We start from the raw sequence: 57671 nt of genomic DNA, 5'->3' as shown, positions 1-57671 counted from the left end.
GAAGAGGCAGCGATTCGATCTCGGCGCGGCTAATGTCGCGACGCTCGCTGCCTTCGACCAGCGTGATGACCGGGCTGGTATCGTGTAAGGGAGCGAGTTCGCTGGGGGTGGTCTGCGTGGCCAGGGCGGGTACAGCGAACAGCAGCGCCAAGCTCGATGCAGCGAGCAGAGTCTTCATCATAATATGGTGCATGGGGTGGCCCCTTCAGAGCGTGAGTCCCCGATAATGCCAGTTAACGCCGCTTAGGCTACCAACGCTTGCGCTCAACCCACCCGGTAGGAGGAGGGCATCTCTGCCAGCAGCCCGCGTCCACCGGCCAGGGTCAACGCCAGGTCATGCAGACCCTCCCATAGCGGCAGTGGTGCAGCGCCCTTTATCGCCAGGTCGAGGCGTTGGGAAAACATCAGCAACTTGTGCAACCGTTTGCGTGGCAGGCGCGAAATGGCTTGCTGGTAGGCAGGGCGGCGCTTGTCGAAAATGGCGGGCTTTTGGGCCTTGCAGGCATGCTCGAAACTCTGGCCCTGGTCGAGATGCTGGTGCAGCGAGAGCAGGGTGCGCAACTCACGCGTGAGAGCCCAGAGTACGATGGGGGCCTCGACACCTTCACCACGCAGCCCGTGGACAATGCGCGAAACGCGCTGGCGTTCGCCCTTTAGGCAGGCATCGGCCAGGGCAAAGACATCGTAGCGAGCGCTGTCTTCCACCCCCCCGGCGATCTGGGAGGGGCCGACACGCGTACCGGGGGGCAGCAACAGGGCGAGCTTCTGCAACTCCTGATCCGCGGCGAGCAGGTTGCCTTCGGTGCGCTCCCCCAGCAGGCGGGCGGCATCGAGGTCCAGCGAGAGGCCATAGTGCTCTGCACGGTCGCGCAGCCAATAGCCCAGTCGTGAGACATCCACCGGCCAGACCGGTACGAACAATCCCAATTTGTCGAGGGCCTGGAACCAAGCGCTTTTCTGCTGGCGGAAATCCAGCTTGCCCATGCTGACGAGCAAGACGTTGTCGCTGGTACCCGGAGCGTCGGCATACTCCTTTAGCGCCTTGGCGCCTTCCTGGCCAAGCTTCTGACTGCCCAGGCGAAGCTCGATCAGCTTGCTCGAGGCAAAGAGCGACAGGCTCGCGGCGGCTTCTCGCAGCCGGCCCCAGGCGAAATTGGCCTCGACATGCAGAATCTCCCGCTCCTCGATGCCACGCGCACGCGCCGCGTTACGCACGGCATCGCAGGCTTCCATGTGCTGCAGCGGCTCCTCGCCGGCCACCATCACCACTGGCGGTAGCTTCTTGACCAGCGCTTCCGGCAGTTTGTCGGCAAAGACCTTCACCCAGGCCACCTCGAGCCAATCACTTCAGGGGGGTATGGCTTCATTGGGCAGTGTTCTCCAATACACGCAGGCGGTCGAACAGACGGCGAAGCGCTTCCTGGCGCAACTCCTGGCGGGCTTCTTCTCGCAGGTCATCCTGGGCCAGCAGGTTGTCGTCGCTGACCACGAAACCTGTCGATACCTCAAGACGCTGTTGCGGCACGTGGTAGGCGCCATCGCGTCGCCGCTGAACGGAGAATGGCACCGAGAGGGTCATTTCCCGCTCCTGGGGGCCCGTGTCGAGAACTCCGAGCTGATGCTCACGAAACGCCTCGTCACCGAGGTTGAGCACCAAGGGAGCATTCTCATGGACTCTTGTGCCGAGCGAGGTAAGGCGCTCGGAAACCAGCCGGGCCAGCTCGCTGTCGCTGCTGGCCAGGGCGAGTTCGTCGAAGGCCAGCTCCGGTGCGTCGAAGCCACGCAGGCGAAAGCCGCAGCCGGCCAGCGTCAGCGAAGCACCGGCGGACAAGAAGAGGGCAAGAAAGCCGCGTCGCTGCATGATGACTCCCCTTCGTCCAGTGTCAGCTTGCCACGATATTGACCAGCTTGCCGGGTACCACGATGACCTTGCGCAGCGTCTTGCCCTCAATGTGGCGCTGAACGTTCTCTGCGGCCAGTGCCTCGGCTTCAACAGCATCCTTGGGGGCGTCGGCAGGTACCTCGATACGGGCGCGCAGCTTGCCGTTGACCTGTACCACCAGCTCGATGGTGTCGCGCTCGAGGGCCGATTCATCCAACTGCGGCCAGGCAGCGTCGATGGCGGGTTCCGCATGGCCCAGCTCGCGCCAGAGCGCATGGCAGGCGTGGGGCGTGATCGGGGCGAGCAGCAGTACGCAGGCTTCCACGGCCTCGCGGGCCACGGCCAGGCCCAGCGGTGAAGTATCCTGGAACCTGGAGAGCGCGTTGGTCAGCTCCATCACCGCCGCAATTGCCGTGTTGAAGGTGGTGCGCCGGCCGATATCGTCGCTGGCCTTCTTGATCGTCTCGTGGGTCTTGCGCCGCAGTTCACGCTGAGCGTCGTTGAGGGCACTGGTGTCCAGCCTGCCCGGGTCGCCGGCCTCGAGGTGCTCCGCGACCAGGCGCCACAGGCGCTTGAGAAAGCGGCTGGCGCCCTCGACGCCGGAGTCGGACCACTCCAGCGACTGCTCGGGCGGGGCGGCGAACATCATGAACAGGCGCACGGTGTCGGCGCCGAAGCGGTCGATCATCGACTGCGGGTCGACGCCATTGTTCTTCGACTTCGACATTTTCTCGATGCCGCCCATCTCCACCGGCTGACCGTCGCTGATGAGTACCGCGCTGATCGGGCGGCCCTTGTCGTCGCGCTTGACCTCCACGTCGGCGGGATTGAACCACTCCTTGCCGCCATTCGGCGTCGTGCGGTAGAAGGTCTCGGCAATCACCATGCCCTGGGTAAGAAGGCGCTGGAACGGTTCGTCGACCTTCACCAGGCCCAGGTCGCGCATCAGCTTGGTGAAGAAGCGCGCGTAGAGCAGGTGGAGGATGGCGTGCTCGATGCCGCCGATGTAGAGGTCCACCGGCAGCCAGTAGTCGGCCCGCTCGTCGAGCATAGCCGTTTGGTTGTCGGCACAGCAGAAGCGGGCAAAATACCAGGAGGACTCCATGAAGGTGTCAAAGGTGTCGGTTTCGCGCACCCAGCCATCGCCGAGCTCGTAGAACTCGGGCATGCGCTTCAGTGGCGAACCGGAAGCGTCGACGGTGACCTCCATGGGCAGGGCCACCGGCAGTTCGTCATCGGAGAGCGGCACGGTCTGGCCTTCGGGGCCGTACTTGACCGGTATCGGCGCGCCCCAGTAGCGCTGGCGGGCCACGCCCCAGTCGCGCAGGCGATAGTTGATCTTCACCTCGCCGTGGCCGAGTTCGGCCAGCCTGGCGGCGATGGCCTCGAAGGCGGCATCGAAGTCGAGCCCGTCGAACTCGCCGGAATTGATCAGCCGGCCGTACTCCACGTAGGCGGCCTCGGAGAGATCCGGGGCCTGGCCGCTCTCGTCGGCAATGACTGCCTCGATGGGCAGGCCGTACCTGGTGGCGAACTCCCAGTCGCGCTGGTCGTGGCCGGGCACGGCCATGACGGCACCGGTGCCGTACTCCATCAGCACGAAGTTGGCCACGTAGACGGGCACCTCGCGCCCGGAGAGCGGATGCACCGCGACATGGCCGGTAGGCATGCCGCGCTTCTCCATGGTCGCCATCTCCGCCTCCGAGGTGCCGCCATGGGCGCACTCCTCGCAGAAGGCGGCCAGCTCGGCGTTGCCTTCCGCCGCGGCCTTGGCCAGCGGATGCGCCGCCGCCACTGCCACGTAGGTCACCCCCATCAGGGTGTCGGGGCGGGTGGTGTAGACCGAAAGCGGCACGGCGTCGCTGCCGTCGGTGGTCTTGATATCGAAGCGCAGTTCAATGCCCCGCGACTTGCCGATCCAGTTGCGCTGCATGGTCTTGACCTGCTCCGGCCACTCGATCTTGTCGAGATCGGCCAGCAGCTCATCGGCGTAGTCGGTGATCCTCAGGAACCACAGCGGGATCTCCTTGCGCTCCACCAGCGCACCGGAGCGCCAGCCGCGGCCCTCGATGACCTGCTCGTTGGCCAGTACGGTCTGGTCCACCGGATCCCAGTTGACGGTGGACATCTTCTTGTAGACCAGCCCCTTTTCGACCAGCTTGGCGAAGAACCACTGCTCCCAGCGGTAGTAGTCGGTGTCGCAGGTGGCGAACTCGCGGCTCCAGTCGTAGGCGAAACCCAGCGCCTTGAGCTGGTTGCGCATGTAGTCGATGTTGTCGTAGGTCCACTTCGCCGGTGGTACCCGATTCTGGATCGCTGCGTTTTCAGCCGGCATGCCGAAGGCGTCCCAGCCCATGGGCTGCATGACGTTCTTGCCCTGCATGCGCTGGAAGCGCGAAACCACGTCGCCGATGGTGTAGTTGCGCACGTGCCCCATGTGCAGTTTGCCGCTGGGGTAGGGGAACATCGACAGGCAGTAGAACTTCTCGCGGTTGGCATCCTCCACCGCCTTGAAGCACTGGTTGGTGTCCCAGAATTGTTGGGCGTCGCGTTCGATTTCAAAGGGCTTGTACTGTGCGTCCATCGGCTTTCGAATTGACCTTAGAGTGTTCGGGCGCGGGATTGACGTGCGCTTCCGCAGGAAGTTGTCCGGCGTCAGTCATCCCCTGCTTGAGGGCGATAAAACATTGAACTGACGGCGTGATGGCGTCTAAATGGTAGTCAAGGATACCCCAGTAGGGCAGGCCCGGCCATGCCCGGCCCATGCCGAAAACCGCTTCGAGGAGATGACCATGAGTGAACGCCCCGACTCCCATCGTGAACACCGGCTGCGCGAAGGCTACGAGCGCATGCTGGCCCGCCTGCGTGAAGGTGCGGACGACCTGACCTGGGAAAACCTGCAGCGGGAGCTGGACGAGGCGGTCGAGTTCGAGGCCGAGCTCGAGGAGTTCACCAAGGACGAGCTTGCCTTGCTGCGTGCCTGGGTCGAGCGCGATCTGATCGACATGCGGCGCTATCTCGGTGCCAGCGGCCGAGGCGTCGCCGCCTGGCTGGGCATCGATCTCGATCAGCTATCGCGCAAGGTGCTTGACTCCTTGTTTTCCATCGCCGATCGCAGCATCGTCGATCAGGAGCGCTTGAAGGAGGATCTGGAAGCGGCGCGTGCCGACTACTGTGAAGGCGAGATCGCCGCGCCGGGTCGCATGGCCTGCGTGCATTGCGATGCCGTGGTCGATCTTGAGGGAGTCACCCGAATCGATCCGTGTCACCAGTGCGGTCACCGTTACTTCTACCGTCTGTCCCAGTAAGCCTTCCTCCATTTTACGGGCTGGCGCAGCGTCGGCCCGTTTTCGGTGTGCTCTCGACAGCCATACATCTCTCTACAGCCAGGCGTCCAGGCCCAATAGTGCCAGTACCACCAGGGTGCTGAGAGCCAGGGCGTAACCGAGATTGTGACGCATCATGTGGTAGCCGCTGATGCCATAGCGGCCCTGCAGCGACAGGTTGATTCCGGACAGCGGCCCTACCGAGGTGCCCACGGCCCATGATGCCAGCGCAGTGAAGGCAAACAGGGTCTGTTCATGCCCGGTCAGCTCGAGGGTGGAAGCCAGTACCGAGACGCCGATGATCGGATGCAGTCCGACTGCCGCGCTGGCCACGATAGCCAGGAAGCTGATGATGGCCTGCAAGCTGCCGAAGCGCGCGAAAAGCGTCCATTCGCTGCCGGTGGCGGCGGCAACCAGCGTCGAGAGGCCCAGTGTAAGCAGCCCGGCAGACAGGAAAAGGGCGATCTCGCCGCGCATGGCCGGCAGCCGGGTCAGGGTGTGTTGGCGCACCCGGTGCAGGGTCCAGCGAGGCCCCTTGGGCAGGTTGCTGGCCAGTGCCACGGCCGGCAGCAGGAAGGTGATGATGCTGACGATGCCGAGCCCGGGCGTGAGCTGGAAGTGAAACAGCATGACCAGGGCGGCCATGGCCACGGGCATCAGCAGGCTGCGGGGCGAGAGCGAGAAGCCTGCTATCTCTGTCAGGTCGAAGCGCCGCGACAGCTCCAGGGTGGTCAGCAGTCCGCTCAGCAGCGCCAACGGCAGCCCCACGGCAAGGATGCGGGAATATTCCATCTCCGGAGCCAGGGTCATCACGACCCCCATGGAGGCGAAGAAGGGCGACCACAGCGCCGCGCTGGAGAGGCCGCGATTCAGTGCCAGCAATTGTGGGGTAGTCAGCGGAGCACGGCGGGCGAGGCGGTCGCCGATCATGAACACCGTCGACAGGTTGAGAATGGTGCCGAGCAGATGCACGCCGAGCCAGGTGCCGGCGCTGCCTCGCTTGCCGGTAACCGGGCGGCCGAGTGGGCGCTTCGCGTCATTGCGGTTGCCGATCAGGCCAATGAAGCTCACCCCCACCAGCATCGCCACGACGTAGGTATTGCCGCTGGCGATGGCCAACCAGTCGATGTCGGCACCATAGTGCCAATTTGCCGTCAGTAGCATGCCCAGGCCAATGACGGCCAGCGCACCGGCCTGGTAGCGAGTGCGGTAGGGAATGTCACGCCACAGCAGCAAGGTGGCCAGCCACAGTGCATAGCCGACCCCATGCGGCAACAGTACGGTCCCGGTAAAGGTGAGAATCTGCTGTACCAGCCCAAGCAGGATCAGCACGCCTGCCAGGGCATGGCGCAAGGGCATCGGTGATGAGTCGGGCGGGGACACGATGGGTTGGGCTCCGGCGAGTCGGGACAGCTCTTCGCTTCTGATTTATGAGCAGTCTAACAATATCTTCCTATCCCCCGCGACTCGCGGCGTCGCGTGCCTCCTCCAGCAGAGAGAGCATTTCCCGTGCCGCGTTGGAGAGCGTGCGGCTGCGGTGCACCAGATAGCCCAGGGAGCGGTGGATGGTCGGATGCTCCACATCGAGTTCGTGCAGCTCTCCTTTTACCATTCGCTCCGGCAACAGGCTCCAGCCCAGGCCGATGGCGGTCATCATCTTGAGCGTTTCGAGATAGTTGGTGGCCAGCGCCACGGGCAGGGTGAGGCCTGCAGCGGCGAAGCGAGACTCGATCAGCGTGCGGGTGAAGGTCAGCGGGCCGGGGAGTACGGCATCGAAGGTGCACAGCTCATGCAGCGTAAGCCGCCCTTGTCCGGCCAGCGGGTGGTCGTAGGCGCAGACGAAGCACATCCGGTCCTGCCACACTGGCACCACGTCGAGCTGAGGGTCCGGGTGCGGTGCCAGGGTCACCACGGCAAGTTCCAACTCACCGTCCAGTACTCCCTGGTAGGCGAGCTCCGAATCGAGGAAGCGCAGGTCCATGCGTACCTCGGGGTGGGCCTCGGTGTAGGCCTTCAGCAACGGCGGCAGTCGGTGCAGGCCGATATGGTGGCTGGTGGCGAGGGTCAGGCTGCCGGCCACCTCGCCTTCGAGGTTGGTCAGGGCACGCCGGCTGTCGTCCACCATGACGAGGATTTGCCGGGCTCGGGGCAGCAGTACCCGGCCAGCCTCGGTGAGGGTGACGCGGCGGCCGATGCGGTCGAACAGCCGCGCGCCGATCTGATCCTCGAGGGTGGCAATGCGCTTGGAGACCGCCGGCTGGGTCAGGTGCAGCTGCTCGGCGGCGCGAGAGAAGCTGCCGCTGTCGGCTACGGCGAGGAAGGCTTGCAGGCTTTGGGTGTCCATCTCTCGTTTGTATTCCTTTATGGAATCCAATGAATAAATAACATGAATTGATTTTATGGGCGAGCCGCGCAAGACTTGATGACACCAAAGAGAGCCAAGCGAGAATTACCGAATAAGCTTGGCGGCAGCTGCAACGCAGCGGCGCCGGGGGCAGGCCGAAGAGGAGGTCCGATGCCATGGATGGCATCGGTAGCGTACAGGGAAGTATTCACAGCGCCTCCTCGCAGGCCTGCCGCCGGTAAAGCCGCGGTGCTAGGGCAGCAGCTCGGACCGATCGCATGAGAAAAAGGGCCATGGCGCCCGGGAGAACGATATGGCAGGCCAGACGCTTTACGACAAGCTGTGGTCGCAGCACCTGGTGAAGGAGCGCGACGACGGCACCGCACTGATCTACATCGACCGCCAGCTGCTGCACGAAGTGACCTCGCCGCAGGCCTTCGAGGGGCTGCGTCTGGCCGGGCGCAAGCCGTGGCGTCTCGATGCCAACCTGGCCACGCCGGACCACAACGTGCCGACTACCGTGAAGGAACGTGCCGAGGGTAACGCCGGCATCAAGGACCCGGTATCGCTGATCCAGGTGCAGACGCTGGACGACAACTGCGTCGAGTTCGGCATCGAAGAGTTCAAGATCAACGACCCGCGCCAGGGCATCGTCCACGTAGTGGGGCCGGAGCAGGGCGCCACCCTGCCGGGTATGACCGTGGTCTGCGGCGACTCCCACACCGCCACTCATGGCGCCTTCGCTGCGCTGGCTCACGGCATCGGCACTTCCGAAGTGGAGCACGTGCTCGCCACTCAGTGCCTGCTGGCGCAGAAGATGAAGAACATGCAGGTGCGCGTCGAGGGCAAGCTCGGCGTCGGCGTCACCGCCAAAGACGTGGTGCTGGCCATCATCGGCAAGATTGGCACAGCCGGCGGTACCGGCTACGCCATCGAGTTCGCCGGCAGTGCCATCCGCGACCTCTCCATGGAAGGCCGCATGACGGTGTGCAACATGGCCATTGAGGCCGGCGCCCGGGTCGGCCTGATCGCGGTGGACGACACCACCATCGAGTATCTCGCCGAGCGTCCCTTCGCTCCCCGGGGCGAGCAGTGGCAGGCCGCCGTGGCCGACTGGCGCAACCTGGTGTCCGACTCCGACGCCGAGTTCGACAAGGTGGTGACGCTGGACGCCGCCGAGATCGAACCCCAGGTGAGCTGGGGCACCAGCCCCGAGATGGTCACCGGCATCTCCGGCGAAGTGCCCGACCCGGCCGAGCAGGATGACGACACGGTCAAGCGCGGCTACACCCGTGCGCTGGAGTACATGGGCCTCGCGCCCAAGCAGAAGATCACCGACATCAAGCTCGACAAGGTCTTCATCGGCTCCTGCACCAACTCGCGCATCGAGGACCTGCGCGAGGCGGCCAAGGTCGCCAAGGGCCAGAAGGTTGCGGCCTCCATCGAGCTGGCCATGGTGGTACCGGGCTCCGGCCTGGTGAAGCGCCAGGCCGAGGCCGAGGGGCTCGACAAGATCTTCATCGAGGCGGGCTTCGAGTGGCGCGAGCCGGGCTGCTCCATGTGCCTGGCGATGAACGCCGACAAGCTCGGTGCCGGCGAGCACTGCGCCTCCACCTCGAACCGCAACTTCGAGGGCCGCCAGGGCTACGGCGGGCGCACCCACCTGGTCAGCCCGGCGATGGCCGCCGCCGCCGCCATCGCCGGCCATTTCGTCGACGTGCGTCGCCTCGACGCACAGCCTGTCACAGAGGAGGCCTGAGCCATGAGAAAGTTCGAACGCACCGAAGGCCTCGTCGCCCCCCTCGACCGGGCCAACGTCGACACCGATCTGATCATTCCCAAGCAGTTCCTCAAGTCGATCAAGCGCACCGGCTTCGGCGTCAATCTGTTCGACGAACTGCGCTACCTCGACGAGGGGCAGCCCGGGCAGGACTGCTCTCAGCGTCCGCTCAATCCGGAGTTCGTGCTCAACCAGCCGCGCTACCAAGGTGCCAGCGTACTTCTCGCGCGGCGCAACTTCGGCTGCGGCAGCTCCCGAGAGCATGCGCCCTGGGCGCTCGAGGATTTCGGCTTCCGCGTGGTGATCGCACCGAGCTTTGCCGACATCTTCTACAACAACGCCTTCAAGAACGGCCTGCTGCTGGTCACCTTGCCGGAGGACGTTATCGACCGGCTGTTCCGTGAGGTGGAGGCAAACGAAGGCTATCGCCTCGACGTGGACCTGGAGAACCAGCGGGTAATCACGCCCTCGGGTGAGATCCTCGAGTTCGAGGTCGATGCCTTCCGCAAGCACTGTTTGCTTGAGGGGCTGGACGATATCGGCATCACCCTGCAGGACGAGGACGCCATTCGCGCCTTCGAGGCGAAGCATCGTCAGGAGCGCCCCTGGCTGTTCCGCGATAGCGCTCAGGCCTGACTTTCCCACTACTCCGAGGAAGCGGAGCGTCGGGGGCAGGCCGAAGAGGAGGTCCTACGCCAGGGATGGCGTCGGAAGCGTACAGGGATGTATTCACAGCGCCTCCTCGCAGGCCTGCCGCCGAGGTAGCTCCGCGGTCCCAGCAAGGAAGAAGCAATGACTCAGAAGATTCTGGTACTGCCGGGTGACGGCATCGGTCCCGAGATCACCGCCCAGGCTAGCCGCATCCTCGCCGCCTGCCAGGCCCGCGGCCTCGACGTCGAGGTCGAAGAGGCTCTGGTCGGCGGTAGCGCCTACGACGAGCACGGCGAGCCGCTGCCCGCCGTGACCCTGGACAAGGCCAAGGCCGCCGATGCCATCCTGCTCGGCGCCGTGGGCGGGCCCAAGTGGGACAAGCTCGAGGACCTCGCCAAGCGCCCGGAGAAGGGCCTGCTCGGCCTGCGCAAGAACCTCGGCCTGTTCGCCAATCTGCGCCCTGCGATCACCTACCCGCAGCTGGCCAGCGCCTCCAGCCTCAAGCCCGAACTGGTGGCGGGCCTCGACATCATGATCGTGCGCGAGCTCACCGGCGGCATCTACTTCGGCCAGCCCCGCGGCATCGAGGAGCGTGACGGCCAGCGCGTCGGCTTCAACACCTACGTCTACTCCGAGAGCGAGATCGAGCGCATCGGTCGGGTCGCCTTCGAGCTGGCGCAGAAGCGCGGCAAGCGCCTGTGCAGCGTCGACAAGGCCAACGTGCTCGAGGTCACCATCCTGTGGCGCGAGGTGATGGAGCGGCTGGCGCCGGAGTATCCCGACGTCGAGCTCTCCCACATGTACGTCGACAACGCCGCCATGCAGCTGGTGCGCGCGCCCAAGCAGTTCGATTTGATGGTCACCGGCAACATGTTCGGCGACATCCTCTCCGACGCCGCCGCCATGCTCACCGGCTCCATTGGCATGCTGCCCTCGGCCTCGCTCAACGAGAGTGGCCAGGGCATGTACGAGCCGTGCCACGGCAGTGCGCCGGACATCGCCGGCAAGGGTATCGCCAACCCGCTGGCGACCATTCTCTCGGTAGCAATGATGCTGCGCTACTCGCTCTCCGAGCCCGAGCTGGCAGCCCGCATCGAGGCTGCCGTGGGAAAAGTGCTGGACGACGGCCTGCGCACCGCGGATATTGCCTCCGAGGGCATGCGCACCGTCTCTACCGTGCAAATGGGCGACGCAGTGCTGGCGGCCTTCGAGGCGGAATGAGCGCCGCCCACTCGTCACTGTCATGACCCTTGGCTCGGGCCCGCCTGCGAGGTGGGCCCGTGTCATGTATACTAATGGCCTCATTTTTTTCAGGAGGACTTCACATGTTGAAAGTCGGTTTCGTCGGTTGGCGCGGCATGGTGGGCTCTGTGCTCATGCAGCGCATGCAGGAGGATGGGGACTTCGACGGCATCGAGCCGATCTTCTTCACCACCTCCCAGGTCGGCAAGCCCGGCCCGGACATCGGCGTCGACGTTCCTCCGCTCAAGGATGCCACCGACATCGAAGAGCTCAAGGCGCTGGACGTCGTGATCACCTGCCAGGGCGGCGACTACACCAAGCAGGTCTACGGTGATCTGCGCGGCGGTGGCTGGAAGGGCTACTGGATCGATGCCGCCAGTACCCTGCGAATGGAGGACGAGTCGGTCATCGTGCTCGACCCCGTCAATCGTCGGGTCATCGATGAGCAACTGGCGCGCGGCACAAAAACCTTCGTCGGCGGCAACTGCACCGTCAGCCTGATGCTGATGGGGCTCGGCGGCCTGTTCGAGGCCGATCTGATCGAATGGATGACCTCCATGACCTATCAGGCGGCTTCCGGCTCCGGTGCCAAGCACATGCGCGAGCTGCTCAATCAGATGGGGGCGCTGCGCGACTGCGTGGCCAGCGAGCTGGACGACCCCGCCAGCGCCATCCTCGACATCGACCGCAAGGTCACCCAGGCCATGCGCAGCGGCGACTTCCCCACCGAGAACTTCACTGCGCCGCTGGCCGGCAGTCTGCTGCCCTGGATCGACACCAAGCTCGATAACGGCCAGAGCCGCGAGGAGTGGAAGGGCAGCGTCGAGACCAACAAGATCCTCGGCATCCAGGACAACCCGGTGCCCATCGACGGCATCTGCGTGCGGATCGGCGCCATGCGCTCGCACAGCCAGGCCTTCACTATCAAGTTGAAGAAAGATGTGCCGATAGATGAAATCGAGGAGCGTATCGCCAAGCACAACGAGTGGGTCAAGGTGATCCCCAACGACAAGGAGGCCACCATTGCCGGACTGACGCCTTCGGTCGTGACTGGCACGCTGAGCGTTCCGGTGGGGCGCCTGCGCAAGATGAACATGGGCGGCGAATACCTCTCGGCCTTCACCGCGGGCGATCAGCTGCTGTGGGGGGCTGCCGAACCGCTCAAGCGCATGCTGAAGATCCTGCGCGAGCAGTAAATTTCTCGCAGTGCCATGAACGGGGCACCTCCTGCGGGAGGTGCCCCGTTTTGCGTTGGGCCGGCATGATCCTCGGTTCGGCGATGGCCGGGAGAATGACAGTCGATCTGATGAGATGAAAGGCTGTGGGCAGGGCGCATGGCTCAAGGATATGGTACATAGTCCTACAAGATGAAGAACGCCGGCATGACAGACCGGGCGCTTCTATGACAAGCGGAAAATGCAAGGGAACTCGATGAGACGCAAGTTGACATTAGCCGTGCTGCTTTCGCTGTCGGCCGCAAGCCCGCAGGCGCTGGCTCTGGGGGTCGGGGAGGTCGATGTGCGCTCCTCCCTGAATGCTCCCCTGCGTGCTGTCATCCCTCTCACCGATACGGCCGGACTCGATCCCGAGCTGCTGCGGGTCAGTGTCGCAGATCCACGCGAGTTCGAGTCGGCCGGGCTGGTGCGTACGCCACTGGCCGCCAGCGTGCGTGCCGATGTCGAGGTGCGCCAAGGCGAATGGGCCGTGACGCTGGTCAGCGAGCGCTCGGTACGGGAGCCCTGGATGGACCTCCTGCTGCGCTTCGACTGGCCTTCGGGCCGGCAGCTGCGCGAAGTCACCCTGTTGCTCGACCCGCCGGATTACGACCAGATGCCGGTACTGGTCAGCGGCCCGAGTCGTCAGCTCTCACCTGCCGATACGCCGACAGCCACGCAGCCGGATTCGACTCCGCAGACGGTTTCCCGGCCCTCCGCCGCGAGTGCGAGCCAGCCCCGGGCGGACGACCCTGCCTGGGTAGGCAGCGGCGATACCCTTTGGGCGGTTGCCGGCCGGCTGAGGCCGGATAGCGGCATCAGCATGGAGCAGATGATGGTCGCGCTGATCGAGGCCAACCCGGATGTGTTTCCCTCGGGCAATATCAACGCCATGCGCGCTGGCCACACCCTGGTGGTCCCTTCTCGTGATGCGATCGACGCCCGCTCGGGACAAGAGGCCTCCCGCGTCGTTCAAGCCATGAACCAGGCCTGGGCCAATCGTGGCGGCGGCGCCCCCGCGCGAGTTCCTCTCGGGCCCACAGTGGCGGCAGGCCAGGAAGTCGAGGTCGCTGCTGCTTCGGTTGCCGCGCAGGCATCACCGCCGGGAGCGGATGAGCAGAATGGTGCCATGGCACTTGATGAGACCCCGCCGCCGCCTGATACAACAGTACCGTCTGGTACTGCCGAAACCGAGGAGTCAACGCCTCGCTTGACGCTTCTCAGCGATGAGGAGCTCGCTGCAGAAGCGACGCTGGAAGTGGTGGATCAGGACTCCCGGGCGGTGGCTGAAGGCGCGGCCGTGGATGGCGGTGGCGGTTCGCTGGACCCCGACGTACTGGCCACGCTCGGGGCGGGGGAGCTGGCCGGGGGGCAAGGTGACTCGCGCCTTGCCCTGCTCGAGCAGCGCTGGCAGGAAAGCCAGGCAGCGCTGGAAGACGTGCAGGCCGAGCGCGATGCCTTGCAGCAAGAGCTCGGCGGCCTGCGCGACGAGGTCGAGGCCATGCGCGAGCAGCTGGCTCAACTGCTTGCCGGTGGAGGAGGGGGCGATGGGCCCGGGGGCGCGGTGGTCCAGCTAGATGCCGATGATCAGGCCGACGCCTCCTGGTGGGGGGCCATGTATCCGGCAACCGTTGACCGAAACCTGATATTTGGCGCAGCCGGGCTCGCCGCTTTGCTGGGGCTGTGGCTCCTGGTGCGCCGTCGCCAGCGGCGTGATCAGGCCGAGTCGATGGGCAGTGCCGCCATGCCCAGCATGGTTCATGGCATGTCGCCAGCTGCTGGCGCGTCACCGCCGGGTCCGTCAGCAGCGACGGCGCCCCCCATGGTCGCCGGGATGACGGTCTCTGAAGCCGAGTCGGAAGAGCGTGAAAGCGTGCGCCCGGCCATGCCGCAGGCGGAGGCGATCAGCGAGGCGGATATTTTCATGGCCTACGGGCGTTACGATCAGGCCCGAGAGCAGCTCGAGGCTGCCCTGGATCGTGACCCGGGGCGGGAAGACCTGCGTCTCAAGTTGTTGAATGTCCATGTCGAGCAGGGCAGTTGGCAGGCCGCCGAAGATGCGATGCAGAAACTGGCTGAAACCGGCGACCCCGCGCTGATGGCCGAGGCGGCGCGCTTGATGGCCAGGCGACATGCCGAGCCGGCTGCTGCCGCGAGCAGAGAGGCGCCGCCCGAAGCGCAGGGGGCGCCAGCGGGCCAGCATGATGCGGCTACCGACGACCTTGCCAGCGATCCGGCGCAGAGTCGCGAGCCCCCGGAGGCGGAGCCGCCGGCAAGCAGCACGCCCGCAGCGGGGTCAGCACTGCCCTTGGCGTCTTTCGCGACACGTGAACCGTCTGCCGGGAGCAATACCCCGTCACCCGCCGCTGAGCCTTCGGCCGAGCCGCATGAGAGTGGTGAGCAGCAGAGTGGGAGTCGGGAGGGGGTGGCGCAGGAAGAGCAACCGCACCTCCCGAGGGATGAAAGTGACGCGGAAGCGCATCCCACCGCGCAGGAGCAGTCAGGCGGCGAGTGGGATGTGATCGACTATCGACCGCCTGCCCTCGATCCCGAGCCGGCACCCCGAGTGGAAACCCCGATGCAACCCAGCATCGACTTCCCCCGCGTGGAGCCGGGGCGTGACGATTCGGCTCATGGCGATGACGAACTCAAGACCGAAGGAGAGGTCGAATTACCCCCGCTGGACAAGCACATCGCACACGAAGATGACGAGTGGGAAGTCGAGGAAGTGGCCTTCCCGCCGCTCGACGGGGATAATGGCCCGGCCCGGAGTGAACCGGCACCGCAAGATGACCTGGCCGAGGCTCGTCGCCTGCTCGAGCGAGGCGACCTGGCTCAGGCGCATGCGCTGCTGCAGCGTCTGCTCGATGAGGCCGAGGAGCCTCACCTGCGTGACGAAGCCCGGGAGCTGATCACACACTATCGACTCTGACGGTGGCATGACCCTTTTTCGACCTCTCGACGACCGCCGCCCCCTGACCGGCCGCCTGGCCCTGGGGGTGGAATACGATGGCAGCGCCTACTGCGGCTGGCAGAGACTCAAGCATGCGCCCTCGGTTCAGGCCGAGCTGGAGCGAGCGCTGTCCAAGGTAGCGAGCCACCCGGTGACCATCCATGCCAGCGGGCGAACCGATTCCGGCGTGCATGCCACCCGCCAGATCGTGCATTTCGATGCGCCAGCGCAGCGCTCGCAGAAGGCCTGGGTGTTCGGTGTCAACGCCAACCTGGCCCGAGACGTGGCGGTACGCTGGGTGCGCGAAGTGCCCGATGACTTTCATGCCCGCTTCAAGGCGCTGGCGCGTCGCTATCGCTATATCATCCTCAATCAACCCAGTCGGCCGGTGCTTGAACGACACAATGTGACCTGGTGCCGTGATCCGCTGGATGCCGATGCCATGCATCGCGCCGCCCAGGTGCTGGTCGGCGAGCACGACTTCTCCAGCTTTCGGGCGGCAGGCTGCCAGTCGAAGACCCCGTGGCGCCACCTGCACTTCATCGAAGTCCACCGGCATGGCCCGCTGGTCGTCGTCGACGTGCAGGGCAATGCCTTCCTGCATCATATGATCCGCAACATCGTCGGCGCCCTTGTCAGCGTGGGGCGCGGCGAGCAGGGCGATGGCTACCTGGCTGAACTGCTGGCGCTCAAGGATCGCACCCTCTCCGACGTCACCGCACCGGCCTGCGGCTTGCACTTCGTCGACTCGCTCTATGACGAGGCCTGGGGCTTGCCCCAGGAGCCGCTGGGGCCCAACCTGCTTGCCTTTCTCGGCGAGTGGACCGGCGAGCGCCAATTGCCCGACTGCCCCATGGTCGAGTTTCGGCGGGGCAAGCCCGTGGCAGCAGTGAAGGCGAGTGTCTCCACGTTGAATGAGGGGGGAAGATGACGTCTCGCGTGCATTCGATCCGTACCCGTATCAAGTTCTGCGGCCTGACCCGTGAGCAGGACGTGGCTGACGCCGTGGCGGCGGGGGGCGATGCGCTCGGCTTCGTGCTCTGGCCAGGCAGTCGCCGTCACGTCGACCTGGATCGCCTCGCGGCGCTCGCTGCCGGTGTGCCGGCCTTCGTCACCCGGGTCGGTCTATTTGTCGATCAGCCCCCCGAGCTCATTCTCCAGGCCAGCCGTTACCTGAACCTGCTGCAGTTCCACGGCGACGAGACGCCCGCTTTCTGTGCCGGGTTCGACCGGCCCTGGATCAAGGCGCTGCGCATGCGCGACGACCTCGACCTGCACGCCGCTGCACAGGCCTATGCCGGTGCCCAGGCGCTGCTGCTGGACGCCTACCGTCCCGGCGTGCCGGGCGGCACCGGCGAGACCTTCGACTGGTCGCGAATCCCCGCAAGTCTGGCAAAACCTGTTATTCTCGCGGGTGGGCTGACCCCTGACAACGTGGCCGATGCGGTCGAGTGCGTGCGCCCCTTCGCGGTGGACGTTTCGGGTGGCGTGGAGTCCGAGCCCGGCTGCAAGGATCCCAGCCTGCTCTCGGCATTCGCCGCGGCGGTGGCCGAGGCCGACCGCAAGCGCCCGAGCTAGCCGTCATCGTTTATCTGCCCGGACAGACCCGACAACCATTCCCTTATGGCGACCCTATGAGGTGTCTTTAGTGAGCAAGTTCAGTGACCTGACCCGACTGCCGGATGCCCGCGGCCACTTCGGCCCCTACGGCGGCCGGTTCGTCTCGGAGACCCTGAGCTTCGCCCTGGACGATCTGGAGAAGACGTACATGCGTCTTCGCGACGACCCGGACTTCCAGGCCGAATTCGACTACGACCTGGCCCACTACGTGGGCCGCCCGTCTCCGCTCTACCTGGCGGAGCGATGGTCGGACAAGCTCGGCGGGGCACGGATCTGGCTCAAGCGTGAAGACCTCAACCACACCGGCGCGCACAAGGTGAACAACACCATCGGCCAGGCGCTACTGGCCAAGATGAGCGGCAAGCCGCGGGTCATCGCCGAGACCGGTGCCGGCCAGCACGGCGTGGCCACGGCTACCGTGGCGGCGCGCCTGGGGCTCAAGTGCGAGGTCTACATGGGCGCCGAGGATGTGGAGCGCCAGAAGCTCAACGTCTATCGCATGCGCCTGCTCGGGGCCAACGTGATTCCGGTCGAATCCGGCACCCGCACCCTCAAGGACGCCATGAACGAGGCACTGCGCGACTGGGTGACCAACGTCGACGATACCTTCTACATCATCGGCACCGTGGCCGGACCACACCCGTATCCGATGCTGGTGCGCGATTTCAACGCCGTGGTCGGCCGCGAGGCGCGCCGCCAGTCGCTGGAGGAGTTCGGCAAGCTGCCCGATGCGCTGGTCGCCTGCGTCGGCGGCGGCTCCAATGCCATGGGCCTGTTCTACCCCTTCGTCGAGGATGACGAGGTTGCCATGTACGGCGTCGAAGCCGGCGGCGACGGCGTCGACACCGGGCGCCATGCCGCACCCCTGGCCTCCAACGCGCCGCGCGGCGTGCTCCACGGCAATCGTACCTACCTGATGTCCGACGAAGGTGGCCAGGTCTCCGATACACACTCGATCTCGGCCGGTCTGGATTATCCGGGAGTCGGGCCCGAGCACGCCCTGTGGAAGGACGTGGGGCGCGTTCAGTACGTAGCCGCCAACGACGACGCCGTGCTCGAGGCGTTCCGCGAGCTGACCCGGGTGGAGGGCATCATGCCGGCGCTGGAGTCGGCCCATGCCCTGGCTCATGCCAAGGTGTTGGCGCCGACCCTGCGCTCCGACCAGAACATCGTGGTCAACCTCTCCGGCCGCGGCGACAAGGACATCATGACGGTCGCCAAGATCGACGGCCTGGAGTTCTGACGATGAATCGAATCGATAAACGCTTCGCCGAGCTCAAGGCCCAGGGCCGCCGGGCGCTGATCCCCTTCATTACCGCCGGAGATCCGGCGCCCCAGCATACCGTCGGCTTCATGCATGCCCTGGTGGAGGCGGGCGCCGACGTGATCGAGCTGGGCGTGCCGTTTTCCGACCCCATGGCCGACGGCCCGGTGATCCAGAAGGCCTGCGAGCGGGCGCTCAAGCACAAGGTACGCCTTACCCACCTGTTCGAGATGGTGCGTGAGTTCCGCCAGAGCGACGGTGACACGCCCGTGGTCTTGATGGGCTATCTCAACCCCATCGAGCGTATCGGCCTCGAGGCATTCGCCGAGCAGGCTGCTGCTGCCGGCATCGATGGCGTGCTGACCGTGGACATGCCGCCGGAGGAGGCCGACGAGTTCGGGCCCATTCTGAAGCAGCGTGGCCTGGCTTCGATCTTTCTCGTCGCCCCTACCACTTCGACCGAGCGGGCCGCTACAATATGCGCCCACGGCGAGGGCTATCTCTACTATGTTGCGCTCAAGGGCGTGACCGGGGCGGCCACCCTCAATGCCGATGACGTAGCCGAGCACCTGGCGCCGCTGCGTGGGCTGACAGAGCTGCCGCTGTGCGTGGGTTTCGGCATTCGCGACGGAGCGTCGGCCGCGGAGGTCGGCAAGGTGGCCGATGGGGTCATCGTCGGCAGCGCCCTGGTCAGCCGCATCGCCGAGAACGCCGAGCGGCCGGAAGCGATTGCCGGCGAACTCAAGGCGGTACTGGGCGAGATGCGCCAGGCTCTGGATGCGCTGCCTGCCCGCTGAGCCGCCCCTAGCCCAAGATTCGACTCATGACGCCCGGTAACGCCGGGCGCAACAGCATACGGAAGCCTTTCTGACATGAGCTGGCTCGACAAGATTGTTCCCTCCATGGGACGGATTCAGCGCAAGGACCGGCGGGCCAGCGTGCCCGACGGCCTGTGGCGCAAGTGTCCCAAGTGCGAGGCGGTACTTTATCTGCCCGAACTGGAAAAGCATCACAACGTCTGTCCCAAGTGCGATCACCACCTGCGCCTGACCGCGCGCAAGCGCCTTGACTGGTTCCTCGACAAGGAGGGGCGCGAGGAGATATCGGCCGAGCTCGAGCCGGTGGACCGTCTCAAGTTCCGCGACTCCAAGAAGTACAAGGACCGCCTCAATGCGGCCCAGAAGGAGACCGGGGAGAAGGACGCGCTGGTTGCCATGCGCGGCACCCTCGATGGTCTGCCGGTCGTCGTGGTGTCCTTCGAGTTCACCTTCATGGGCGGCTCGATGGGTGCAGTGGTGGGCGAGAAGTTCGTGCGTGCCGCCACCCTGGCGCTTGAGGAGCGCATTCCCTTCATCTGCTTCTCCGCCTCCGGTGGTGCACGGATGCAAGAAGCGCTGTTCTCGCTGATGCAGATGGCCAAGACCTCGGCGGCGCTGGAGCGCCTGCGCGAGGCCGGTGTGCCCTATATCTCGGTGCTCACCGACCCCGTGTTCGGCGGCGTGTCGGCTTCCCTGGCCATGCTGGGCGATCTCAACGTGGCGGAACCCAATGCGCTGATCGGTTTTGCCGGGCCGCGGGTCATCGAGCAGACCGTGCGCGAGAAACTGCCCGAGGGCTTCCAGCGCAGCGAGTTCCTGCTTGAGCATGGCACCGTCGACATGATCGTGCCGCGCGGTGAAATGCGCGACCGGTTGGGGGGAGTGCTGCGTAAACTGACCCACCAGCCGCCCAATGGCCTCGAGGATGAGATGATTCCCGAGCCCGACCTGGTCGACGAGGCCGAGCGCGCCGCGGCGGAGGAGATCGAGGTCGTCGAGGCCGGCGAGCCCGAGGTGAACGAGGATAGCTCAGGTACTGCTGCGTCAGAGGATGATGACCGTCCCGACCCGGCTCGCTGACGGCCCGTGATGCCTGCGAACACCACGTGTACGCTGGATGCCTGGCTCGCCTACCTCGAGCAGGTCCACCCGGTGGGTATCGATCTCGGCCTGGAAAGAGTGGCCGAGGTCGCCCGCCGTCTGGGCCTGCTCGAGGGCCGACTGGCACCGCGGGTCATCACCGTGGCCGGCACCAACGGCAAGGGCTCCACCGTGGCCATGCTCGAGGCGCTGGCGCGAGTCCACGGCCTGACCACGGCAGCCTATACCTCGCCTCACCTGCTGCGCTACAACGAGAGGCTGCGCCTCGATGGCTGCGAAGCCGACGATGCCGCCTTGATTGCCGGCTTCGAAGCCGTGGAAGCGGCGCGTCTGGACGGCGAGTCGATCAGCCTGACCTACTTCGAGGCCGGCACGCTGGCGGCGCTGTGGGTCATCGCCCTGCATCGCCCCGAGCTCGCCATACTCGAGGTGGGGCTCGGCGGGCGACTGGATGCGGTCAACGTCATCGACGCCGATGTCGCTGTCATCACTACCATCGCCCTCGACCACGCGGCCTTTCTCGGCACGGACCTTCAAGGAATCGGTCGCGAGAAGGCCGGCATCATGCGTGCAGGCCGTCCTGCCGTGCTGGGCAGTCGTGAACTTCCCGAGAGCGTCACGCTCGCAGCGCAAGAGCAGGGTGCACCGGTCAAGGTCCTGGGGCAGGCTTTCCACTGGCATTCCGGTACGCGTGGAGGCTTCGACTGGCAGGGAACCGACCTCGAGGGGCGTTCGCTGGCGCTTCGGGACTTGCCCGACCCGGGCCTGCCGCTGGACAATGCCTCAACGGCACTGCAGGCCCTGGCGTGCTCCGGGCTCGCGCTGGAAGAGCGGCGCTGTCGCCAGGCGCTCAGCGAACTGGTAGTACCCGGGCGCATGCAGTGGCTCGGGCAGTGGTGTCTCGACGTGGGCCACAACCCTCATGCCGCTGCCTACCTGGCCGGCCGGCTCTCGGCTCAGCCCTGTCGTGGGCGGACTTGGGTGCTGATCGGCATGCTGGTCGACAAGGATGCAGAAGGCGTGATCGAAGCGCTTGACGGGGTCACGGATGCCTGGGTCGCGGTAACCCTTGACGGGGAACGTGGACGTGAAGCCGACGAGCTGGCCGCGAGAATAGAGGCGCAGGGGGGTAAGGTCGCCTGCCGAGCCGCGTCACCCGAAGCGGGTGCCGATTGGCTGACCGGCGAGCTTTCACCCGAGGATCGTGTGCTGGTGTGCGGCTCCTTCTTCACGGTGGCGGCCATACTGTCATGGAAGCAGGCGAAGCCGGCTTAGCCGGGGGCAGGAGGGGAAGATGAAGTACGGAATGCGCGAACGAATCAGCGGGGCGGTCATCCTGATCGCCCTCGCGGTGATCTTTGTGCCGATGCTGTTCGACGAGCCGGCACCCCGGGACGAGCGCCCCCAGCCGGTGCTGACCATCGAGCAGCCCGTGCCGGTGGAGCGGCGCAACGTACCCGACCCTCAACCCCCCGAGAGTCTGGGCCAGATTCGCTCGCCCGAGGCGAGCCCGGACGCTACGCAGCCGGTGCCTGAGAGCATCGAGCCCGAGCCAGCTGACACGGCGGGTATCGACCCCGAGCCGGCCGTGGCGGTGCAGCAGGAAACTGCCAGCCCCAGCCCCAGCCCTGCGCCCGAGCCGGCAGAGGCGCCCCGCGAGGATCCCATCGCCGACCTGGCCCAGGCAGCCTCCGAGCGGCTACAGGGCGAGCCTGCCTCGCCGAGCCCCGAGCCCGAGCCGCAGGTGTCCGCCTCCGCTGGAGGCGAGTGGGCAGTGCAAGTGGGCAGCTTCGGCGAGGCGGGCAATGCCGAGCGGCTTCAGGCGCGGCTCGAGGAGGAGGGCTTCCCCGTCTACAGCCGACGGCGCGACAACAACATGACCACCGTCTACGTGGGCCCCTTCGACTCTTCCGAATCGGGTGAGCGGGCCATGAATGCCGTCAAGGAGCGTGCCAACCTGCAGGGACTGCTTGTCCGGGTGAGAGACTGAGGCGATGACACTGACCTGGATCGATTGGGGCTTTCTTGCCGTACTCGCCATCTCGACCCTGGCGGGATTCATGCGTGGCCTGGTGCGTGAAGGTCTGGGGCTCGCGGCATGGGTCATTGCGCTGCTGGCGGCGCGACTGCTTGCTGAACCGGTGGCCGATCTTCTTTCGGGCGTGATCGACAATCCGGATGGGCGGCTGGTACTGGCCTTCATCCTGGTGATTCTCGGCGTGGTCCTGCTATGCGGGATTGTCATCCGCATGGTGCATGCCGCCGTGGAGTGGGTCGGCATGGGTTTCTTCAACCGCGTGGCCGGCGCCTGTTTCGGCGTTGCCCGCGGTGCGGCAGTACTGGTGGTGGCCACCATCCTCATCAGCCTCACGCCGCTGGCACAGCTGCAGGCGTGGCAGGAAGCCGAGCTGCGCCCTACCTTCGAACAGATGCGCGACTGGGCGGTGAGCCAGCTTGAGACCTGGGAGGGGCGAGTCCCCGAGGCCCCCGAGGCGTGGCGCAACATGCCGCTACCCGAACGCCGAGACGCCGGCGACCCCGAACCCGGCGCGCTTTGACTCGTCATTCGACATGACAGTGCTCTTTTTCAAGCCGGCGCGAGCCGGCCCCCTGCAAGCGAGGTAAGGTGGAATGTGCGGTATCGTCGGCCTTCTGGCCAAGCAGACCGTGAACCAGGCGATCTATGATGCCCTGACGGTGCTTCAGCACCGGGGGCAGGACGCCGCCGGCATGATGACCTGGAACGAAGGTCGCTTCCTGCTGCGCAAGAGCAACGGCCTGGTGCGCGACGTGTTCCATACCCGTCACATGGCGCGCCTGAAGGGTAACCTGGGTATCGGTCACGTACGCTATCCCACCGCCGGCTCCGCCAGCGAAGCCGAGTCGCAGCCGTTTTACGTCAACTCGCCGTACGGCATCGCCCTGGCCCACAACGGCAACCTGACCAACTCCGAGCAGATCAAGCAGGAGCTGTTCTCTTCCGACCTGCGGCATATCAACACCAGTTCGGACTCCGAGGTGCTGCTCAACGTCTTTGCCCACGAGCTGGGCAAGCAGGGGCTGCATCTCGCCCCGGGCGACATCTTCGATGCGGTGCGACGCGTGCATCGGCGCTGTCGCGGCGGCTACGCTGCCGTGGCGATCATCAACGGCGTCGGCCTGGTGGCCTTCCGCGACCCCCACGGCATTCGCCCGGTGGTGTTCGGCACCCGCGACGAAGGTAATGGCCAGGAGGTGATGATCGCCTCCGAGTCGGTGGCGCTCGACGTGGGCGGCTTCGAGCTGCATCGCGACCTGGCGCCGGGCGAGGCCATCTTCGTCGACATGGACGGTAACATCCACACCCAGTCCTGTGCCGATGCACCGCTGCTGGCGCCGTGTATCTTCGAGCATGTCTACCTGGCGCGTCCCGACTCGATTCTCGACGGCGCCTACGTCTACGGCACGCGCATCCAGATGGGCCGCAAGCTGGGCGATCGCATCCGCAGCGAATGGCCGGACCACGATATCGACGTGGTAATACCGATTCCCGATACCTCGCGTACCTCGGCGCTGGAGCTGGCACAGCATCTGGGCGTGACCTATCGCGAAGGCTTCATGAAGAACCGCTATATCGGGCGCACCTTCATCATGCCGGGACAGACCCAGCGCAAGAAGTCGGTGCGTCAGAAGCTCAACGCCATCGGCGTCGAATTCAAGGGCAAGAACGTGCTGCTGGTGGATGACTCCATCGTCAGGGGGACTACCTGCAAGCAGATCATTCAGATGGCCCGCGACGCCGGTGCCAACAAGGTATACTTCGCTTCCGCCGCGCCACCGGTGCGCTACCCTAACGTGTACGGCATCGACATGCCGGCGGCAGCCGAGCTGATCGCCCATGGCCGCAGCGAGGCGGAGGTCGGCGAGCTGATCGGCGCCGACCGCATCTTCTATCAGGACCTGGAAGACCTGAAGGCGGCTTGCCGCGAGGTCAATCCCAAGCTCGACCAGTTCGACTGCTCGGTATTCGATGGCCACTACGTCACCGGAGATATCGACGAAGGCTACCTGTCAGCGCTGGAGGCCTCGCGTAATGATGCTGCCAAGCAGCAGCAGAGCGTGGGTGCCCACGCACTGGTGGGCATGCATAACCAGGATGACGACATCGACGACTGAGGCCACCATGCACGACGACACGACATCCGATGCGGCCTGGGCGCCTGAAACGCTGGCGATTCGCGCCGGACATCGGCGCACCCACGAGCAGGAGCATGGCGAGCCGATCTTTCCCACGTCGAGTTTCGTCTATGGCAGCGCCGCGGAAGCCGCACGCAAGTTCGGAGGCGAAGAGCCGGGCAATGTCTACTCGCGCTTTACCAATCCGACGGTGCATACCTTCGAGCGTCGCCTCGCGGCGCTCGAAGGGGGCGAGCGCTGTGTAGCGACCAGCTCCGGCATGGCGGCGATTCTCTCCACCGTCATGGCATTGCTGCAGGCCGGCGACGAGATCGTCGCCTCGCGCTCATTGTTCGGCTCCACCGTCAGCCTGTTCGACAAGTACTTCGGCAAGCTGGGCATCGTCACTCGCTATGTCGAGCTTTCGGACCTGAGTGCCTGGGAGGCGGCCATCACCCCCAGCACCCGGTTGCTGTTCGCCGAGACGCCTTCCAATCCGCTCTCCGAGGTGGTCGATATCGAGGCCCTGGCCGAGATCGCCCATCGCCACGGCGCGCTGCTGGCCATCGACAACTGCTTCCTGACCCCGGCACTGCAGAAGCCGATCGCCCTGGGGGCGGACCTGGTCATCCACTCCGCCACCAAGTACCTGGATGGGCAGGGGAGGGCGGTAGGAGGCGCCGTGGTGGGGCGTGACAAGGAGCTCGAGGAGGTATTCGGCGTGGTTCGCACCTGCGGGCCCTGCATGAGCCCGTTCAATGCCTGGATCTTTACCAAGGGGCTCGAGACCCTGAACCTGCGCATGCGGGCGCACTGCGACAATGCCCAGGCCCTGGCCGAGTGGCTTCAGGCACAGCCTGCCGTGGCACGTGTCTACTACAGCGGGCTGGCGGAGCATCCCCAGCATGAGCTGGCCAGGCAGCAGCAGCACGGGTTTGGCGCTGTACTTGGCTTCGAGGTGAAAGGGGGGCGGGAGGCCGCCTGGTCGGTCATCGATGCCACCCGCATGTTGTCGATTACCGGCAACCTGGGGGACGTCAAGACGACCATCACCCATCCTGCCACCACGACTCACGGGCGTCTCTCGGAGGCTCAGAAGGAAGCGGCCGGTATCAGCGAAGGCCTGATACGGGTGGCGGTAGGTCTCGAGGCCATCGAGGACATCCGCGCCGACCTGGCCCGCGGTCTCGATGCCTTGATCTGAGCCGGGGCTGGCGCGGCAAGCCGCGCTTTCGGCGTCTGGTCGAGGAATTTTTGCGAACGTTGCGTTCGGCTTTATTCAGCGCATTGGCATGATGCGTTGCGGTATGCTGCCCTCCATCGACAGCGAAGTTCGACGGGAGCAACGAAAGATGTGGCGCAACACACGGACAGGTTGGGGCCTGGTCAGCATTACCTTGCATTGGGCCAGTGCCCTGGCGGTCGTCGGCCTGTTCATGCTCGGCTGGTGGATGACCGGCCTGGGCTATTTCGATCCCTGGTACAACCTAGCCCCCTGGTGGCACCGCTCAATCGGCATGCTGCTGCTCTTCGCGACGTTGTTGCGTATCCTCTGGCGACTCTTCCAGCCGACACCCCAGGCCCAGGGCAGTCGTTTCGAGCGCCTTGCCGCACACCTCGGCCATATCGCGATCTACGTCCTGCTGCTCACGGTGATGGTCAGCGGCTATCTGATTTCCACTGCCCGCGGACGGGGCGTGAGCGTGTTCAACTGGTTCGAGGTGCCGGCGCTGGTCAGCCATCTGCCCAATCAGGCGAGCATTGCCGGAGAGATTCACTGGTACAGCGCCCTGGCATTGTTGTTGCTCGCTGCGGGTCATGCCCTGGCTGCTCTCAAGCATCACTTCATTGACCGCCACGATATTCTCGTGCGCATGTTGAACCCGGCACGTACGCGTCGCCGTTGAACGCCTGCGCCCGCGGGCGCAACCAACCAAGGAGAGATCCATGTTCAAGAAAGCCGCCATCGCTACTGCTATTGGTGCCGTTTCCCTGGCTACCGCCAGCCAGGCACTCGCCGATGACTACATCGTCGACATCGAGGGTCAGCACGCCTTCATCCAGTTCAAGATCAACCACCTCGGCTACTCCTATATCCTGGGTACCTTCGAGGAGTTCGAGGGGCGCTTCCACTACGATGCCGACGACCTCGAGGCATCGAGCGTCGAGATGGAAGTCCAGGTCAACAGCCTCAACAGCAATCACGCCGAGCGTGACCGTCACTTCCTGAGCGATGACTTCCTCAGCGCCGGTACCTATCCCACCGCCACCTTCGTCTCCACCGGCTTCGAGCCGACCGGGGACGACGAGGGCGTGCTCACCGGCGACCTCACGCTCAAGGGCGAAACCCGTGAGATCGAGATGCCGGTCACGCTGATGGGTGAAGGCGAGGACCCCTGGGGTAACTACCGGGCCGGTTTCGAAGGTTCTACCAACCTGACCTTGGCGGATTTCGGCATCGACATGAGTGACTTCCCGGAAGTCATGCACGAGCTCGAGCTCTACGTTACTTTCGAAGGCGTGCGCCAGTAAGCGCTCCCCACGGCGTCTTATCCTGCCGTTCAGCCCCCCGGCCATGGCCGGGGGGTCGGTAATCCTCTCGATTTCAGCTACCATGCGGGCCGATGCTTACCCCTGACCGCTGCTGGAGTCTGCCATGGCTGATTTTTCCCCTGCGTTTCGTCGACTCTGCCATGGTGTCAAGTGTCTGGTAGGCGTGGAACGAAAAGCCCGCCCGGGAGACACACGGTTTCGTGCGCTACTGGAAGGCCTGCCCAATATTTCCGTCCAGGGCTATGACCGTGACAGGCGAGTGATCTACTGGAACGAGGAGAGTGTCCGGCTCTACGGCTATCGCGCCGAAGAGGCGGTAGGGCTTCGGCTCGAAGAGCTCATCATCCCTGACGCCATGCAAGAGGAGGTGGTGCGCCTGCACACTGCCTGGCTGTACGAAGGCCGGCCGATACCCTCTGGGCGCTTGTTGCCGCAAGACAAGCGGGGGCAGCCGGTCCCGGTATTCTCCTACCATGTCATGTTCGACGAGTTCACTGACGACCCCGTCATGTTCTGTGTCGATGTTCGACTCGATGCAGCTGGCGGCTCATCGGGCATGCCTGCTTCGCAGGTTCTCGACCGGGGGGTGATCGCGCAGTGACCTCTCCTTCGCTGCGTGACGGTTCCACGCCGCGCCTGGGATCCACGCTCTGGCGCCAGACGTGGCCGATGACCCTGGGCGTGCTGGCGCTGCTCGGCTTTCAACTGGTGGACAGCGCCTTCGTCGCTCGGCTGGGCACGGCGCCCTTGGCCGCCCAGTCCTTCACCTTTCCTTTGACCTTCCTCATCATTGGCGTCCAGGTGGGGCTCGGCATCGCTATCGCTGCGCTCATCTCGCGGGCGTTGGGCGCGGGGGAGATGGCGCGAGCGCGGCGCCTCGGCAGCCTGGTACTGATGGTAGGGGGCGTCATCATGGCCTTGCTCGCCCTCGTGCTCTGGTGGGCGCAGCAGCCAATCTTCTCTCGCCTCGGAGCAGATGCGGCGACTCTCGGCCTGATACGTGGCTACTGGGCACCGCAGCTGTTGGCTGCTTGGCTGGGGGCGCTGCTCTACTTTATCTACAGTCTGTTTCGTGCCCACGGCGATACGCGGCTGCCCGGCAAGATGATGGTGGTGACCAGTCTCGTCAATCTTGTTCTCGATCCCGTGCTGATCTTCGGCCTCGGCCCCTGGGCGGGGCTCGGGCTACCCGGTGCGGCCTGGGCCACGGTGCTTGCCTTCGGCAGCGGTCTGGTAATTGCAGTGAGCCGCTTGCGCCGGCAGGACTGGCTGGCAATCGGCGGGCTCCGGGATGAGGCGGCGTATTCGGCGCGGCCTTTCCTGGGTATCGCGGGGCCGGCGATGATCAGCCAGCTGATGCCTCCGCTGGCGGCCATGCTGGCCATATCGATAGTCGCTACCCTGGGGGAGGCGTCGGTAGCGGCATGGGGCCTTGCCAGCCGCCTCGAGACGCTTGCCCTCGTGGTGGTCCTTGCCTTGACCATGTCGCTGCCGCCCTGGATCGGGCGCTGCTACGGTGCCGGTGACTGGACCCAGGTCAGGCAATTGCTTCGCCTTGCATTGAAGGTCGTGGTGATATGGCAGCTGTGCCTGGGCCTGACCCTGGCCCTGACGGCTCCCTGGCTGGCCCAACTTCTTGCTGGCAGCCCCGATGTGCGCAGTGACTTGACGGTACTGATCCGCTTCCTGCTGCCCAGCTACGCTGCGCTGGGTGTCTGCATGCTGGTGGTTTCTGCCGGCAATGCCCTGGGCTGGCCGCTACGTGCCATGCTGATGTCGGCAGCTCGGCTATTCCTCTGCTACCTCCCATGCCTGTGGCTAGGGGCTTGGCTCGCCGGCCTCGAGGGCCTGGCCGTGGGAGCGGCAGTGGGCAACGTTCTGGCCGGATGGGTGGCCTGGAAACTGCTGCGTCGAATGTTGGCGGTGAAATCAGCTGCCGAGGGCAAAAAAACAGTTCTTTTGTCTCGTGAGCGAACCTGACGGGCATTCTGCTGTCAGGGGTAAGACGTAGTGGCTCGTGTGGTTCGAGCCATGAAAGCACCGCTGATGGAATGGAGTACCTATGAAGTTCACCAAGTTTGTAGCAACTCTCGCGCTCACCCTGGGCCTGGCTGGCGCTGCGGCGGCTCAGCAGATGCAGGCTCCGCCGGAGGGCGACCAGGTGGACCAGCTCAACCAGCTGCTCGATCTGGACGAGAACCAGCAGCAGGAGATTCGTGGCTTGCTTGACGAGGCGGAGCAGCAGCTGGCACCCAAGGAGCAGGAGGCTCAGGCGCTTCAAGCGCGCCTTGGTGATTATGTGGGGCCCGACTTCGATGAGAACGCCATTCGCCAGGATGCCGCGCGGCTCGGCGACCTGACGGGAGAGATCACCGCCGAGACGGTACTGCTGCAGTCTCGTATCGAGGCGGTATTCACCGATGAGCAGCGTCAAACTCTCGACGAAGCCATTGCCCAGCAGCAGCAGCAGATGCAGGACCTGCAGGGCCAGATGGAGCAGCAGCAGGGCGGCCAACCCGCTCAGCCCGTGCAGTAAAAGCTCTATTGGCAGCGCCTTGCTCTCGGCAAGGCCGCTGCCTTGGCCAAGAGTCATCCTTCCTCCTTTCCTCGATCTCTCCCTCCCTCGCCGATTATCGGCACCGCCCGGGTCGAGAACCTGTGGCTCGATACCGGCCATCGACCCGAAAGGGCTGGACCTGTCCCGCTACGCCGCTTGACGCATGAGCTTCATGACAAGCACCTGAGTCAGGGCCGTTCCCTTGCAGTGCAAGACCTCCCATCTTGTTATCAGAGGCGCAAATAGCCCTCATCATCGAGCGGAGTTTTTCCTTTCGCTGCATTGCCATATCGGAGATGATGACATCTCGGCTACCAGGGAGGTGAAGGGGAGCCGTTACAGCAGATAATCCACTCTGCCCAGTTGGCGAGAGAGCAGCGTCTTCCATCGCAAATCCGGGCAGTTCGGTTGTTTTAGTTTTATCTGCTATAACTAAGCATGTCCTTTCGACAGGTGACGGGATGTCCAATTCAAACCGGTTTCCCAGGGCTTGGCTGCTAGCTCTGGCCGGGCTGGGAGTCGGCCTGCCATCGAGCGCAGTTGCCGCCACCGGGAGCTTGACCCTTCCCGCCGGGCCTGGCTGGGTAGTGGCGGCGTTGCTCGTTGTGGTATTGGGCCTGATCCTGGTGGGGGTGTTGCTTCGCAACCGGTGGCTGCGCGAAGCCAGCAGGCTCGAGGCCAGCAAGCACGAGCTGGAAACCATTCTGGATAGCATCGATGCCTGTATCTATGTCAAGGCGGCCGACTTTCGCTACCAGTATGTCAACCGCAAGGCCAGTGAAGTCATCGGCAGGCCGGTGGAAGAGATTCTTGGCAAGCGAGATCAGGACCTCTTCGATTCCAACAGGTTGGCTGACCAGCGCTTCAACGACCAACGCGTCCTCGAGCAGGGCGAGAAGGTGGTAGCCGAAGAGGGGCATGCGGGTCTTGATGGCACCACCACCCATACCTACTTATCGATCAAGTTGCCGCTACACGACCCGGACGGCTCGGTTCGCGCCCTGTGCAGTATCTCGACGGATGTCACCGAGTTTGGCGACATCGAAGCCAGCAAATATCATCTGACCTTCTACGATCCCTTGACCGGGTTGCCCAATCGACGTCTGCTGCTCGATCGCCTGGCGATGGTCGTCAAGGGAACGCGTCGCAGCGAACGCTATGCTGCCCTGATGTTCATCGATCTCGACGACTTCAAGGTCATCAACGAGACCCAGGGGCTTCAGTCCGGTGACCGTCTGCTGCGCAGTGTGGCGCAGGGGCTCCAGCAAGTGGTGCGCGAGAGTGACACCCTGGCACGGCTGGGCGCCGACGAGTTCGTCATGCTGATACATGACCTTGGCCTCGACGTCGACCAGGCGGCGGCTGCAGCCGAACGCGTGGCCGAGAAGCTGCTGGGGCAGGTCATGAACATCCAGCCAGCGGATGACAACCTGCTGGGCCTGCCTACCACGGCGAGTATCGGCATTACCCTGTTTGCCGACGGCGGGGCCAATGTCGACAGTGCCATGCGCCAGGCGGACATTGCCCTGCAGCAGGCCAAGGCTGCGGGTGGAAATACCCTGCGCTTCTTCAACCCCGAAATGCAGGCCGACGTGATGGAGCGGGTGCACCTCGAGGCCGACCTGCACCAGGCGCTTGCGCGCAACGAACTTCGCTTGCACTACCAGATTCAGGTGGATGAGCGCTCCCGGGTGACCGGTGTCGAGGCCCTGATCCGCTGGGAACACCCACAGCGTGGCCTGGTCCCGCCCAATCTCTTCATTCCTCAGGCCGAGAAGAACCGGCTTATTCTGCCGATCGGATATTGGGTGCTCGAGACGGCCTGTCGCCAGCTGGCCGCCTGGGCAATTGAAAGCGGCAAGGAGTCGTTTTCCATTGCCGTCAATGTCAGTTCGGTGCAGTTCCATCAAGCGGACTTCGTGGCACGTGTCCAGCACACCCTGGAGTCGACGCGGGCCAATCCTGCCCGGCTGGTACTGGAAGTCACGGAGAGTCTGCTGATGGAGGATCCGGAGAGGGTCCGCGAGATCATGCTGCGCTTGAGCCAGCTCGGCATTCGCTTCGCCCTGGACGATTTCGGTACCGGTTTTTCTTCGCTCAACTACCTGAAGCGGCTGCCGCTGCATGGCTTGAAGATCGACAAGTCCTTCGTCAACGGCGTGCTCGAGAATCCCGTCGATGCCGCCATCGTCAACACGACGCTGACATTGGCCGATAGCCTGGGACTAAAGGTCACCGCGGAGGGGGTGGAAACCGAAGCGCAGCATCGCTGGCTGCTCGAGCATGGCTGCAAGGCTTTCCAGGGCTACCTCTTTGGCCGTCCACTGCCCCTGGAAGAGCTCAAGTTGAGCGAGCTGGATTGCACCTCCCCCTTCTGATGGAGGGGATGATCGCTGCGGTTTTTCCCTCCTTTTCCCGCTTTGGCTGAGGTAAGCTGGGCCATCGTGTCGCTTGAGGAGCGGGCCTCCTCGACCAAGCCTTTCAACACAACGGAGAATGACATGTCCTTACGTCCCTTGGTTGCCGCTGCCGTGCTGCTGCTACCGCTTTCGGCCCTGGCCGAGACGCCCAATATCGTGCCTGGCCAGTGGCAGTTCACCAGCACCACTTCCGTCAAGGGCGATGTGCCGATTCCCGATCAGACGGAAAGTCATCAGGAGTGCATCGTGCAAGGCGACCTGGACGATGCCGACTTCCAGTTCCTTGAAGTCGAGGAAGGCTGCGAGCTTCTGGAGCACAACGTCTCCGTGGACGGCGTCGATTACCGCATGGTTTGCCATGCCGAGGGAGGCGAGGCAAATATCGACGGTCGCATGGATTTCCTGGGTGAGCGGGTCGAAGGCAGCGTCAATATCGATACCGACTCACCGATGGGTCAGATGCGCATGGAAACCACCATCGATGGTGAGCGTATCGGCGACTGCTGATAGCCGGAATGCGCTGAACGCAAGAGGGCCACCCAAGGGTGGCCCTCTTGCGTTACGGCAGCCGGGCCTTGCGCCAGAGGCCCAGGCTCAGCGCGGTTCGGCGGGAGCCTTGGCCATCTCGCTTTCCAGGCGGCGCTTTACGTCTCCCGGCGAGCCGGTCCGGCGGGCCAGCAGATCGTAGGCCACCGGCACCACGAACAGCGTAAAGAAGGTGGCGGCAGCCACGCCGGTCAGTATCACGGTGCCGATGACCATGCGCGACTCCGAGCCGGCGCCGGTGGAAACGATCAGCGGGATGGAGCCGGCCATGGTGGTCACGGCAGTCATCAGGATCGGCCGTAGGCGGGTCACCGAGGCATCGATCAGGGCGTCGCGGAAAGCCAGCCCCTGATCGCGCAGCTGGTTGGCGAACTCGACGATCAGGATGCCGTTCTTTGAAGCCAGCCCGATCAGCATGACCAGTCCCACCTGGCTATAGATGTTCAGCGACTGGCCGGTCACGAACAGCCCGAGCATGGCGCCGCTCATGGCCAGTGGCACGGTGAGCATGATGACGAAGGGGTGAATGAAGCTCTCGAACTGCGCCGCCAGTACCAGGAACACCACCAGGCCACCCAGGATCAGCAGGTAGGTGGTGGCACCGCTGGCCAGGCGGAAGTCCCGTGAGGCGCCGCTGACGTCGGTTTGCGCCTGGGCCGGGAGGACCTCCGCCGCAGCGGCCTCGAGGTAGTCGAGCGCCTCGCCCAGCGAGTAGCCGTCTGCCAGGTTGGCTTCGATGGTGATGGCGCGCAGGCGATTGAAGCGGTTGAGCGTGCTCGCACCGGCCTCCTCGGAAAAGCTCACCAGGCTGGCCAGGGGAATCAGCTCCCCGGTCCTTGCCGAGCGCACCTGGATGTTGTCCAGCGCGCGCGGACTCGACTGGCTGGCGCGGTCGCCCTCGACGATGACGTCATACTCCTGGCCATTGTCGAGGTAGCGGGTCACGTTACGCCCGCCCAGCATCACCTCCAGGGTGCGGCCGATCTCGGTGACCGTCACGCCCAGGTCTGCGGCGCGATCGTAGTCGATCTGGACCCGCAGCTGAGGCTGGGTTTCCCGGTAGTTGCTGTCCAGGCCGATGAGTCGGGGGTTGTCCTCGCGCACATGCTCCATCAGCAAGTCGCGCCATTCGGCCAGCTCCTCGTAGGTGCCGCCGCCCAGCACGAACTCCACCGGCTTGCTGATGCGCTGGCCGAAGCCCTGGCGCATGACCGGGAAGGCCTGTACGCCGGGCAGGCCGGCAAGCTCGTCGCGTACCTCGTTCATGATGGTCCAGGCGTCGCGACGCTCGCCCCATTCGGCCATGCTGATGATGGCGAAGCCGTTGTTGAAGTTCTCGATGTTGCCGAAGCCGCGTGGTGCCCGCACCACCACCCGCTCCAGTTCGCCGCTGTCGAGCATCGGCTCCAGGCGCGTCTCGATCTCGTCCATGTAATCCATGATGTAGTCGAAGGTGGCACCTTCCGGGCCATTCACCAGGATGATGAAGCTGCCGCGATCCTCCTGCGGGGTGTATTCGCTCGGCAGCCGGTCGGCGAGCCAGGCCGTGGCGCCGATCAGGCCGACGAATACCGCCAGCACCGCCAGGCGTGCCTTCAGCACGGCGCCAAGCAGGGTGCGGTAGATGCGCTGGGAGAACTCCAGCAGCCACTGGACGCCGTGGGCGATGCGGCTGTCGTGCATCGATGGCTTGAGGATCTTCGAGGCCATCATCGGCGTCAGCGACAGCGCCAGTACGCTGGAGATGGCCACGGCGGCGGCCATGGTCAGGGCGAATTCGGAGAACAGGCGTCCGACATTGCCCTGCAGAAAGCCCAGCGGCACGAACACCGCGATCAAGACCAGGGTGGTGGCAATCACGGCGAAAGCGATCTGGCGCGTGCCGCGGAAGGCCGCCACCAGCGGCGTCTCGCCGTAGTCGTGCATGCGTCGGTGAATGTTTTCCAGTACCACGATGGCATCGTCGACGATCAGGCCGATGGCGAGTACCAGAGCCAACAGGGTGAGCAGGTTGATGGAAAAGCCCATCAGCGCCAGGGCCATGAAGGCGCCGATGATGGCAATCGGTACCGTCACCGCGGGGATCAGGGTGGTGCGCACGTTGCCGAGGAACATGAAGATCACCACCACCACCAGCCCCAGGGCGATGAACAGGGTGATCACTACCTGCTGGATGGCGCCCGAGACGAACACCGAGGCGTCATAGTTGAGGCTCAGGGTCATGCCGTCGGGCAGGCTGGCTTGAACCCGGTCGAGCTCCGCCTGCACCCCCTGGGAGACTTCCAGGACGTTGGCGGTGGACTGCTTCATGATCCCCAGCCCCACCATCGGCACGCCGTTGGCGCGGAAGATCGAGCGATCCTCCACCGAGCCGATCTCCACCCGCGCCACGTCGCCCAGGCGCACCAGGTAGCCGTCGTCGCCCTGGGCCAGGGCCAGCCGATCGAAGTCGCCCGGCTCGGCGAAGGCGCGGGGCAGGCGCACCACGAACTGACGATCGCGGGATTCGATCGATCCTGCCGGCAGCTCGACGTTCTCCGCCCGCAGCGCGCTCTCCACGTCGCTGACGGTGAGGTTGCGCGCCGCCAGGGCATTGCGGTCGAGCCATACCCGCATGGCGTACTCGCGCCCGCCGCCGACCCGCACGCGGGCCACGCCGGGCTGCACCGAGAAGCCGTCCACCAGGTAGCGTTCGGCGTAGTCGGTGAGCTCGGGAATGGTATAGCCGGCACCGGAGAGCGAGAGCCATAGCACCACCTCCTCGCTGGAGTCGGCCTTCTGCACCTCGGGTGGGTCGGCCTCGGTGGGCAGGTTGCGCAGCGCACCGGAGATACGGTCGCGGATGTCATTGGCCGCCGCGTCGATCTCCATGTCGAGGCGGAACTCGATATTGATGCGCGAACGACCGTCCTCGCTGGAAGAGGTGATCAGCTCGATGCCCTCGACGCCGGCGATGCGGTCCTCGAGCACCTGCGTGATACGCGATTCCACCACGCTGGCCGAGGCGCCGGGGTAGCGCGTATCGATGCTGACTACCGGTGGGTCGATGGCGGGGTACTCCTGCAACGGCAGCCGCTGCAGGGCGAGCAGCCCGAAGGCGACGATCAGCAGCGCCAAGACGGTGGCGAGTACCGGCCGCTGAACCGAGATGTCCGAGAGCCGCATCAGGCATTTTCCTCGCTGCGATTGGCCTCGAGTATGTCGCGAATCGAGGTGTCGTCATCGGCGATGCCGAGCAGTCGAACCTGGTCGCCCTCATGGGCGCGCTGCAGGCCGTGGGTCACGACCAGCTCCCCGTCCTCCAGGCCCTCCAGAATCTCGGCCTGGCCGACGCGCCGCTCGCCGACGCGAACTTGCCGGCGTACCAGGCGGTATTCATCGGCCTCGTCGATCAGCAACACGTACTGCTTGTCGCCGCTGGGAATCAGCACCGACTCGGGCACCACCACCGCCTGACGCGGGCTGCGCTGCAGTACCACCTCCATGAGCATCCCGGGGCGCAGGCGCAGCCCCGGGTTCTCCAGCTCGGCGCGCACCGTGATGCTGCGGCTCACCGGGTCGACCCTGGAGCCGACGCTGCTGACCTCGCCTTCGAATAGCTCACCGGGGAAGGCGGCGCTGCGGGCGGAAAGCGGCAGGCCCGGCTCGAGGATTGCCAGGAACGACTCCGGGACGCTGAAGTCGAGCTTCATGACGTCGAGCTTGTCGAGGGTCACGAGCTGGGTGCCCGGGGAGACCAGGCTGCCCACGCTGATGTTGCGAAAGCCGACGCGGCCGGCGAAGGGGGCGCGCAGGCGATAGTTGGAGAGCCGTGCCTCGAGCGCCTGTACCTCCGCCTCTGCCTGGCGCAGGCGGGCCTGGCTGTCCTCCACGTCGGCCCGCGGCGCCATGTTGCGGCTCTGCAGCTGGGTCAGCCGCTCCACGCTGCCGCGGCGTTCGTCGCGCAGCGCCTGGGCGACGCGCAGCTGGGCCTGCTCCTCGCCATCTTCCAGCCGGATCAGCAGCTGCCCGGCCTCCACCACCTCGCCGTCACGAAAGTTCAGCTCGGCGACGATCTCGGTCACCGTGGCCGAGAGCGTCACGCTCTCGTCGGCGCGCAGCGTACCCAGCGCCTCGAGCGGGTCGGACCAGGACTGTACGACAGCGCGGGCGCCGATCACCGCCGGGCGCTCCTGGGCGGCGGCGGGCGGCAGCGTCATGGCGAGTAGAACGGCCAGGCACAGCAGCATGGCCATCGAGGCCAACCGCTGGGCCGGCTGGAGGTAAACGGGTCGCGATGTGTTCATGAGGGCTCTTGTCTTGTTCAGGCAGCATGAGAAGGCAGGCCTTCCTGGCCAGCCTTTATCAGGCTACGTATTCCTGCGCGTTGCAAGTGTGACAACAATGCGGAAACGGTTATCCAATGAAGCTGTACAACTATTATACATGGGCGGGATATATGGTGGGAATCACCGTAGGCGGTCGCCTATGGAATAGCGATGGCGTCATGATCACGGGGCTGACCCTGCGGGAGGAGGCGCATCGCGATTCGAGAGGAGGTGCGAAATGAGGGGAAGTGCCGCAGAGTAGGGCCGGCTCCTGGGCAGCCGGCCCGATCCATCACTCTTCCACACCGCCCATTTCTTCGATCAGCGCGGCAAAGGCGTCACGCTGCTCATTCAGGGTGTCGGTGAGTTCTTCTTCATCCATGTAGTTTACCGGCAGCAGCAGGCGCTCCTCGGTGACTTCGATGAAGCGCTCGTCCTGGGTGGCGGCCTGCATGGCCTCGGCCAGGCGCTCGGCACGTTCGTCGGGAACGTCCTGGGGCAGCACGGCCATCAGGATGTCCCCCGGGGTGATGTCGTAGCCTGCTTCGACCAGGGTGGGGGCGTCGGGAAAGGCCACCAGGCGGTCGGCAGCGAGGCTCAGCAGTACCGGCATCTCGCCACTGTCGGCGTAGCCTGAGTGGGTGCCGCCGCTGTAGGCGAAATCGACATCGCCGGAAAGGATCAGCGGTGCCATGCCCGAGCCGCCTTCGGTGGGCACGATGCGCAGGTCGAGTCCTTCCTGCTCGGCGATGTACTCGATGATGAGTCGGTCCTGAGCGGTCTGGGTGGCGTAGCTCACGCCGGGGTTGTCGCGGGCATATTCCACCAGCTCTTCCCAGCTGTCGCCGAAGGGGCGATCCTCGCCGGTGACGAAGCCGGCCTGGGCCAGGGAGACGCCGGCAACGTAGCGGAAGTCGTCCAGCTCATAGTCGGTTTCCAACGCCAGCGGGGCGAAGGTGAGCGGCGAGGAGGGGCCGTAGAGGAAGGTGTAGCCCTCGTCGCTGCTGTTGGCCAGTCGGGTCAGGGCCACTCCCATGCCGGCCCCGGGCTGGTTCACCACGTTGACCGGCTGGCCCAGTTCGTCTTCGAGCACGTTGGCCAGCACGCGCCCCTGGATGTCGGTGCTGCCGCCGGCGCCAAATCCGATCACCATGGTGAGCGGCTGGCTGGGAAAGTCGTCGGCCAGGGCGCTGCTTGCTCCCAGTGCCAGGGCCGATGCGATCACAGCAGTGCTGACAGCAGTTGCCTTCTTCGGATACATCATTATTGTGCCTCGATTTTTTGAATGAAGTTTCTTCTGTTGGCGATGTAAACCTAGCACACTAACGAAGCGATTATCCTCCCCCGCCGTGTCTCGTGAGGTCGTGGCTGCTAGAATGCGTCTCCCTTTTTCGACAGTTTTCGGACACGCCCGGGGTGGAGCATGAAAGCGGATGTAGTGGTAGTCGGTGCGGGCGCCGCCGGGCTGATGTGTGCGCTCACCGCTGGCTATGCCGGTCAGAGGGTGCTGGTGCTCGACCACGCCAACAAGCCGGGCAAGAAGATCCTCATGTCGGGGGGAGGGCGCTGCAACTTCACCAACCTGGCCACCGGCCCGAGCAATTTCTTTTCCTCCAATCCGCGTTTCTGTATTTCGGCGCTCAAGCGCTATCGCCCCGAGCACTTCGTCGAACTGGTCGAGCGCCATGGGCTCGAGTATGTGGAAAAGGCCCCGGGGCAGCTGTTCTGCGCCCACTCGGCCAAGGATCTGCTCGAGGTGTTGCTCACCGAGTGCGAATGGGCGGGGGTCGAGCTGCGCCTGAAGACCGCGGTGGAGCGCATCGAGCGCCAGGGCGAGGGGATGCAGCTGGCGACCTCCTGCGGACTAATCGAGGCCGGCGCCGTAGTGATTGCCACCGGTGGGCTGTCGATTCCCACCATGGGGGCGACCGGTTTCGGCTACGAGATCGCCCGCCAGTTCGGCCTGACGGTGACCGAGACACGGCCGGCCCTGGTGCCCTTTACCCTGACTTCCCAATGGAAGGCCCGTGCCGCCGACCTGGCCGGGGTGGCCTGCGACGTGGCAGTGAGCACGATTCGTGACGGCCAGCGCCTGGGGCCGGGCCGTGACCGCTGCTACCGTGAACCGATGCTGTTCACCCATCGCGGCCTCTCCGGCCCCGGCATGCTGCAGATCTCGAGCTACTGGCTGCCCGGCGACGAGCTCGAGATCGACCTGCTTCCGGGCGTGTCAGTCGGCGAAGCGCTGGCCGCGGCTCGCCGTGACACGCCGCGCCGCCAGCTCTCCACCTGGCTTGCCGAACGCCTGCCTCGGCGGCTGGCCCAGGCACTGGTAGAGTGGTACGTCGAGGATCCCACCCTTGCCGAGCTCTCCAATGCCCGCATCGAGGCATGGCGCGAACGTCTTGGCGGCTGGCGCCTCAAGCCTGCAGGCACCGAGGGCTGGCGCACCGCCGAGGTCACCCAGGGCGGTGTCGATACCCGGGGAATCTCGTCTCGGGATTTCAGCGTCGAGGGCCTGCCTCAGCTGCGCTTCATCGGGGAGGTGCTCGACGTGACCGGTGAGCTAGGCGGCTACAATTTCCAGTGGGCCTGGGCCTCCGGCGTGGCCTGTGGGCTCTCGGTCTAGCTGCCTGGCGTGTGACAAAACCTTACCCAACGTAACCGAGGCAATCCCGCGGGCGTTCTACGCTTGGGTAATCGGTTCGTCCCGGATATGGTTCGTCACAGGAGTGCGCCATGCCCCTCGCCCATGATTTGGCAAGCCCCGTTCAGCGTGAGACACCGGATACCCTGCACACCAAGGAGTGGCTGAGACGCTACCAGCGCGTTCGCCAGGCCTCGGAGCGGATCTGCGAGCCGCTTTGCACCGAGGACTATGTCATCCAGAGCATGGATGACGTCAGCCCGCCGAAGTGGCATCTGGCCCACGTCACCTGGTTCTTCGAAGCCTTCCTGCTCACTCCCTTCCAGCCCCGCTACCGAACGCTCGACCCCGTCTACGACTCCCTTTTCAACTCCTACTACGAGACCCATGGCGTGCCTTTTCCGCGGCCCCGGCGGGGCACGCTGTCGCGGCCGACGGTGGCCGACGTCTACCGCTACCGCGCCCATGTCGATGACGCTATGGCCGAGCTGCTCGAATCGCTGCCCCCAGAGCATGCCGAGGAGATCCTCCGGCGCCTCGAGCTGGGTCTCCATCACGAGCAGCAGCACCAGGAGCTGCTGCTCATGGACATCAAGCACATTCTGGCCCAGAACCCGCTGTGCCCCGCCTATCGTGGCGACCTGATGCCCGCCTCGGAAGGAGGCATGCCGGAGACGGCCTGGATCGAACATGCCGAAGGCCTGCATGAGATCGGCCATGATCCCCATGGCGGATTTGCCTATGACAACGAGGGGCCTCGACATCGCCAGTTTCTCGAGGCGTTCCAGATCGCCAACCGCCCGGTGACCAACGCGGAATTCATTGCCTTCATGCAAGACGGAGGCTATGAGCGTCCCGAACTCTGGCTCTCCGACGGCTGGCAGCAGGTGGGGCTCGAGGGGTGGCGCGCGCCGCTCTACTGGGTGAAGCGAGAGGGGACCTGGTACCACTTTACCCTGGCAGGCCTCCGCCCGGTCGACCCCAGTGCACCGGTGGTGCATGTGAGCTTCTTCGAGGCGGACGCCTATGCCCGCTGGGCGGGAGCGCGCCTGCCCGGCGAGGCGGAGTGGGAAGTGGCTGCCCGCAACGTGGCGATGCGCGGCAACTTCGTCGACAGCGATCACTTGCAGCCGGTAGCGGCGCCGACTCGTGCCGATGCTCCCGGCCAGCTGTACGGTGACGTCTGGGAGTGGACCGGCAGCGCCTATCGGCCCTACCCGGGCTTCAAGACCCTGCCGGGCACGCTGGGCGAGTACAACGGCAAGTTCATGTCCGGGCAAATGGTGCTGCGGGGCGGCTGCTGTGCCACGCCGGCCGACCACATCCGCCTGACCTACCGTAACTTCTTCCCTCCGCACGCGCGCTGGGCCTTCTCCGGGTTTCGGCTGACCAGGGAGGCCTGACATGCAATCTCGCGTTCGCTTTCACGACCAGCAAACGGCCGAAGTCGCGGGTTCACTGCATGAAGAGCTGCTGGCCGGGCTCAACGCCACGCCCAAGTTCACTTCGCCCAAGTTCTTCTACGATCGCCGCGGCTCGGAGCTTTTCGATGCCATCTGCGAGCAGCCCGAGTACTACCCGACCCGAACGGAGGAGAGCATCCTGCGCGCAGCCGCTGCCGAGATCGCCGAGGTGGTGGGGCGCGATGCCACCCTGATCGAACTGGGCAGCGGTGCCAGCCGCAAGATTCGGCTGCTGCTGGAAGCGCTGCAGCCAGCCTGCTACCTGGGCGTGGATATCTCCCGCGACTTTCTGCTCGACAGCACCCGGCGGCTGGCCCGCGACTACCCCTGGCTGGAGGTCCATGCCGCCTGCGCCGACTTCTCTCGACCCATGGCCTGGCCGCAGGGGCTCTCGGGGGAGCGGCCGGTGGCCTTCTTCCCCGGCTCCAGCATCGGCAACTTCACCCCCGAGGAGGCCGAAGCGTTCCTGGCTGGCCTGCATGACCTGCTGCCTGCCGGCGGGGGGCTCTTGATCGGGGTCGACCTGATCAAGGAGCGGGAAATCCTCGATGCCGCCTACAACGATGCGGCAGGGGTGACTGCCGCCTTCAACCTCAACCTGCTGGAGAGGCTGCGACGCGAGTTCGAGGCGGAACTGGAGCCGGCATCGTTTCGTCATCGTGCCTTCTACAACGAGTGCGACTCACGCATCGAGATGCATCTGGTGAGCCTGCGTGACCAGGCCATTCGCGTGGCGGGGGAGTCGGTCGAGTTCGAGGAGGGGGAGAGCCTGCATACCGAAAGCTCCTACAAGTACAGCATCGATGGATTTGCCGAGCTGGCCGGGTGCGCCGGTTTCGCAAGGCGTGCGCACTGGACCGACCGGGATGGCCTGTTCTGCATTCAATATCTGGAAAGCCTCGCCTGATGGTCTGCCCGGGAAATCGGTCTATGCTGCATGACAGAACCACGCGTCAATCGAGGACCCGCCATGACCATGATTGCGATTCATGACTCCTCCACCGCCGAGGCGTCGCCGTTTGCCGATCGGATCGTCGATGAGGCCATTCGCCAGGCCGAAATGCATGGCTGGCAGGCAGTTCGACTGTCAGAAGTGGCGCGCAGCCTCGAGCTGCCGATGTCCGTGGTGCTGGAGCGCTTTCGCGACATGGATGACGTGGCCAACGCCTGGTTTCAGCGGGGCTGGCGCGCCATGCTGGCCGAGAAGCCGGAGACCTTCGATGACTGGCCGGAGCGCGCGCGCATCGAGCACTGCCTGCAGGCCTGGTTCGATGCCTTCGGCGCTCATCGGCACGTGACGGTGCAGATGCTGCGGACCAAGGCGCACCTGCCGCACCTGCATACCTGGGTGCCGATGGTCTTCGACCTGTCGCGTACCGTTCAGTGGCTGCGAGAGGCGTCCCGGCTGGAGGCGCGTTACGGCACGCGGCGAGCCCAGGTGGAAGAGATGGCCCTGACCAGTCTGTTCCTGGCGGCGCTGGCCGTGTGGTCCACCGACCACACTACCGGGCAGCGGCGTACCCGGCGCTTCATCGAGAAGCGGCTCAAGCGGGGCGAGAGCTGGATGAAGTGGGTGCCGGGCCTGGCCCATCCTAAACATCGGGCGGAGGTCCAGCTGTAGATCGGGCGTGGCGTGCCGGGCTCAGCGCAGCCGTGACAGGAGTCGTCGCGCTCGGTAGAGCATCAGCCCTCCCGTAAGCAGTCGCTTGGCGATAAGCGGCAGGGATCTCGGGTGGCGGGCACTACCGATCAGCAGGGCGCCGCCCGCCAGGTAGAGCAGCCCACGGTAGCGCTTGAGGTGATCCCAGCCGCTATCCAGCGTCGCTGAAGTGTGTCGCCAGCGCTCGGCCTCGACCAGGATGTCGATGCGCTGCTGCTCGATTGTCGTGATCAGAGCGGCCTTGCGTTCTGCAAGGGGGGCTCCTTTCGCTTGACTCGAATCACTGGCGCGGTGTGTCACGCTGCTCCTCCACCAGGTGCCGGTCCAGCGCGAGCTGGGACAGCGTCTCCTTGAGCAAGGTGTGGCGTCGGGCCAGGCGCAGGCACAGCAGGGCGAGGGTGATGCCGCCCCCCAGCAGCACCAGGGCGCTGACACCGATCGCCGCCAGGCGGTGGGTATCCCAGAACAGCACCACCACCAGCAGGGCCAACATGCCCAGCCCCAGCAGCATCATTACCAGGCTCAGCCCCACCAGCATCAGCAGGGTGACCAGCCGGGAACGCTCTTCCTCGAGCTCCAGTACGGCGAGACGCAGGCGCGTCTCGCCGGTGGCCAGCAGACTGGTCAGTAGCCGCTTGGCGATCGTGAACAGGCGCTGTACCGGGCCGTCGCCTGACACCATCAGCGACGGCCAATCAGCATGCCGATGACCACGCCAACTGCGGCGCCCACCCCGATGCTGGTCCAGGGATTGTCATGCACGTAGCGGTCGGCGGCGTCGGCTTGATGATGCATGGAATCGCGAGCTTCACCATAGAGTCGCTCACCGCGTGCCTCCAGGCGATCGCGAGTCTCCTTCAGACGCTTTTCGGCGCGCTCGCGAAGCTCCTTGATGTTGCCGCGGGAGTCATCAGCTGTAGCGCTCACCAGCTCCTCGATGGTGCTGGTGAGCTGATGAAGGTCTTCCTTCAATTGGCGAGTGGTTTCGTCGGTATGCGGTGTGCGACTTGCCATGACGGTCTTCCTCTGACGTTTGAATGACACGCTTAGCATAGCAGCCGCACAAGGCAGTTCAACGCAGCCTTCCGCGGTGTGTCAGCGCACCCCGCCGGTTCCGGACAGCAGCGGGTTGACGCTGAAGCCCAGACTGAGGCGGTGGTTGCGATGATCATAATCGATCATGCTTTCGCCATAGCCGTAGTAGTATTGGACGTGCCCGCGGATGTTGCCGAACAGGGGCCAGGAGTAGTCGACCTGGGTCCCGTAGTTGCCGGGGCTGGGATTGCCGCGCACCATGACGCTGGCTTCCTGGTCATTGTTGAAGCGGCGCACGACGGTGATGTCGCCATAGCCCCAGTAGCGATCGATGTTGGGGTTGTCATCGTCACCGTCCGACTCGGGAACGCGCCAGTGCGGTGCCACGGCGACCGCCCAGTCGCCGCGCTGAAACATGCTCTCGACGTAGAACCGGTTCCAGCTGCGCGAGAGCGGCATGGAGCGCCCGTTGGACAGGTGGTTGAAGGCAAAGCGGTTACGCGTGTTGGTCCAGCCCAGGAAGCGCCAGGTATTGTCGAACTCGAGAAACACCTCGGGTTCGTAGTTGGTTTCCCGGAATGGGGAAGAGGCGTCGGTGTTGTACGCCTGCCACCAGCTGCGCTGGGTGTAGGCGAAATAGAGATCGCCAGTGGTGCCGAAGACCTCCTCGAGCAGGTTGACCTTGGCGCTGAACTGAAACTTGACCTCGAGGTCGTTGGCGCTGGTATCTGCGTCGATATCGCGAAACGCCACCTGGTTGGGGTGGGTGGTGTAGCTCAGGGGAAACAGGTAGTTTCGCCGGTGCACGGTGATGGCCAGCGGGTTACGGGTCGATTCACGCTCCAGCTGGCGACGCTGAACGACCTCTTCGAGCACGGGATCGTCCACCTCGACATAGAGGGCGTCATCGTCTTGTGGCAAGGCGTCGAGCTGCAGCTGAAGTGCCTCCAGTTCTCCGCTCAATGCCTCGATACGCGCTTCGATGGCTTCACGCTGAGCATCGGCTTGGCCCATCGCGGAGATCGGCAATGCTGCCAGCAGCCCGCCGCATGTAATGACAAGGGAACGGATAATCATCGGTGAACTCGAAGCCAAGCGTATGAGCTTCCGTTTCTACCACGTCGCCTTGGCAAGTCAACCATTGCCGCCGGTACTGTCATTTTGTTGCATAGATTCCGAGTCCTGCTTTGGCGAGGGCCGTTTCAACCGAGGAAAACCGTGAACGTGTCGTTTCACTCCGCTGCCGGTATGTCCCGGCGTTTATGCCAGGTGCTGTGCCTGGCGATCGGATGGTGGATGCTGGTGGCGGTGCCAGCGCTGGCCGAGGAGGACCTGCCCGCTCAGGAGACCGTCGAAACGCGTCTGGCCGAGCTGCGCCCGGAGGAGGGCGAAACGCTCAGTGAGACCGAGCAGCGAGATATCGAGGCCCTGGAAGCCACCCTGGCGGCCCTGGAGCAGCTTCAGGGTGTCGAGGAGCGCTTCGCTGCCCTGGAGCAACGCCTGGAAGAGGCGCCAGCCGAGCTGCTGCGCCTGGAGCGGGAGCTGCTCACGGAAGAGGAGGCCGCGCTGGAGCGCTCCATCGCCGAGCTCGATGACCTGGCGCTCGATGAGCTGGAGTTCCGGCAGCAGGAGGCGGTAATCGAGCTGCAGCAGCTGCAGGATCGCCTGGCCGAGGTCAACTCCCAGTTGCTCTCTGCTCAGACGCTGCCGGAGCGAGCCCAGCAGGCCATTGCCGAGGCGATGCAGGCCGCCGAGCGTACACGCAGAGCGCTCGATGCGCTGGAAAGCCAGGGAGTCAGCGAGGACTCTCCGCGCCTGTGGCAGTTGAAGGTGGAGCGCCGTCTTGCCGAGCGCTCGCTGCGCCTGCGCCAGCGGGAGCTGGGCAGCAACACCCGGTTGCGCGAGCTGGCCCAGCAGCGCCGCGACCTGCTTACCCAGCAGGTTGCCAGCCAGGAATCCGAACTCAGCCTGCTGCAGGGGGTCATCGACCGCAAGCGGCGCATCGCCTCGGAGCAGGCAATCGCCGACGCGGTGAGGGACGATCCACTGCTCGAGGCCGGCCACCCGGTCCTCGAGCGCGCCCAGCAGGTCAACCGGGAGCTCAGTCTGGAGCTGCTGCGGGCTAACGATCGCCACAATGGCCTGGTGCGGGAGAGCCTGGCGATTCGCAGCCAGCTCGACCATGTGCGCCAGTTACAGCGCAGCCTCAACGAGCAGATCGAGGCGATCCGAGGCAGCCTGTTGCTGTCGCGAATACTGCGCGAGCAGCGCCGCTCACTGCCGCAGGTCGATGCCCGGCGCAATCTGCAGGACGAGATCGCTGACCTGCGACTGCGCCAGTTCGATCTGGTGCGCCAGCGCGACGCCTTGCGCCAGAGCGAGCGGTTGGCCAACCAGCGGCTCGAGGAGGCGGGGGTCGAGGTCAATCAAGCCCTGGTCGATTCCCTGCAGGGGCTTTACCACTCGCGGCGCCAACTGGTCGATCAGCTCGAGCAGACGTACGGCAGCCTGCTGAGCGCGGCCATCGAGCTGCAGCTCAACCAGCAGCAGCTGCTGGAAACGTCTCGCGAGCTGCGTACCACCATCGATGAACAGCTGTTCTGGATCGCCAACACGCGGCCGCTGGACCTGGCCTGGTTGCGGCAGTTGCCCGCCAATCTGACCGGCGAATGGCAACAGGGAGAGTGGCGTGAGGTGCTGCCGGCGAACTGGGATCGGCCAGGTGCCGAGGGGCTGGTGGGTCTCCCCCTGGTGCTGCTGGCTGTGGCGCTGGTGTGGCTGCGGCGGCGTATCCAGCGTCGCCTGGCCGTGCTGCATGAGCAGATCGGTCGCCTGCGCAGCGACTCGCAGGCCCATACCCCCCAGGCGGTAGGCCTCAACGCCCTGCTGGCCTTGCCCGGCCCACTGACCGTGGCCGGCGTTGGTGTATCGCTCAATGCCATCGGCGAGGGTTTCGCCTCCGGACTGGGCCAGGCCTTCCTGCACCTCGCCCTGGCCTGGGCCTTCATCGCCTGGTCACGGCGCCTGCTCGTGCGCGATGGCGTTGCCACCAAGCACTTCTACTGGCCGGCCGGCTATGTGGCACGATTGCGCTGGCTGCTGGGCTGGCTGGGCCTGGCCCTGGTGCCGGTGCTGCTGATCTCGAACCAGGCCCTTGCCGATGAAATCACCCTGACCAACCGGCCGATCGCTCTGACCCTGCTGCTTGGCGGGTTGATTGCCATGAGCGTGCTGCTGGCGCGCCTGATCCTGGCCCATACGCCGTTCTTCGGGGTCAAGCTGTTCCGGCTGGTGCTGGGGCTGATCATGGCCGGTGTGCCCCTGGTCCTGCTGGGGCTGATCGTTTCCGGCTACGAATACACCGCGCTGAGCCTGGTCGGGCGCTTCATCATCACGCTTTACCTGCTGGCCACCTGGATTCTCGTCGAGGCCACGGTGGTTCGCGGCCTGGCCGTGGCGGCGCGCCGACTGGCGTTCAAGCGTGCGCTGATGCGCCGCCGTGCCCAGGCCCAGGAGGGCGCCGAGGGCGGCCTCGAGGTGGTGGAGGAGCCGCCGCTGGACATGGAGCAGATCAACCAGCAGTCGCTGCGTCTCTCCAAGCTGATCCTGCTGATCGGCTTCGCCGTCCTGCTCTATCTGGTGTGGGCAGACCTGCTCACCGTGCTGGGCTATCTGGACGACGTGGCGGTTTGGGAGGCTCGGGAGGGAGTCGGGGCGGAGCTCGTTACCAGTGCGCTGTCGGTGGCGGACATCTTTACCGCACTGCTGATCTTCATCCTGACCCTGGTGATGGCACGCAACCTGCCGGGCCTGCTCGAAGTGATGGTGCTGTCGCGCCTGGAGCTGAAGCAGGGCAGCGCCTACGCCATCTCGGCGCTGCTTTCCTATACCATCGTCGGCACCGGCCTGGTGGTGGCCCTGGCCACCCTGGGGGTGGCCTGGAGCCAGCTGCAGTGGCTGGTGGCGGCGCTGGGCGTGGGCCTGGGCTTCGGCTTGCAGGAAATCTTTGCCAACTTCGTCTCCGGCCTGATCATTCTGTTCGAGCGGCCCATGCGCATCGGCGACACCATCACCCTGGGCAACCTCACCGGCACGGTAAGCCGAATTCGCATTCGTGCCACCACGGTGACCGACTTCGACCGCAAGGAGATCATCATCCCCAACAAGACCTTCGTCACCGACCAGCTGATCAACTGGTCGCTGTCGGACACGGTCACCCGGGTGGTGCTCACCTTCGGCGTGGCCTACGGCTCCGACCAGCGCCTGGTGCATCGCTTGCTACGCCAGGCAGCCGATGAGAATCCGCGCGTGCTGGCCGACCCCGAGCCTCAGGTGTTCTTCATGAACTACGGCGAAAGCACGCTGAACTTCGAGCTGCGGGTCTTCGTCAATGCCCTGGGTGACCGGCTCTATGCCACCGACGAGATCAACTGTCGGGTCGGCGAGCTGTTCGCCGAGCATGGCATCGACATTGCCTTCAACCAGCTCGACGTGTGGCTGCATCGTGCCGATGGGGAAGCGCGCAAGGTGCAGAGCCTTGCACCGGGTAACGGTCAGGCATCTCATCATCCCCCCCCGGGGGCAAAGGGGGATCCCGGCGACATCGAGATCGGCGACAGTGGCGGTGACGGCGGCGATGGCGGACGCTGAGCCTGCTGCTATCGCTTCACCGCGTGCAGCAGGAACTCCCGATTGCCGTCTCCGCCGGTGATCGGGCTTTCACGCCAGTGCAGGATATCCAGGCCCAGCCTGGCGCAGCAGCCGTGCAGGGCCGCTTCCACCTCGGCGTAGCGCGCGCTGTCCTTCACGATGCCTCGGGCGTTGACCCCTCCCGGCCCCACCTCGAACTGCGGCTTGACCAGGCTCAGCAGCTCCCCCCCGGGGCGCAGCAGCATGGCGATCTCGGGCAGGACCAGGGTCTGGGAAATGAAGGAGACGTCCATCACCACGACGTCGGGCGCCGTGGCGCCCTGGGCGGCCAGGGCCTCGTGCAGCCGCGTTACGTCCGACATGGCCCTGGCATTGATCCCTTCCAGGCAGGTCACGCGGGGATCGCTACGCAGCTCGGGGTCGAGCTGGTCGTGGCCGACCTCGACGCCGACCACATGGCGCGCCCCGTGGGCCAGCGAGCAGTCGGTGAAGCCGCCGGTCGACTGGCCCACATCGAGCACCAGCTTTGCTTGAAGGTCGAGATCGAGCGCCTCGATCAACGCTTCCAGCTTGAGTCCCGCCCGTGAGACGTAGCGCTCCTCGGGATCTTCGGTGATCGTCAGGCGCACGTCGTCCGGCAGTTTCTCTCCCGGTTTGCCCAGTACTCTTCCACTCTCCGCCAGGCTGACCCGGCCATGGCGGATCAGCCGCTGAGCGCGAGTGCGCGAGCGAGCCAGGCCCTGGGCAACGAGCAGTTGGTCGAGTCGAGGCATACGGTGGTTCCTCATGCAGCAGTGCCGACAGCCAGAAGCGGGGCGCGTATTATGACATAATCGGTTAGTTAGCATGTTAATAGAAGGGCGCAGCGTGGATCGAAGCAAGGGAGAGGCACTGGTCAGGTCGCTGGCCATCGGGGCTGTGGGCGGGCTGATCTTCCAGCTCATCGGCATGCCCCTGGCCTGGATGCTGGGGCCCCTGGCCGCCAATCTGGTGGTGTCTGCCAGGGGCGGCGACGTTCGCGTTCCCGAGCCGCTGCGCGAGGCCTTTCTCGGTGTGCTCGGCCTGGTGCTGGGCAGCCAGGTCACGCCCCAGCTGGCAGAAAGGGTGCTCGACTGGCCGATCTCCGCCGCGCTGCTGCTGTTGGGGGTGGCCGCGTCCACGGCGGCGGCGGCTGCCTGGTATCGGCGCTGCGGCTTCGATTCGGTGAGTGCCTGGTTCGCCTCCGCGCCCGGTGCCATGACGGCGATGATCCTGATGGGCGAAAAGTGCGGCGGCGACCCGCGGCGTATCGCCATTGCCCAGTCGTTGCGCATCGTGCTGGTGATCATGATCCTGCCGCCGCTGTTCTGGGCCTATGAGGGAGGGGCAACCGCGCAGGCGGACGCAGTGGAGAACGGTTTCGAGGCGGCCTGGATGCTGCTGGTCCTGCCGTTGCTGTTTCCGCTGGGACGCTGGCTCCACCTGCCCAGCCATACGCTGCTCGCTCCGCTGCTCTTCGCCGCGCTGTTATCGGGCTTCGATGTGGCCAGTCTCAGCCTGCCGGACTGGGGCATGAACGTCATGCTGTGGGTGCTCGGTTGTGCCATCGGCTCACGCTTTCGCGGGCTTTCGTCGGCTCGGTTGGGACGCTACCTGTTCGAAGCCTTCATCGCCACCCTGGTGGCATTGGCGGTGTTGGCGGGATTTGCCGAGCTGATCCATCGCCTGGTGGGCGTGCCGCGGGACGTGGCGCTGCTGGCGCTGGCCCCCGGTGGCATCGGCGAGATGGCGATTCTGGCCGTGGCGCTCGATCTCGACCCGGTGTTCGTCGCCTTTCACCACCTGCTGCGCATGGTTGCGCTGATGCTGTTCGCTCCATTCTGGGCGCGCTGGCTGCAGCATCGAGGGTGAGTCCATCTCATTTGATGGGGTGTTTCTCGCTCAGGGCCTTGATATGTTCCGTCAAGCCGACCGTTTTTGATACCTCCAGCTCTAGGGCGATGCCGGTATCGAGCGTTTCATCGAGCTTGCCCGCCGCTGTCACGGCCTTAAGCACACTCTCCGAGCGGCGGGCTTCGGCCAGGATCAGGATGACGCTGCGAGAAGCCATGAACTCGAGGCCGAAAAAGGTCAGGTGTGGCTTCAGCCCCTGGCCCTGGGCATTGTTGATGATGGTGGCCCCCGTGGCGCCTCCCTCCCGAGCGGCTTTAAGGACGGCTTCGGTTCTGTCCTGATCGACGAAAACCATCAATAACTTGAAATCCATTTTCACCTACCTCGGTTAGGCAACGGTATTGGGATTGGCTCATTCTGGCAGAGCCCTGCGCCGCCGTCCTGATGAAGATCAAGTATCTGACTGTGCTTGGCCGCTCTCGGCCTGAAGCTGGGCCGCGGGCACTCGGTCGGCGCCCCAACTGCGGTGCACGTAGCCGGTGACGCGGTCCAGCTCCTCCTGGCTGATGTTGGCCAGCTCACCACGCTCCAGCGGATCGTAATGGAAGATATAGAGTCTTGAAGCAAGCTGCTCGAAGGGCAGCGAGGCCTCGCCCGCGCGCTCGCCATGGCCGGCCGTGCTGACCAGTACGCCATCTCCCCAGTCCTGCCCGCTGTCGTAGTTGGGGTTGTAGAAGTAGACCCGCATGGTCTCGGAGGGGTCGAGGGAGACGCGCAGAAGGGTGATCGCATGCCAGCCGATGAAGCGTGCGGCGCTGTCGGTAACGGCGATACCGGCAGGCTGAGGATGGATCACCGGCTGGTTGCCGTTGTAGAACGGGTGATAGCTGGCGTAGAAGTGGCGCAGGAAGGTGTCGAGTTCGAACAGCCGGCCAGTCGCCACGTCAACGTTGATGCGAAAGCCGCGGCCCGACCACCAGCCGTGAAATTCCGGGTTGACCCAGCGATGCGGATCCCCTTCGCGGCCGACGCAGCGCCGTCCCATCTCGGCATAGATCCGGTCGAGATGTGGCACCACGATCAGCGATACCGGGTCGAGGTCCATGGGCAGGCTCTTGGCGACGCCGCCACTGCTTTCCATCGAGGAGATGGGCTGACCCTCGAAGTGCATGATGATCTCGTCATCGCGGGCGGCCCAGGCCACCATCTGCATCAGATAGTCCGGGTCGTTATAGGCCCACATCGAGAGCGCCCGGGCCGATTGGCAGGTGGGGTTGTTGCCCTGGCCCACGCCCAGCGGCTGGCCCAGCATGCACATTACCCCCTCCAGCAGTCGGGCGCGCGGGGAAACGGCCTCACCGAAGGCCAGGTTGAGACGCGCCTGCGACCACTCGGAGAGCGGCAGGCCAAGTTGTCGCCACATGGCCGGGGCCACAGGGGGTTGGTAGAGAATGCCGCGCTCCAGCATCAGGGCCAATCCGTAGGCCCCCTGGGGATTGGCAGGGTGCACTCCACCTCGAATCAGCGCATGTACCAGTTGACGGTAGCACAGCAGGCAGTCGCGTCCGGTGGAGGAGAGTCCCAGTGCCTCAGCCAGCAGGTGGTCGCTGTGGTCGAGCAAGTGACGCAGCAGCACCGGGTGATAGGGTGAAACCAGGCCGGTATCGTGCATGGCGCGGGCAAAGCCGATAGCCTCGCCCTGCAGCGCGGCGTTGTCCATGTTTGCCAGCCGCTCGCGATACACCTCGAGGCCAGGATCCTCGCGGCAGCCCTGGGTCGGTCCGAAAAGCGAACTCACCAGGCGGTCCGCGCCCTGGCCGCTGACTCCCAGGTCGATGCTGGGGTCGGCCTGGCAGATGGCGATCTGGGTGATCATCTGCTTGGCCGAGTCCACCTGGATTGGGCGCTGCTGAAGAATGCGCCAGATCTCCCCGATCAGCTTGTCGATGATGTGTTCATAGCCGATGCGCTCGGCCAGGTGCTGAAACAGGTTGCGAGGGATCTGGGCCAGGCGTCCCTGGGTTTCCCGTTCGGCTTCGCTCGGCGTGCTGAACAAGAGCCAGAGGTTCAGCGCCATGACCTGGGTGAGGTAGTGGTGGGCATGTTCGGCGGACACCAGCGGATGGGGATAACCCGCCTTTGCCACCGCCAGAAGCCGAAGCTCGCTCAACGCTTCGATCACCACGGTATCGGCGCTGGAGCTCTTGAGCGAATAGGTGGTCAGGGAGGGTAGCAGGAACTGCGGTGTGGCCCAGTCCGAGCCCTGGAAAACGCCGGCCTCCTCCAGGGCTTGGGCGCGAGCTTCCAGGGCGGCGGCGCCCCCGGGCTGGAGCAACACGCGGCGTGCGGTGTCCAGCACCCGAGGAAGCTTGCCCGGCTTGGCGAAGTCACGCGCCTGGGCCAGAAGCTCGAGCGCCTCATCGAACTTGTCGAGTAGGCCGAGGAGCTTGTCATCGCCAGCCGGCTCGTTGCCGGGGCCATTCGTTTGGCGGTCCATGGTCACGCCGACTCCTTGCCATCTGAGATTTCACCTCATGACGCCCTGTTCAGACATAGAAATCAAGTTCTTCCATATGCTTGAGCAGGTCCCTCAATCGATGCGGGTCCTCTCCGGTGAAGTAGACCAGGCCCCAGTGGGTGCCGAAGGCGGTCCGCTTGGTCACGGTCTCCTCGACGGGAGGGGTGAGCTCATGGGACTCGAAGTAGGGGTGGTCCTCGACCTCTTCGGGGATCTCCAGCTGACTGACCACCCGGCGGCGCGGATAGACGCCGAAACAGCCGGCATAGTACCTGGCGTCTTCCACCTCCTTGGGAAAGAAGGCCTTGACCTCATCGGCGGTGCTCTTGGGATCGAACACCAGCATGCTGGCCTGGTAGGCGTTGAAGCCGTACACCCGCTCGAGCAGCTCGAACACCTTGAAGCCGGGCGGGCGATAGGCCACCTCGCCGAAGTACATCTCGCCATCGCTGGTGACGAAATACTCGGGATGGATCAGGCCGAAATCGATATCGAAGGTCTTGATCAGTTTCTCGATCTGCGCTCGTATCTGGGGGCGGTACTGCTCAAGCTCCGGGGAGGCGGGCACGAAGACCGAATAACCCAGGGTGACGTACTCCGAAATATTGAGAAAAGCGATCTTGCCGTTGTGGATCCAGGCCTCCACGGCGAACTCCCAGCCGTCCAGGTGCGATTCCATCAGCACGGGAAACTCTTCGTCAGGGATGGTATCGACCTCGTCCGGCGTTCGGATCACCCGGTGGCCCAGGCAGCCGGCCTTGTCGAAGGCCTTGAGGTGGATCGGATCGTTGGGATCGCCATCGAGCTTGAGCAGGGTCTGGTTGACGCGCTTGAGAAAGCGGATCACGTCGGCCTTGTCATGGGCCTCCTCGAAGATGCCCACGCGAATGCCGCCCAGCTGGGCGCGACGTTTCATCAGCGCCTTGTCGCGCAGCAGCAGTGACTGGCCATAGAGACGCGGGTTGTCCAGCAGCAGCGAGTTGATGGCGCCTGCCCACTCCACGGTCTCCTCGAAGAGGGGAATCGCCACGTCGACGCCCATGTCCTTTAGCTTCTCGGCGATATCCAGCGAGCTGTCGTTGAGTCGCTCGAAGTGCCAGGAAAGATAGGGGATGTCGTGCTTCTCGCAATACTCCTCAGCCCAATCCGGGGCCACCACCACATAGCGACGGTCGAAGTTCTCGGCGGCCTCGATGGCGTTGAGGCTCCAGCCCAGCAGTGCGATGTAGCCCTTGTCGGGATTCTTGTCCATGGGACCTCTCCTCAAGGTTCGTTGGTATTCTCCTCGCGTTCTCTACCTCCTAACCCTAGTCGATTTACGCTCTCCTTACCGGAGCGGGGCGGTTCGGCTTGCGGTCCTTGCCCGCCTTCGGCACCGCTGGTATAGTGCACGCGCACTCGGCAAGTCATTGATGCCAGCCGGGTTCGAAGCCTGCCTGCAGGCTCGTGTCGTGGTGGCCCCGTCGGTCCTCCCGCAACGCTAAACCGCAAACCCCGCCAGGCCCGGAAGGGAGCAACGGTAGTGGTGGTCGCGTGTGCCGGGATGTGGCTGTCGGGGCCGCCTCCATTTTGGGCCAGGCCCCATCTCCGCCCCCCCCCGTCGGGGCATCTCTCTCGATCTTGACGATGGTTGCCCGGCGTCACTCCTCCCGCCGAGCCTCGACGTCGAAGCGAACCGATAACTCGATAGTGTCGGACGGGTCAGGATCGGAAGTCATCGACGCCACGTGCATCAGCGCTCCTTCCAGCGAGCCGACGATCCGCGCCGTATCGCCATCGATTTCGAGTCGATCGAAGCTGACGCGCTCCACCTGCTCCAGGGTGTAATGCGGCGTCATGCCGGATTCGGGAAAGTACATCACCGTGACACCGTTCGGCACGTCGTTCATCACCATGAAGTCTATGGACAGGGTTCCCTGAGTCAATTATTGCAGATCAAAATCTTGTCTTTATCGCTACCAGCATTAACAATTCGGTTGACTGTAGTGCTTTGCTGGAAGATGACGTTGTTTATGCAGGCGTTAAGGATGGTGTGATGTGGGTAGAGAAAGAACCCTTCACTGGAAAAATTACCAACTATGACTTTAGCGAGGCTCAACGTCTTTTTGCTGAAGCCGAAGCATTGCATGTCGAAGCGACACGGGAGCCCACAGAAGAGGAATTGTTAAAGCAGTGGCGTTCAAGCTGCAAAGTGAGTCCATTCCAAGCAGAGGAAGCCTTGGCCAATTTTGGCATGCTGGGAGCAGTAGAGCAGTAGAGCAGTAGAGCAGTAGAGCAGTAGAGCAGTAGAGCAGTGGTTAGCCACTGATGCCACAGATACCGAACGGCGAGCATGGGCGAGGGCGAAAGAATAGCACTATACCAGTCCGACCATTTCGGCAGCATGTGACGCTATAGGCATCTCAGTCGATCAGAAAGACCAATTGTTCAAGCATGCCGAAACCATAGAGGCATGAAGATACGGCTACCTATTTTTCATCATATTCTAGTCCCCGCCTTCTAAATTCTCTGCGCTCGTAATATTTTATTATTTCAAGTGCAGGGCTGCTATCTTTTTGATCGAAATGGCGTAGTAAAGATGAAATTATACTTTCAACCACTCCTACGCTTCGGTTTAGTTCGTTTATTTCTGATCGTAGTCTGTTCCTCTTCGCTTCTTCTTTATTGTACTGTTCAAATGTTATAACTTTATCTCCTATTTTGAAATGCTGGTTTTGGCCTAGCTGTGCGAAAAGTGGTCCCTGTGCTTTGTGTTCGGCCCACTCTGCGCGAGCTACCGCTAAATGGTAAGCCTTGGTTTTGAAGTTGCTTCTTTTGATATATTGCGCTATTGTTACCCAAAGCAAATAGTCTCGTACCACCATTGCTAGCGGCTTTAATATGATTGCCGCACCAAACGTGATGATGCCAACCACTGCAATCTGAATTACTGGTACTGTTAGTTCCATTGCTGCTCCCTAAGCTTCGATTTTTATTTTCTATTGACCCTGAGCACTTAAAAGAGTGACTTGACTTTCCAGCTCAGCTATAAATTCTAGCCTCAACTTATCTTCATCTTCGTCCAGCATTTTTGTATCTCTTTTTCTTGTATGAAGTGAGTTGATTATTTCTTCAATTTTTTCGCTGCTTTCTGTATATACTTGTCTCATTCCATCTTCGTCAAACAAAATATCCCTGATTTTATTTTTAAATCTCGTGGCTGAATAATTGCTATTTTTTTCATTCACCCCAATCAACCAAGAATATATTTTTTCATATAACAAAAATAGCTTGTTGTTATCTGTGCTAATTTTGAACGAACCTCTTTCTTGATTATCTCTTATTCTTGCAACTGTCCTTACGGTGCTGTCCGCTATGTCATCGTCTAATAGGACAACATAATATTTCCCAGCGATAGGCGCGTTCCCGCCATACTCCAATATATTGTTAATTATACTCCATATTCTGTGCATGCTCGATGTTATTTCGTATATGTTAATTGTTGTTCTTTCATCTTCTAAGGATACGTCGCCAAGTTCCATTTTTCCGCGCCGGATAACCCCTAAGTCCCTTTGCAGTTCTAATAGTTTCCACAATATATTCTCGTTTATATCTTTGGTTTCATCAATCTGCGCTTTTATTCTCTCAAATGTTCTTTTATAGAGAATGATTCTGCTTTTTTTCTCTTCTATTTTTTCATCGAGATTAATTTTCACATCGCAGTTTAGTGGGGAGTTTAACGGAAATACTCTCTTGTATAGTTCTTCTTGATATTTAATTGTCAGCGTTTTGTTATAGGTTTGCTCTATACCCGCTAAACGTTCAAAGAAAATTCTACGATGCCGGTCATACCTGTCAAATTCCATAGACTCTATTTGTTTTTCTATTATTTTGCCTTGTTCTTTGAACTGGAGAAGTACCATCCAGAAAGTTGCGACTGCTGCGAATGACGCCAGCATGCCAAATATTCCTGATAGCAGGGCTCCAAAAAAACCCCAGTTTTCTGGCTTGCTAGATATTCCCGGCCCAACCTTTATGGCATAAATCGAAAGTATAATCGCGCATGCAAGAAGCGCAACTGGTAACACTATTTTAGCTAAAAGGGGTAACTCTAAATTCCCAATGCTCCATCTAGAGCGATACTGTTTTTTCTTCTCTTTCATTGTTCCTTGTCCTAATAGCAACCCTTCGGCATTCTTTTTTTCATTTGGATATTAGTTGTACTGCATGCTAGCGCCGAAGCGGTGGTAGGGGATGTCGGCTATATGAAGTTTTGCATGTTTTGCAGTGGTAAAAATATTGCTCTTCACCCAATGGCGAAAGTCGCCCGTCCTCTTTACACTTCGGGCATATAGCATGAAGAGGATGCTCAGGGCTTTCGAACTCTATCTTGAGGAAATATACATAATCCCCATCTGGTGTCCTTTCAAGCCTGTACTGCTCGAATCTAGCTTCCTTGTCAATCTTCCGCCGTAGCTGTCGATTCTCTTCTATGAGCTGATGGTGTTGTTGCTGCAATTCAAGCAAACCAGATTGTGCTGAAGTGAGCTGATCTATAATATCGCTAATTGCGGTGTTCAGCCTAGCTTGGTCGTTTACATCTATTGCAGCACGCGCTATATCGTATGCCGCTTTGATTCCTGTCACTGCTCCAAAAATGTCTGCCATAGATCCCCCTCCAATGATCGTAGCGCCTTGTTGTCTACTATCCGAATACTTAGGTATCGGTGCAACTGTCTTTTGCGCCTTTTTTCTGCAATAAGCCTGCTAGGCTGAAACGTGTTCCTCTTTCACTGCGTTCACCATGGACAACGACACCCGCTATCAGGTCACCAAATGGCGCAAGCGCCTTGAGCGCAAAGGGTGGCGCAACGCTCGCCGCTTCCCTGTGCCTCGGTCAGGATGGATCGAGTATCACGCTGTGTGGCAGGGCAGGCTGTTTTCTGGACGCTGTGCCGTCACTGGCATGAGTGATGAATGGATGGAGCCGGGTATTCCCAGCTATCTACTGCATAGAATGCAGGACGTTATAGAGGCGTAAGCGCTCCACGAACCCCACCTGTTGCGGCCTGAGTTAGACCGGTAGCGTGTCTCTCCAGCGCCAGGGCAGCAGC

At 63.8% G+C, this 57671-nt stretch carries 51 protein-coding genes and 1 other RNA gene (1 of these 52 running past the window's edge); 31 read left to right on the top strand and 21 right to left on the bottom strand.

Annotated elements, in window-relative coordinates; all coding sequences use genetic code 11:
* From H1D44_RS15170 to leuS, 4 genes are all read right to left on the bottom strand, one after another.
* Positions 1-193, bottom strand: partial view of a hypothetical protein gene (locus H1D44_RS15170; protein ID WP_181515700.1) — the start only. Its footprint begins 323 nt before the window's first position; only the first 193 of its 516 coding nucleotides appear in the window; it begins with the start codon at positions 191-193; the stop codon falls past the left edge of the window.
* A gap of 71 nt (positions 194-264) precedes the next feature.
* Entirely contained in the window at positions 265-1323 is a 1059-nt protein-coding gene (gene holA, locus H1D44_RS15165; protein WP_181515699.1) for a DNA polymerase III subunit delta, read from the bottom strand.
* Positions 1324-1363: 40 nt separating this feature from the next.
* The gene (locus H1D44_RS15160; protein WP_181515698.1) at positions 1364-1861 is read right to left on the bottom strand and encodes an LPS-assembly lipoprotein LptE; all 498 of its coding nucleotides are present in this window, start codon (positions 1859-1861) and stop codon (positions 1364-1366) included.
* Positions 1862-1883: 22 nt separating this feature from the next.
* Positions 1884-4466: a leucine--tRNA ligase gene (gene leuS / locus H1D44_RS15155; protein ID WP_181515697.1), complete on the bottom strand. Its 2583-nt coding sequence runs from the start codon at positions 4464-4466 to the stop codon at positions 1884-1886.
* A gap of 208 nt (positions 4467-4674) precedes the next feature.
* Here leuS and H1D44_RS15150 point away from each other — a divergent pair, with 208 nt between their 5' ends.
* Complete coding sequence (locus H1D44_RS15150) at positions 4675-5190, top strand: zinc ribbon-containing protein (RefSeq protein WP_181515696.1); 516 nt, start codon at positions 4675-4677, stop codon at positions 5188-5190.
* 72 nt (positions 5191-5262) lie between these two features.
* Here the strand turns inward: H1D44_RS15150 and H1D44_RS15145 are convergent, their stop codons facing one another.
* Positions 5263-6567: a hypothetical protein gene (locus H1D44_RS15145; protein WP_181515720.1), complete on the bottom strand. Its 1305-nt coding sequence runs from the start codon at positions 6565-6567 to the stop codon at positions 5263-5265.
* A 94-nt stretch (positions 6568-6661) separates the two neighbouring features.
* Complete coding sequence (locus H1D44_RS15140) at positions 6662-7552, bottom strand: LysR family transcriptional regulator (protein WP_181515695.1); 891 nt, start codon at positions 7550-7552, stop codon at positions 6662-6664.
* Between the two features lie 313 nt (positions 7553-7865).
* Between H1D44_RS15140 and leuC the strand changes: the two genes are divergently transcribed.
* The 22 genes from leuC (at position 7866) to H1D44_RS15030 (ending at position 32387) form a co-directional block, all read left to right on the top strand.
* A complete protein-coding gene (gene leuC, locus H1D44_RS15135; protein ID WP_181515694.1) occupies positions 7866-9311 on the top strand; it encodes a 3-isopropylmalate dehydratase large subunit in 1446 nt (481 codons plus the stop codon).
* A gap of 3 nt (positions 9312-9314) precedes the next feature.
* On the top strand, positions 9315-9968 hold the full coding sequence (gene leuD / locus H1D44_RS15130; RefSeq protein ID WP_181515693.1) for a 3-isopropylmalate dehydratase small subunit: 654 nt from the start codon (positions 9315-9317) through the stop codon (positions 9966-9968).
* Positions 9969-10124: 156 nt separating this feature from the next.
* Positions 10125-11204 carry a 3-isopropylmalate dehydrogenase gene (leuB, locus tag H1D44_RS15125; protein WP_181515692.1) on the top strand — a complete coding sequence of 360 codons (1080 nt, stop codon included), beginning with the start codon at positions 10125-10127 and terminating at the stop codon, positions 11202-11204.
* 104 nt (positions 11205-11308) lie between these two features.
* A complete protein-coding gene (asd, locus tag H1D44_RS15120; RefSeq protein ID WP_181515691.1) occupies positions 11309-12421 on the top strand; it encodes an aspartate-semialdehyde dehydrogenase in 1113 nt (370 codons plus the stop codon).
* Between the two features lie 235 nt (positions 12422-12656).
* Positions 12657-15371, top strand: coding sequence for a FimV/HubP family polar landmark protein (locus tag H1D44_RS15115; RefSeq protein WP_181515690.1), 2715 nt, complete (start codon positions 12657-12659; stop codon positions 15369-15371).
* 7 nt (positions 15372-15378) lie between these two features.
* Positions 15379-16323 carry a tRNA pseudouridine(38-40) synthase TruA gene (truA, locus tag H1D44_RS15110; protein ID WP_181515689.1) on the top strand — a complete coding sequence of 315 codons (945 nt, stop codon included), beginning with the start codon at positions 15379-15381 and terminating at the stop codon, positions 16321-16323.
* A complete protein-coding gene (locus tag H1D44_RS15105) occupies positions 16320-16970 on the top strand; it encodes a phosphoribosylanthranilate isomerase (protein ID WP_181515688.1) in 651 nt (216 codons plus the stop codon). The genes truA and H1D44_RS15105 overlap by 4 nt, the downstream gene beginning before the upstream one ends.
* A gap of 70 nt (positions 16971-17040) precedes the next feature.
* Positions 17041-18255, top strand: coding sequence for a tryptophan synthase subunit beta (trpB, locus tag H1D44_RS15100; protein ID WP_181515687.1), 1215 nt, complete (start codon positions 17041-17043; stop codon positions 18253-18255).
* A 2-nt stretch (positions 18256-18257) separates the two neighbouring features.
* On the top strand, positions 18258-19073 hold the full coding sequence (gene trpA, locus H1D44_RS15095) for a tryptophan synthase subunit alpha (protein ID WP_181515686.1): 816 nt from the start codon (positions 18258-18260) through the stop codon (positions 19071-19073).
* A 75-nt stretch (positions 19074-19148) separates the two neighbouring features.
* Complete coding sequence (gene accD, locus H1D44_RS15090; RefSeq protein ID WP_181515685.1) at positions 19149-20174, top strand: acetyl-CoA carboxylase, carboxyltransferase subunit beta; 1026 nt, start codon at positions 19149-19151, stop codon at positions 20172-20174.
* 9 nt (positions 20175-20183) lie between these two features.
* Entirely contained in the window at positions 20184-21470 is a 1287-nt protein-coding gene (gene folC, locus H1D44_RS15085; protein ID WP_181515684.1) for a bifunctional tetrahydrofolate synthase/dihydrofolate synthase, read from the top strand.
* 19 nt (positions 21471-21489) lie between these two features.
* Positions 21490-22185 carry an SPOR domain-containing protein gene (locus H1D44_RS15080; protein WP_181515683.1) on the top strand — a complete coding sequence of 232 codons (696 nt, stop codon included), beginning with the start codon at positions 21490-21492 and terminating at the stop codon, positions 22183-22185.
* Positions 22186-22189: 4 nt separating this feature from the next.
* On the top strand, positions 22190-22753 hold the full coding sequence (locus H1D44_RS15075) for a CvpA family protein (RefSeq protein ID WP_181515682.1): 564 nt from the start codon (positions 22190-22192) through the stop codon (positions 22751-22753).
* A gap of 73 nt (positions 22754-22826) precedes the next feature.
* Positions 22827-24350 carry an amidophosphoribosyltransferase gene (purF, locus tag H1D44_RS15070; protein WP_181515681.1) on the top strand — a complete coding sequence of 508 codons (1524 nt, stop codon included), beginning with the start codon at positions 22827-22829 and terminating at the stop codon, positions 24348-24350.
* Between the two features lie 7 nt (positions 24351-24357).
* Entirely contained in the window at positions 24358-25554 is a 1197-nt protein-coding gene (locus H1D44_RS15065; protein WP_181515680.1) for an O-succinylhomoserine sulfhydrylase, read from the top strand.
* Between the two features lie 148 nt (positions 25555-25702).
* Positions 25703-26257: a cytochrome b gene (locus H1D44_RS15060; RefSeq protein ID WP_181515679.1), complete on the top strand. Its 555-nt coding sequence runs from the start codon at positions 25703-25705 to the stop codon at positions 26255-26257.
* A 40-nt stretch (positions 26258-26297) separates the two neighbouring features.
* On the top strand, positions 26298-26882 hold the full coding sequence (locus tag H1D44_RS15055) for a YceI family protein (RefSeq protein WP_181515678.1): 585 nt from the start codon (positions 26298-26300) through the stop codon (positions 26880-26882).
* Between the two features lie 124 nt (positions 26883-27006).
* Positions 27007-27504 (top strand): PAS domain S-box protein, encoded by a 498-nt coding sequence (locus H1D44_RS15050; RefSeq protein ID WP_181515677.1) that lies wholly within the window; start codon positions 27007-27009, stop codon positions 27502-27504.
* A 68-nt stretch (positions 27505-27572) separates the two neighbouring features.
* On the top strand, positions 27573-28883 hold the full coding sequence (locus tag H1D44_RS15045) for an MATE family efflux transporter (RefSeq protein ID WP_181515719.1): 1311 nt from the start codon (positions 27573-27575) through the stop codon (positions 28881-28883).
* A gap of 82 nt (positions 28884-28965) precedes the next feature.
* Positions 28966-29439 (top strand): Spy/CpxP family protein refolding chaperone, encoded by a 474-nt coding sequence (locus H1D44_RS15040; RefSeq protein WP_181515676.1) that lies wholly within the window; start codon positions 28966-28968, stop codon positions 29437-29439.
* A 482-nt stretch (positions 29440-29921) separates the two neighbouring features.
* Complete coding sequence (locus tag H1D44_RS15035; RefSeq protein ID WP_181515675.1) at positions 29922-31838, top strand: putative bifunctional diguanylate cyclase/phosphodiesterase; 1917 nt, start codon at positions 29922-29924, stop codon at positions 31836-31838.
* Positions 31839-31961: 123 nt separating this feature from the next.
* Positions 31962-32387, top strand: a complete 426-nt coding sequence (locus H1D44_RS15030; RefSeq protein WP_181515674.1) for a DUF3617 domain-containing protein — start codon at positions 31962-31964, stop codon at positions 32385-32387.
* Between the two features lie 87 nt (positions 32388-32474).
* On the opposite strand, the gene H1D44_RS15025 is transcribed toward H1D44_RS15030, so the two are convergent.
* From H1D44_RS15025 to H1D44_RS15015, 3 genes are all read right to left on the bottom strand, one after another.
* A complete protein-coding gene (locus H1D44_RS15025; protein ID WP_181515673.1) occupies positions 32475-35591 on the bottom strand; it encodes an efflux RND transporter permease subunit in 3117 nt (1038 codons plus the stop codon).
* Positions 35591-36712 carry an efflux RND transporter periplasmic adaptor subunit gene (locus H1D44_RS15020; protein ID WP_422671673.1) on the bottom strand — a complete coding sequence of 374 codons (1122 nt, stop codon included), beginning with the start codon at positions 36710-36712 and terminating at the stop codon, positions 35591-35593. Before H1D44_RS15020 ends, H1D44_RS15025 begins: the two co-directional genes overlap by 1 nt.
* 313 nt (positions 36713-37025) lie before the next feature.
* Complete coding sequence (locus H1D44_RS15015; protein WP_181515672.1) at positions 37026-37997, bottom strand: Bug family tripartite tricarboxylate transporter substrate binding protein; 972 nt, start codon at positions 37995-37997, stop codon at positions 37026-37028.
* Between the two features lie 159 nt (positions 37998-38156).
* Between H1D44_RS15015 and H1D44_RS15010 the strand changes: the two genes are divergently transcribed.
* From H1D44_RS15010 to H1D44_RS14995, 4 genes are all read left to right on the top strand, one after another.
* Positions 38157-39362, top strand: coding sequence for a BaiN/RdsA family NAD(P)/FAD-dependent oxidoreductase (locus H1D44_RS15010; RefSeq protein WP_181515671.1), 1206 nt, complete (start codon positions 38157-38159; stop codon positions 39360-39362).
* A 110-nt stretch (positions 39363-39472) separates the two neighbouring features.
* Complete coding sequence (gene egtB, locus H1D44_RS15005; protein WP_181515670.1) at positions 39473-40783, top strand: ergothioneine biosynthesis protein EgtB; 1311 nt, start codon at positions 39473-39475, stop codon at positions 40781-40783.
* A 1-nt stretch (position 40784) separates the two neighbouring features.
* A complete protein-coding gene (gene egtD, locus H1D44_RS15000) occupies positions 40785-41750 on the top strand; it encodes an L-histidine N(alpha)-methyltransferase (protein ID WP_181515669.1) in 966 nt (321 codons plus the stop codon).
* Positions 41751-41813: 63 nt separating this feature from the next.
* Positions 41814-42464, top strand: a complete 651-nt coding sequence (locus H1D44_RS14995; RefSeq protein WP_181515668.1) for a TetR/AcrR family transcriptional regulator — start codon at positions 41814-41816, stop codon at positions 42462-42464.
* A 21-nt stretch (positions 42465-42485) separates the two neighbouring features.
* On the opposite strand, the gene H1D44_RS14990 is transcribed toward H1D44_RS14995, so the two are convergent.
* From H1D44_RS14990 to H1D44_RS14975, 4 genes are all read right to left on the bottom strand, one after another.
* Complete coding sequence (locus tag H1D44_RS14990) at positions 42486-42803, bottom strand: YqjK family protein (protein WP_181515667.1); 318 nt, start codon at positions 42801-42803, stop codon at positions 42486-42488.
* Positions 42784-43185 (bottom strand): phage holin family protein, encoded by a 402-nt coding sequence (locus H1D44_RS14985; protein ID WP_181515666.1) that lies wholly within the window; start codon positions 43183-43185, stop codon positions 42784-42786. The genes H1D44_RS14990 and H1D44_RS14985 overlap by 20 nt, the downstream gene beginning before the upstream one ends.
* The gene (locus tag H1D44_RS14980) at positions 43185-43517 is read right to left on the bottom strand and encodes an ElaB/YgaM/YqjD family protein (protein WP_181515665.1); all 333 of its coding nucleotides are present in this window, start codon (positions 43515-43517) and stop codon (positions 43185-43187) included. Before H1D44_RS14980 ends, H1D44_RS14985 begins: the two co-directional genes overlap by 1 nt.
* Before the next feature lie 81 nt (positions 43518-43598).
* Entirely contained in the window at positions 43599-44615 is a 1017-nt protein-coding gene (locus H1D44_RS14975) for a phospholipase A (protein WP_181515664.1), read from the bottom strand.
* 171 nt (positions 44616-44786) lie between these two features.
* Here H1D44_RS14975 and mscK point away from each other — a divergent pair, with 171 nt between their 5' ends.
* On the top strand, positions 44787-48188 hold the full coding sequence (mscK, locus tag H1D44_RS14970; protein WP_181515717.1) for a mechanosensitive channel MscK: 3402 nt from the start codon (positions 44787-44789) through the stop codon (positions 48186-48188).
* Positions 48189-48196: 8 nt separating this feature from the next.
* Here mscK and H1D44_RS14965 read toward each other — a convergent pair whose 3' ends face one another.
* Positions 48197-48961 (bottom strand): TlyA family RNA methyltransferase, encoded by a 765-nt coding sequence (locus tag H1D44_RS14965; protein ID WP_181515663.1) that lies wholly within the window; start codon positions 48959-48961, stop codon positions 48197-48199.
* Positions 48962-49055: 94 nt separating this feature from the next.
* Between H1D44_RS14965 and H1D44_RS14960 the strand changes: the two genes are divergently transcribed.
* The gene (locus tag H1D44_RS14960; protein ID WP_422671672.1) at positions 49056-50078 is read left to right on the top strand and encodes an AbrB family transcriptional regulator; all 1023 of its coding nucleotides are present in this window, start codon (positions 49056-49058) and stop codon (positions 50076-50078) included.
* A 7-nt stretch (positions 50079-50085) separates the two neighbouring features.
* On the opposite strand, the gene H1D44_RS14955 is transcribed toward H1D44_RS14960, so the two are convergent.
* The 3 genes from H1D44_RS14955 to H1D44_RS14945 all read right to left on the bottom strand — a co-directional run bounded on the left by H1D44_RS14955 (position 50086) and on the right by H1D44_RS14945 (position 53830).
* Complete coding sequence (locus H1D44_RS14955) at positions 50086-50433, bottom strand: P-II family nitrogen regulator (protein WP_181515661.1); 348 nt, start codon at positions 50431-50433, stop codon at positions 50086-50088.
* Between the two features lie 78 nt (positions 50434-50511).
* A complete protein-coding gene (locus H1D44_RS14950; protein WP_181515660.1) occupies positions 50512-52557 on the bottom strand; it encodes a hypothetical protein in 2046 nt (681 codons plus the stop codon).
* A gap of 49 nt (positions 52558-52606) precedes the next feature.
* Positions 52607-53830, bottom strand: a complete 1224-nt coding sequence (locus tag H1D44_RS14945) for an ATP-grasp domain-containing protein (RefSeq protein ID WP_181515659.1) — start codon at positions 53828-53830, stop codon at positions 52607-52609.
* A gap of 209 nt (positions 53831-54039) precedes the next feature.
* On the opposite strand from H1D44_RS14945, the gene ffs reads away from it, so the two are divergent.
* Positions 54040-54136, top strand: an RNA gene (ffs, locus tag H1D44_RS14940) — signal recognition particle sRNA small type.
* Between the two features lie 82 nt (positions 54137-54218).
* Here the strand turns inward: ffs and H1D44_RS14935 are convergent.
* Positions 54219-54467, bottom strand: a complete 249-nt coding sequence (locus H1D44_RS14935; RefSeq protein WP_181515658.1) for a hypothetical protein — start codon at positions 54465-54467, stop codon at positions 54219-54221.
* Positions 54468-54568: 101 nt separating this feature from the next.
* Here H1D44_RS14935 and H1D44_RS14930 point away from each other — a divergent pair, with 101 nt between their 5' ends.
* Complete coding sequence (locus H1D44_RS14930; RefSeq protein WP_181515657.1) at positions 54569-54835, top strand: hypothetical protein; 267 nt, start codon at positions 54569-54571, stop codon at positions 54833-54835.
* Positions 54836-55046: 211 nt separating this feature from the next.
* Here the strand turns inward: H1D44_RS14930 and H1D44_RS14925 are convergent, their stop codons facing one another.
* From H1D44_RS14925 to H1D44_RS14915, 3 genes are all read right to left on the bottom strand, one after another.
* Positions 55047-55526, bottom strand: coding sequence for a hypothetical protein (locus tag H1D44_RS14925; RefSeq protein ID WP_181515656.1), 480 nt, complete (start codon positions 55524-55526; stop codon positions 55047-55049).
* Between the two features lie 30 nt (positions 55527-55556).
* The gene (locus H1D44_RS14920; protein ID WP_181515655.1) at positions 55557-56720 is read right to left on the bottom strand and encodes a hypothetical protein; all 1164 of its coding nucleotides are present in this window, start codon (positions 56718-56720) and stop codon (positions 55557-55559) included.
* A 67-nt stretch (positions 56721-56787) separates the two neighbouring features.
* Positions 56788-57225 (bottom strand): DUF2716 domain-containing protein, encoded by a 438-nt coding sequence (locus H1D44_RS14915; RefSeq protein ID WP_181515654.1) that lies wholly within the window; start codon positions 57223-57225, stop codon positions 56788-56790.
* Between the last annotated feature and the right edge of the window lie 446 nt (positions 57226-57671).

The sequence above is a fragment of the Billgrantia kenyensis genome (genome assembly GCF_013697085.1).
In the GTDB taxonomy this organism is placed as follows: domain Bacteria; phylum Pseudomonadota; class Gammaproteobacteria; order Pseudomonadales; family Halomonadaceae; genus Halomonas; species Halomonas kenyensis.
Note: the sequence above shows the minus strand (reverse complement) of the source record. Positions and strands in the feature narration are given on the sequence as shown.

Coding starts and splice junctions, on each gene's coding strand:
- H1D44_RS15160 (WP_181515698.1), bottom strand. CDS start 1,861: ATGCAGCGACGCGGCTTTCTTGCCCTCTTCTTGTCCGCCGGTGCTTCG.
- leuS (WP_181515697.1), bottom strand. CDS start 4,466: ATGGACGCACAGTACAAGCCCTTTGAAATCGAACGCGACGCCCAACAA.
- H1D44_RS15150 (WP_181515696.1), top strand. CDS start 4,675: ATGAGTGAACGCCCCGACTCCCATCGTGAACACCGGCTGCGCGAAGGC.
- H1D44_RS15145 (WP_181515720.1), bottom strand. CDS start 6,567: ATGCCCTTGCGCCATGCCCTGGCAGGCGTGCTGATCCTGCTTGGGCTG.
- H1D44_RS15140 (WP_181515695.1), bottom strand. CDS start 7,552: ATGGACACCCAAAGCCTGCAAGCCTTCCTCGCCGTAGCCGACAGCGGC.
- leuC (WP_181515694.1), top strand. CDS start 7,866: ATGGCAGGCCAGACGCTTTACGACAAGCTGTGGTCGCAGCACCTGGTG.
- leuD (WP_181515693.1), top strand. CDS start 9,315: ATGAGAAAGTTCGAACGCACCGAAGGCCTCGTCGCCCCCCTCGACCGG.
- leuB (WP_181515692.1), top strand. CDS start 10,125: ATGACTCAGAAGATTCTGGTACTGCCGGGTGACGGCATCGGTCCCGAG.
- asd (WP_181515691.1), top strand. CDS start 11,309: ATGTTGAAAGTCGGTTTCGTCGGTTGGCGCGGCATGGTGGGCTCTGTG.
- H1D44_RS15115 (WP_181515690.1), top strand. CDS start 12,657: ATGAGACGCAAGTTGACATTAGCCGTGCTGCTTTCGCTGTCGGCCGCA.
- truA (WP_181515689.1), top strand. CDS start 15,379: ATGACCCTTTTTCGACCTCTCGACGACCGCCGCCCCCTGACCGGCCGC.
- H1D44_RS15105 (WP_181515688.1), top strand. CDS start 16,320: ATGACGTCTCGCGTGCATTCGATCCGTACCCGTATCAAGTTCTGCGGC.
- trpA (WP_181515686.1), top strand. CDS start 18,258: ATGAATCGAATCGATAAACGCTTCGCCGAGCTCAAGGCCCAGGGCCGC.
- accD (WP_181515685.1), top strand. CDS start 19,149: ATGAGCTGGCTCGACAAGATTGTTCCCTCCATGGGACGGATTCAGCGC.
- folC (WP_181515684.1), top strand. CDS start 20,184: ATGCCTGCGAACACCACGTGTACGCTGGATGCCTGGCTCGCCTACCTC.
- H1D44_RS15080 (WP_181515683.1), top strand. CDS start 21,490: ATGAAGTACGGAATGCGCGAACGAATCAGCGGGGCGGTCATCCTGATC.
- H1D44_RS15075 (WP_181515682.1), top strand. CDS start 22,190: ATGACACTGACCTGGATCGATTGGGGCTTTCTTGCCGTACTCGCCATC.
- purF (WP_181515681.1), top strand. CDS start 22,827: ATGTGCGGTATCGTCGGCCTTCTGGCCAAGCAGACCGTGAACCAGGCG.
- H1D44_RS15065 (WP_181515680.1), top strand. CDS start 24,358: ATGCACGACGACACGACATCCGATGCGGCCTGGGCGCCTGAAACGCTG.
- H1D44_RS15060 (WP_181515679.1), top strand. CDS start 25,703: ATGTGGCGCAACACACGGACAGGTTGGGGCCTGGTCAGCATTACCTTG.
- H1D44_RS15055 (WP_181515678.1), top strand. CDS start 26,298: ATGTTCAAGAAAGCCGCCATCGCTACTGCTATTGGTGCCGTTTCCCTG.
- H1D44_RS15050 (WP_181515677.1), top strand. CDS start 27,007: ATGGCTGATTTTTCCCCTGCGTTTCGTCGACTCTGCCATGGTGTCAAG.
- H1D44_RS15045 (WP_181515719.1), top strand. CDS start 27,573: ATGACCCTGGGCGTGCTGGCGCTGCTCGGCTTTCAACTGGTGGACAGC.
- H1D44_RS15040 (WP_181515676.1), top strand. CDS start 28,966: ATGAAGTTCACCAAGTTTGTAGCAACTCTCGCGCTCACCCTGGGCCTG.
- H1D44_RS15035 (WP_181515675.1), top strand. CDS start 29,922: ATGTCCAATTCAAACCGGTTTCCCAGGGCTTGGCTGCTAGCTCTGGCC.
- H1D44_RS15030 (WP_181515674.1), top strand. CDS start 31,962: ATGTCCTTACGTCCCTTGGTTGCCGCTGCCGTGCTGCTGCTACCGCTT.
- H1D44_RS15025 (WP_181515673.1), bottom strand. CDS start 35,591: ATGCGGCTCTCGGACATCTCGGTTCAGCGGCCGGTACTCGCCACCGTC.
- H1D44_RS15020 (WP_422671673.1), bottom strand. CDS start 36,712: ATGAACACATCGCGACCCGTTTACCTCCAGCCGGCCCAGCGGTTGGCC.
- H1D44_RS15015 (WP_181515672.1), bottom strand. CDS start 37,997: ATGATGTATCCGAAGAAGGCAACTGCTGTCAGCACTGCTGTGATCGCA.
- H1D44_RS15010 (WP_181515671.1), top strand. CDS start 38,157: ATGAAAGCGGATGTAGTGGTAGTCGGTGCGGGCGCCGCCGGGCTGATG.
- egtB (WP_181515670.1), top strand. CDS start 39,473: ATGCCCCTCGCCCATGATTTGGCAAGCCCCGTTCAGCGTGAGACACCG.
- egtD (WP_181515669.1), top strand. CDS start 40,785: ATGCAATCTCGCGTTCGCTTTCACGACCAGCAAACGGCCGAAGTCGCG.
- H1D44_RS14995 (WP_181515668.1), top strand. CDS start 41,814: ATGACCATGATTGCGATTCATGACTCCTCCACCGCCGAGGCGTCGCCG.
- H1D44_RS14985 (WP_181515666.1), bottom strand. CDS start 43,185: ATGGTGTCAGGCGACGGCCCGGTACAGCGCCTGTTCACGATCGCCAAG.
- H1D44_RS14980 (WP_181515665.1), bottom strand. CDS start 43,517: ATGGCAAGTCGCACACCGCATACCGACGAAACCACTCGCCAATTGAAG.
- H1D44_RS14975 (WP_181515664.1), bottom strand. CDS start 44,615: ATGATTATCCGTTCCCTTGTCATTACATGCGGCGGGCTGCTGGCAGCA.
- mscK (WP_181515717.1), top strand. CDS start 44,787: ATGTCCCGGCGTTTATGCCAGGTGCTGTGCCTGGCGATCGGATGGTGG.
- H1D44_RS14965 (WP_181515663.1), bottom strand. CDS start 48,961: ATGCCTCGACTCGACCAACTGCTCGTTGCCCAGGGCCTGGCTCGCTCG.
- H1D44_RS14955 (WP_181515661.1), bottom strand. CDS start 50,433: ATGGATTTCAAGTTATTGATGGTTTTCGTCGATCAGGACAGAACCGAA.
- H1D44_RS14950 (WP_181515660.1), bottom strand. CDS start 52,557: ATGGACCGCCAAACGAATGGCCCCGGCAACGAGCCGGCTGGCGATGAC.
- H1D44_RS14945 (WP_181515659.1), bottom strand. CDS start 53,830: ATGGACAAGAATCCCGACAAGGGCTACATCGCACTGCTGGGCTGGAGC.
- H1D44_RS14935 (WP_181515658.1), bottom strand. CDS start 54,467: ATGAACGACGTGCCGAACGGTGTCACGGTGATGTACTTTCCCGAATCC.
- H1D44_RS14925 (WP_181515656.1), bottom strand. CDS start 55,526: ATGGAACTAACAGTACCAGTAATTCAGATTGCAGTGGTTGGCATCATC.
- H1D44_RS14920 (WP_181515655.1), bottom strand. CDS start 56,720: ATGAAAGAGAAGAAAAAACAGTATCGCTCTAGATGGAGCATTGGGAAT.
- H1D44_RS14915 (WP_181515654.1), bottom strand. CDS start 57,225: ATGGCAGACATTTTTGGAGCAGTGACAGGAATCAAAGCGGCATACGAT.